Here is a 57,671-nt window from a genome sequence, read left to right as displayed (position 1 = left end):
CGTGCTCGTCATCTCCTCCGAGCTACCCGAGCTGCTGGGCATCTGTGACCGCATCTACGCGATGTCCGCCGGGCGGATCACCGGCCAGGTGAGCCGTGCCGAAGCGACGCCCGAGCGACTCATGCAGTTCATGACCAAGGTGAAGGAGCAGTAGTCAGATGACCAGCGTCGGCCCCACGACCGGCCCGAGCACCGCCGTGCCGGCGGCGATCGCGAGCGATCTCGCGGCGCCCGCCGCACCGGACCGGTTCTCCGGCCGGCTCTTCTCGGCGAACCTGCGCCAGAACGGCATCTACCTTGCGTTCGCGTTCATCATCGCGCTGTTCTCCATCCTCACCCACGGGGACCTGCTCGCGCCGCAGAACATCTCCAACCTGGTGGTGCAGAACTCCTACATCCTGATTCTCGCGATCGGGATGATCCTGATCATCATCGCCGGCCACATCGACCTGTCGGCCGGTTCGGTCGTCGCCGTCACCGGTGCGATATCGGCCGTGCTCATGGTGAACAACCACATGCCCTGGCCGCTGGCCATCGTCATCACGCTGATCGCCGGGGCGGCCATCGGCGCCTGGCAGGGATACTGGGTTGCGTACTTCGGGATCCCCGCGTTCATCGTGACGCTCGCCGGCATGCTGGTCTTCCGGGCGCTGACCCTCACCGTGCTGGGCAACCAGGGGATCGGCCCGTTCCCGGACGAGGTCCGCACGATCGCCAACGGCTTCATGCCGACGTACCTGGGCAACATCGGTCTCGGCCCGCTGGACGGGGCCGACCTGTTCACCCTCCTGATCGGACTTGCCTTCATCGCCGGCATCGTGGTGACGCACTGGCGCAGCCGGACCGGCCGGGCGCGGTACGGCCAGTCGGTCGAGCCGCTGCCGTTGTTCATCGCGAAGATGGCGGTGGCCGCGGCGGTCGTCATGTTCGTCATCGTGCAGCTGGCCCGGTTCAAGAACCTGCCCTGGGTGCTCGTCCTCCTCGCCGTGCTGGTGCTGGCGTACTCACTGCTCACCAACCGCGCGGTGTTCGGCCGTCACATCTACGCCATCGGTGGGAACCTCAACGCCGCCACCCTGTCCGGTATCAAGGTCAAGTCGGTCACGTTCTGGTTGTTCGTCAACATGGGCGTACTCGGTGCGGTGGCCGGCATCGTCTTCGCCGGGCGGCTCAATCAGGCCGGGCCCACCGCGGGCAACAGTTTCGAGCTGGACGCGATCGCGGCGGCGTTCATCGGTGGCGCGGCCGTCCAAGGTGGTGTCGGCAAGGTGGTCGGCGCGATCACCGGCGGCCTCATCATGGGCGTCATCAACAACGGCATGTCCCTCATCGGCGCCCCGAGCGAGCAGGTGATGCTCTTCAAGGGCCTGGTGCTGCTGGCCGCGGTGGCCTTCGACGTCTTCACCAAGCGCCGTGCGGGGACCGCGCGATGAGCCGGGCGACGGGTTGACGTGGACCGGGTGAAGATCGCCAATTCGCGTGGCGGGACCCACGGACGGGGCAGGAACAGGGAGGGGGCCCGATGACAGTCCAGCAGCCGCCGGTCATGGCGGACGTCGCCCGGCTGGCCGGGGTCTCCCACCAGACCGTCTCCCGTGTCCTCCACGACCATCCCAACGTCCGGGCCGAGACCCGCAGCCGGGTGCTCGCGGCGATCGCGGAGCTGGGCTACCGGCCGAACTCCGCCGCCCGCACGCTGGTCACTCGTAAATCGCAGACGCTCGGCGTGATCAGCTTCGACACCACCCTCTACGGCCCGGCGTCGATGCTCTATGGCATCGAGCAGGCAGCCCGGGCGGCGGACTACTTCGTCAGTATCGCCAGTCTCCAGTCGATAGACCGGTACACCCTGCTGGAGGCGGTCGGCCGGCTGCGGGACCAGGCCGTCGAGGGCATCGTGGTGATCGCCCCGCAGATCGCGGTGGCCGGCGCCCTGGAGCAGGCCGCGGCCGGCATACCCCTGGTGGGGGCGGCCAGCGGGATCACCGAGGGCGTGCCGACCGTCGGGATCGATCAGCGCGCGGGCGCCGTGCTGGCCACCCGCCATCTGCTGGACCTCGGCCACCGCACCGTCCACCATGTGGCGGGGCCGACGGACTGGTTCGACGGGATCGGCCGGATGCAGGGATGGCGCCAGGAGTTGGAGCGGGCCGGGGCGCCGGTGCCCGAGCCGGTTTCGGGCGACTGGAGCTGTCGCTCCGGCTACCTGGCCGGCCGGCGGCTCGCGGCCGACCCGACCGTGACCGCGGTCTTCTGCGCCAACGACCACATGGCGCTCGGCCTGCTTCGCGCGATGCACGAGGCGGGCCGGCAGGTGCCCGGCGACGTCAGCGTCATCGGGTTCGACGACATCCCCGAGGCCTCCTACTTCATGCCGCCGTTGACCACGGTCCGTCAGGACTTCGGGGAGCTCGGCCGGCGATCCCTGCAACTGCTCGTCGACCGGCTCTCGGCAGGTGGGTCGGGCGTGTCGGGACATGTCGTCGTCGCACCGAACCTGGTCGTGCGCGGCAGCGCGTACGAGCCGCGCAGCTGAACCCGTCCCATCTGTACCTCACAGCGGAGTCAAGCCAGAGATGGATGTTAACGTTAACGACGGCGATCAGTACGTCATCGGCGTAGACTTCGGCACTCTGTCCGGCCGGGCGGTCGTCGTCCGCGTCGCCGACGGCGCCGAGCTCGGCGCCGCCGTGCACGAGTACGCCCACGGCGTCATCGACCGCGAGCTTCCGGGCACCGCCCTACGGCTGCCGCCGGACTGGGCGCTGCAGTGCCCCGAGGACTGGCGGGAGGTGCTGCGCCGGGCGGTGCCAGCAGCGCTCGCCGCCAGCGGTGTCGACCCGGGGAAGGTCATCGGCATCGCCACCGATTTCACCGCCTGCACCGTGCTGCCGACGACCGCGGACGGCACCCCGCTCTGTGAGCTGCCCGACCTCGCCGGCCGACCGCACGCGTGGCCCAAGTTGTGGAAGCATCACGCCGCCCAGGGGCAGGCCGACCGCATCAACGCGGTGGCCCACGAACGCGGCGAGCCCTGGATCGGCCGCTACGGCGGCCGGATCTCCTCGGAATGGCAGTACGCCAAGGCGCTGCAGGTCCTTGAGGAGGACCCGGAGAGCTACGCGCGCTGCGCACGGTGGATCGAGGCCGCTGACTGGATCGTCTGGCAGTTGGCCGGAGTGGAGACCCGCAACACGTGCACGGCCGGCTACAAGGGCATCTACCAGGACGGCTCCTACCCGACGCCGGACTACCTGGCCGCCCTCGATCCGCGCTTCGCCGACTTCCCGGCCACCCGGCTCGAGCCGGCCGACGGGCGCGGCCTGTCGCCCCTGGGCTCGCGGGTCGGTGGGCTGACCGAGCAGGCGGCCGCCTGGACCGGCCTGCCGGCGGGAATCGCCGTCGCCGCCGGCAACGTGGACGCGCACGTCACCGCGCCCGCCGCTCGTGCCGTCGCCGACGGCCGGTTGCTGGCCATCATGGGCACCTCCACCTGTCACGTCCTCAACAGCGCGGTCCTCGCCGACGTCCCCGGAATCTGCGGCGTGGTCGACGGCGGTATCACCACCGGTGCCTACGGCTACGAGGCGGGTCAGAGCGCCGTCGGCGACATCTTCGCCTGGTGGCTGCGCACGGGTGTGCCGGCCGAGTACCACGCGGAGGCCGCCGGGCGCGGTGAGTCCCTGCACGAACTGCTCAGCCGCAAGTGCGCCGACCAGCCCGTCGGCGGACACGGCCTGGTGGCCCTGGACTGGATGGGTGGCAACCGCTCGGTGCTGGTCGACCACGACCTGTCCGGGATCATCGTCGGGCTGACCCTCGCCACGCGCCCGGAAGAGGTCTACCGGGCGCTGCTGGAGGCGACCGCCTTCGGTACGCGGGTGATCGTCGAGGCGTTCGAGAAGGCCGGGATCGCGATCACCGAGTTCATCGTCGCCGGCGGACTGAAGCAGAACGCACTACTCATGCAGATCTACGCCGATGTGCTGCGCCGCCCGGTCTCGGTCGCCACCTCCGACCAGGGGCCGGCGCTCGGTTCGGCGATCCACGCCGCCGTGGCCGCCGGGGCGTACGCCGATGTGCGCAGCGCCGCCGATGCCATGGGCAGCGTGCAAACGGCGGCATACACCCCCGACGACACCAGAGCCGACGTGTACGACCAGCTCTTCGCCGAGTACCAGCTGTTGCACGACACGTTCGGCGGCCAGGGCCTGCTGCACCGGTTGCGGCGCATCCGCAACACGGCCCTCGCCGGACCCCGCCCGATCCGGCGTGAGCCAGGTGGGCGGCGGAACGGCGCCGACACCTCAACGGGCGAGCCGAGTGCGGAAGGAGTGCTGCGATGACCGACCTGTTCGAGCGGGTCCTGCGGGTACGCGAGGAGGTGTGCAAGCTCCACGCGGAGCTGGTCCGTTACGGGCTGGTGGTGTGGACCGCGGGCAACGTGTCGGCCCGGGTACCCGGCAGCGACCTCATGGTGATCAAACCGTCGGGAGTGGACTATGACGGCCTGACACCTGCGGACATGGTGGTTTGCGATCTGAACGGGACCTTGGTGGAAGGAGACCTGCAGCCCTCCAGCGACACCGCGGCGCACGCCTACGTCTATCGCCATCGCCCGGATGTCGGCGGGGTGGTGCACACCCACTCCACGTACGCCAGCGCCTGGGCCGCCCGCGGCGAGCCGGTGCCCTGCGTGCTGACGGCGATGGCCGACGAATTCGGCGGTGAGATCCCGGTCGGCCCGTTCGCCCTCATCGGCGGCGACGACATCGGCCGTGGGATCGTCGAGACGCTCGACGGCCACCGCTCGCCAGCGGTGCTCATGCAGAGCCACGGCGTGTTCACCGTCGGCCGCACCGCGAGGGCCGCCGTCAAGGCGGCGGTGATGACCGAGGACGTGGCACGTACGGTCCACCTCGCCCGCGCCTACGGTGACCCGCCGCGTATCGCCGACAAGGACATCGACGCCCTGTACGACCGCTACCAGAACGTGTACGGCCAGCGATCCACGACGGATGGAGCGACCGCGAGATGACGACACCCGACTACCGCGTCTGGTTCCTCACCGGCAGCCAGGGGTTGTACGGAGAAGACACCCTGCGGCAGGTGGCCGAGCAGTCGCGGCAGATCGCCACCGCGCTCGGCGAGCGGCTGGCCGTCGAGGTGGTCTGGCAGCCGGTGCTGACCGACGCCCAGGCGATCCGCCGCGTGATGCTCGAAGCGAACTCCGACGACGCGTGCATCGGCGTGATCGCCTGGATGCACACCTTTTCCCCGGCGAAGATGTGGATCGCCGGGCTCGACGCGCTCCGCAAGCCACTGGTGCACCTGCACACCCAGGCCAATCTGGAGCTGCCCTGGGCGTCGATCGACATGGACTTCATGAACCTGAACCAGGCCGCGCACGGCGACCGGGAGTTCGGCTACATCCAGGCCCGCCTCGGCGTGCCGCGCAAGACCGTCTTCGGGCATGCCACCGACCCCTCGGTCGCCACTCGGATCGACGCGTGGACCCGGGCGGCGACCGGCGCCGCCCAACTGCGAACGCTGAAGCTGGCCCGCTTCGGCGACAACATGCGGGACGTCGCGGTCACCGAAGGCGACAAGGTCGAGGCGCAGCTGCGGTTCGGCGTCTCGGTGAACACCTACGGGGTCAACGACCTGGTCGCCGCCGTGGACGCCGTCGAGGACGCCCGCGTGTCGGAGCTGGTCAAGGAGTACGACGGCAGCTACCGCGTCGCGGCCGAGCTGCGTCCCGGCGGGGAGCGGCACGACTCGCTCCGCTACGCCGCCCGCATCGAGCTCGGCCTGCGCGACTTCCTCACCGCCGGGGGCTTCGGCGCCTTCACCACCAACTTCGAGGACCTGGGCGGCCTGCGGCAGCTGCCGGGCTTGGCGGTGCAGCGGCTGATGGCGGACGGCTACGGCTTCGGCGGTGAGGGCGACTGGAAGACGTCGGTCCTGCTGCGGACCCTCAAGACGGCGGCGGCTGGCCGGCCCGGCGGCACGTCCTTCATGGAGGACTACACCTACCACCTCGCCCCCGGCAACGAGCTGGCGCTCGGCGCACACATGCTGGAGATCTGCCCGTCCATCGCCGCCGGCACGCCCTCCTGCGAGATCCATCCGCTGTCGATCGGTGGCCGCGAGGACCCCGTCCGGCTCGTCTTCGACGCCCAGCCCGGCCCCGCACTCGTCGTCGGCCTGGCCGACATGGGCGACCGGTTCCGGCTGGTCGCCAACGAGATCGACGTCGTGCCGCCGCCGCAGCCGCTGCCGAAGCTGCCGGTCGCCCGGGCGGTCTGGCGCCCCCGTCCCGACCTGCGCACCTCCGCCGAGGCATGGCTGACCGCCGGCGCGCCGCACCATACCGTCTACTCCGCCGCCGTCGACGTCGAGATCCTCGCGGACCTGGCCGAGATGACCGGCGTCGAACTGCTCGTCATCGACGCCGGGACCGATCTGCGCGCGTTCGCCAAGGAGATCCGCTGGAACCAGGTGTACTACCGGCTGGCCGGAGGCCTCCGGTGACGAGCTCGCCGACGGCGAAGACGACGATCTGGACGGCTAGACTCCGGACCCGGCCGCCTTCAGCGCGGTGGCCAGGGATCTCGGCGTGTCCGGCGAGCAGGTCGCCTCGTGGACGACAGCCGGCTCAACGTGGCCGCTGCGAGGAACTCGGACGGCACGCCGTCCAGTACCGCAACGTGGCAGGTCTGCGGCACGATCTCGGCGAAGCCGCAGAGCGCCTCCGTCGGTGAGGCCGGCCCGCCGCATACCGACGGTAGGCCCTGGTGTGCGGGGCCTACCGTCGGAGCGGCTGCCAACCTTGACGGCTCAGGTGCAGGTGATCACCGGGGTTGCCCAGTCGGCGTGGTCGTAGTTCTGGCCGTCGACTGGGTCCGTGCGGAGCTCGATGAGGTCCACCCCGTCGACCGCGACGTCCAGCGGTACGCCGGCGCCCGCTCCGGTGGCCTCGGCGCCGGCGAGCTTGACACCGTCACCCCAGACCTCGAAGCCGACCCGCCCCCGGTCACCGACCTCGTCGTCGATCCCGACGGTCACGGTGAACCGGCTGCAGCGCGAGCCGAGAAAGTACCCGATTCTGCCCGGCGCGTGGGTGCCGAGGCCCTTCGGGTAGACGGTACCCGCGATCGTCAACGGCTTGCCGTCCCCCGGGGCGGTCTCGCCGTTGCTCATGTCCTTCTCGACCGGTCCCCAGCCGTTTTCCGCGTACAGCCAGGTCAGGTCGGACAGGTGTGACGCGCCGGCCGGGGGTGCGGTCGCCACCGTGAACTGTCCCGCCGCAGTGCCGCTGTACAGCTGATTGCGCCAGGTCCAACTGGCGCTCGCGGTCACGTTCACCGGACCGAGGTCGGGCCGGTCCGCAGTGAGCAGCCAGGTCGCCGTACCGGTCTGGCCGGGGTCGATCGAGCCGATCTGGACCGACCCGGTCGCCGCCGCGGTCCAGCCGGCGGGGGCGGTCAGCGTCAGCCGGGCCCTCGTCACCGCGGTCGTTCCGTCGTTGTGGACCTTCACTGTGACTGCGTTCGCCTCGGCGCCCCCAATGTAGGGCTTCGCCGGCGTCACGTCGACCACGACCATCGGCGGCAGTCCGGTAGTGCCGCCGGCACTGACCCTCAGCATTACCGCGTCGTGGCCGGGGACCTGGGCGCGCACGGTGCCGCGCGAGGCGGACGCGGCGTTGGTCCACAGGTCCCGCACCGCGTACCCGGAGTTGGCCTGCGGCAACCCGAGCTCGGCCGCGGTGGTGCCGATCACGGCCGGCGCCGACGCCCGGTTGAGCAGGACGACGGCGACCGAACCGTCCGACATCTTCTTGGTCCAGACCTCAGTGTCACCGTCATCCCGCAGCTTCGCGCCCTGCCGCCCGCTCCAGTCCTGGTCGACCGCGAGCACGTCCGGATCGGTCAGCTGGTCGCGCGCCCACGCCGGCATCGAGCGGATGTCGTTGCCCGCGATCAGCGGCGCGTTCAGCAGCGCCCACAGGCTCATGTGGGCGCGGCTCTCACCCCGCGTCAGGCCAGGGTTGCCGACCTCGAGCATGTCCGGGTCGTTCCATGCGCCCGGACCGGAGTACGCCTCCAGCCCGACCTGTTGGTCGAGGATCGACATCACGCTCGACCAGGAATCGTTGATGTCGCCGGTGGTACGCCACAGGTCGCCGCCGACCGAGTCACCCCACAGCCACGGGTCGTTGCTGCCCCATTCGCAGATGCTGTAGACGATCGGGCGGCCGGTCTTCTTCAGCGCGTCACCCATCGCCTTGTACCGCTCTTGCGCGGGGACGCCCTGGTTGTTGCAGTTGTCGTACTTGAGGTAGTCGACGCCCCAGTCCGCGAACGTCTGCGCGTCCAGCTCCTCGTGGCCGAGGCTGCCCGGCATGGTCCGCGCGCAGGTCTCGGTGCCGGCGCTGGTGTAGATGCCGAGCTTGAGCCCCTTGGCGTGTACGTAGTCCGCCAGCGCCTTGATGCCGCTGGGGAACCGTTCGTGGTGGGCGACGTACCTGCCGGTCGCGGGGTCGCGCTCCTTCTCGGCCCAGCAGTCGTCGAGGTTGACGTACTCGTAGCCGGCCGCCGCCATCCCGGACGAGACCATCGCGTCGGCGGTGTCGCGGATCAGCTTCTCGTTGATGTCGCAGGCGAACGTGTTCCAGCTGTTCCAACCGAGCGGTGGCGTCGCCGCCAGTATCGGCTCGGCCGCCGAGGCTGCGGACGCTTCTTGTGATGACGTCGCGGCGGACGTCGGGAGGGCGACGGTGAGGGCGAGGGCGAGGGCACTGGTGACTGTTCGCATGGCGGCTCCGTTGGGGCGACTGTTGCGAGTCAGATCTATGTAGGAACATAAATATCTTTGAGCGATCACGTCAAGATGTGTGCGATTGTGTGGGAATTTCGCTCCGAGCCCGTCAATCACTCAAGGAGGAATCCCGGACGCGGCCTGGAACCGCACCGTCGCAGCGCCGCACACGGATGGAACAGTTGCTCGCCGACGCGCCGGCGCTGCTGACCCTGACTCCGCAGACGACCGACATGCGGCGGGTGTCCGACTGGCTGCTGCACTGGACCGTCGCTGCGGGCATTGAGGGCGTGGTGACCAAACGGTCGAGCGGCCGGTACGAGCCGGGCCGGCGAGGCTGGTCGAAGTTCCGCACCCGGATCGTCACCGAGGCCATCGTCGGCGGGGTCACCGGCGGCATCAGCAACCCCGACACCGCCCTGTTGGGCCGGTTCGACTGGCGCGGCCAGATGAGCGTTAACACGCAACGAAGTGGCGTTAACGTAAGCGTCCACAATCCGGGGTGTCAATACCTCACTCTGCCAAGACATCGGGAGTTGACACGAACGACATCGGGGGTTGACATGGGCTGATGTTAACGCTCACACTCTTCCGCCAAGGGCAGTGGCTGCCGGGCGGCGAGCCCCAGGGCCGGCCGCACGGGAGGGGTCGCTCGAGGCGTCAGAGAACGTGGAGGAAAGTCCAATGTCGAAGAAGTTTCTCGCGGCCGTCACCGGCCTGCTGCTGGCCGCTGGCCTGGCGGCGTGCGGCGGCCAGTCGCCCGCCTCCGGTGGTGGTGGCGCCGGCAAGGACGGCATCACGATGGGCTTCGCCCAGGTCGGTGCCGAGTCGGGCTGGCGGACGGCCAACACCAAGTCCATCCAGGAGGCCGCCACGCAAGCCGGGATCGACCTCAAGTTCTCCGACGCGCAGCAGAAGCAGGAGAACCAGATCAAGGCGATCCGCAGCTACATCCAGCAGAAGGTGGACGTCATCGCCTTCAGCCCGGTGGTCGAGACCGGTTGGGACGCCGTGCTGCTGGAGGCGAAGCGCGCCAACATCCCGGTGATCCTCACCGACCGCGCCGTCGACTCCGAGGACACCTCTCTCTACAAGACCTTCCTCGGCTCGGACTTCGTCGAGGAGGGCAAGAAGGCCGGTGAGTGGCTGGTCCAGAGCTCCGCCGGTAAGAGCGAGGTCAACGTCGTCGAGCTGCAGGGCACAACGGGCGCCGCCCCGGCCATCGACCGCAAGCAGGGCTTCGCCGACGCGATCAAGTCGGCTCCGCAGATCAAGGTCATCGCCTCGCAGACCGGCGACTTCACCCGCTCCGGCGGCAAGCAGGTCATGGAGGCCTTCCTGAAGTCCAACCCGAAGATCGACGTGGTGTACGCGCACAACGACGACATGGGCCTGGGCGCGATCGAGGCCATCGAGGCGGCTGGCAAGAAGCCGGGCGTCGACATCAAGATCATCACTGTCGACGCGGTGCACGACGGCATGCAGGCGCTGGCCGACGGGAAGATCAACTTCATCGTCGAGTGCAACCCGCTCCTCGGCCCCCAGCTGATGGACCTTGCCAAGAAGGTCGTCAAGGGCGAGCAGGTGCCGCAGCGCGTGGTGACCGAGGAGACCACGTTCACCCAGGAGCAGGCCAAGACCGAGCTGCCCAACCGCAAGTACTGATCAGCAGATCTGCCCGAGGGGTGCCCCCGCCACCGGCGGGATGGCGGGGGCCCCACCCCAGCGTCCGGCCTCGCAGCCGGGCACGGCTCGTCGCAAGTGATGGAGGACCACCATGTCGGTGGACGCGAAGCAGGCACCGCGTGGGGCCGAACCGGCCGCACTCGTCCAGATGCGCGGGATCTCGGTGGAGTTCCCCGGTGTGAAGGCCCTGCAGGAGGTGGATTTCCGGCTCTTCCCGGGCGAGGTGCACGCCCTCATGGGCGAGAACGGCGCGGGCAAGTCGACGCTCATCAAGGCCCTGACCGGCGTCTACGCCGCCAGCGCCGGCCGCACCACCCTGGACGGACGCGAGGTGTCCTTCTCCGGCCCGGCTGCGGCGCAGGTCGCCGGGATCAGCACGGTCTACCAGGAAGTGAACCTCTGTCCCAACCTGACCGTCGCCGAGAACATCCTGCTCGGCCGCGAGCCGCGACGCTTCGGCGCGGTCGACGGCCGGGCCTGCCGGGCCCGCGCCGCCGAGCTGCTCTCCGGCATGGGACTGCGCATCGACCCCGGGTCGGTCCTCGCCGAGCACCCGATCGCCGTCCAGCAGCTCGTGGCGATCGCCCGGGCCGTCGCGGTGGACGCCAAGGTCCTCATCCTCGACGAGCCCACCTCCAGCCTCGACCAGGACGAGGTGGCCGAGCTCTTCCGCATCATGCGTGTGCTGCGGGACCGGGGGGTCGCCATCCTCTTCGTGTCCCACTTCCTGGAGCAGGTATACGAGATCTCCGACCGCATGACGGTGCTGCGAAACGGCCGGCTGGTGGGGGAGTACCGCACCGCCGACCTCCGCCGCCTGGAGCTGGTCTCCCTCATGATCGGGCGTGAGCTCGGCGCCTTGGAGGAGGTGGAGCGGCTTGCCGGGCAAGCCGGCGAGGAGGCATCCAGCGTTCCCGTGCTGCGAGCCACCGGCCTTGGCCGCAAGGGCGCCGTCGCGCCGTTCGACCTGCAGATCAACCGCGGCGAGGTGGTCGGACTGGCTGGGCTCCTCGGGTCCGGGCGTACCGAAGTGGCGCGCCTGCTCTTCGGCGCGGACCGCCCGGACAGCGGCCAGGTGAGCGTCGACGGCAAGCCCGTCCACCTGCGCGGCCCGCGCGCCGCCATCGCTGCCGGGATCGCCTTCTGCTCCGAGGACCGCAAGGGGGAGGGCGTGGTGGCCGACCTCAGCATCCGGGACAACCTGATCCTCGCCATGCAGGCCGGCAACGGCTGGGCCCGGCCCATCCCGCGCCGCACCAAGGACCGCCTCGTCGAGCAGTGGATCAAAGCGCTGGACATCCGGCCGGCCAATCCCGACACGCTCGTGGGCAAGCTGTCCGGCGGCAACCAGCAGAAGGTGCTGCTCGCCCGGTGGCTGGTGACCAAGCCGAAGCTGCTCATCCTCGACGAGCCGACCCGCGGCATCGACATCGGGGCCAAGACCCAGATCCAGAAGCTCGTCGCCGAACTCGCCCAGGAAGGCATGGCCGTGGTCTACATCTCCGCCGAACTCGAGGAGGTGGTACGCCTGAGCCACCGCGTCGTGGTGATGAAGGACCGGGCCAAGATCGCCGAACTCGACCAGCACGCCACCGTCGACGACATCATGCGGCTCATCGCCCACGTCGACGAACGCTCCGAGGCGGTGGCCGCATGACCTCCGACCGCCTGCTGGACCGGTTTCGTGGCAGCGGTCTGCTGTGGCCCCTGGTCGCGCTCGTGGTGCTGCTGGCGGCCAACGCCGTCGTCCGCCCGTCGTTCCTGGCCCTGCGGTTCCAGGACGGCCACCTGTACGGCAGCCTCATCGACATCCTGAAGAACGGCGCGCCGACGATGCTCATCGCGCTCGGCATGTGCCTGGTCATCGCCACCCGGGGCATCGACCTGTCAGTCGGTGCGGTCGTCGCCATCTCCGGCGCGGCCACCTGCTCCTGGATCGCGGACGCCGCGGCACCGGGCGGCGCCGGGGCGGCCATCATCGGCATGGGCTTGGCCCTCGTGCTCTGCGCCGTCCTCGGACTGTGGAACGGCTTCCTCGTCGCCGCCCTGCGCATCCAACCGATCATCGCGACGCTCGTGCTCATGACCGCCGGGCGCGGCATCGCGATGCTCATCACCGACGGCCAGATCATCACCGTACGCAACCCGACGTTCCGCACCATCGGGGCCGGCTTCCTGGTCCTGCCCGTATCGATCCTCATCGCCGTCGCCGTGTTCGTGCTCGTCGCCCTCGTGACCCGCCGGACCGCGCTGGGCCTGCTCATCGAGGCCGTCGGGATCAACCCGGAGGCCAGCCGCCTGGCCGGCCTGCGCGCCCGCACCATCCGATGGACCGTCTACGTGTTCGCCGCGATCTGCGCCGGCGTCGCCGGCCTGATGATCAGCTCCAACGTCAGCGCCGCCGACGCCAACAACGCCGGGCTCTGGATCGAGATGGACGCCATCCTGGCCGTCGTCATCGGCGGCACCTCGCTGGCCGGCGGCCGGTACAGCCTCACCGGCACGCTGCTGGGCGCACTGATCATCCAGACGCTCACCACGACGGTGTACAGCATGGGCATCGCACCCGAGATCACCCTCGTCTTCAAGGCCGTCGTCGTCATCGCCGTATGCCTCCTCCAGGCGCCCAAGGTGCGAGCCGTCCTGCTCGGCCGCGCCAGGCGACGGCACGGACCGGCGGACCCGGGTGCCGACCCGGCGGCCCGGGAGCGTACGCAGACCCCGACCGAACCCCTGGTGGAGAAGGTGGCCCAGCCATGACGACAACCTCGGCAACGCCGGCCAAGCAGAAGAACCTGCTCGGGGTGCTTGCGGCCGGCCGGTCGGTCCCCGGCCGGGTGGTCCCGGTGCTCGCCACGTTCGTGCTGTTCGTGCTCCTGTTCGGCGTCGGCGCCGTCCGCTACGAGGGGTTCACCTCCGGGCAGGTGGTGGCCAACCTGTTCATCGACAACGCTTTCCTCATCGTGCTCGCCGTCGGCATGACCTTCGTGATCGTGACCGGCGGGATAGACCTGTCGGTCGGCGCGGTGGTCGCGCTGTCGACGATGGTGGCCGCGGCCGGCCTGCGAGCCGGGATCCCGGCGCCGTTGGTGGTGCTGCTGGTGCTCGCCATGGGGTCGACGTTCGGCCTGCTGATGGGCCTGGTCATCCACTACTTCGAGATCCAGCCGTTCATCGTGACCCTCGCCGGTATGTTCCTCGCCCGCGGGCTCTGCTTCGTCGTCGGCGTTCAGTCCATCTCCATCAAGGACCCGACCTTCCGCGACTTCGCCACCGCGTCCCTGCCGCTGTCGGCGGACGTGTCGATCACCTGGAGCGTCGTGATCGCGCTGGTGATCGTGGCGATCGCCGTCTGGGTCCTGCACCGCACCCGGTTCGGACGCACCGCCTACGCGGTCGGCGGCAACGAGAGCTCCGCGACCCTCATGGGGTTGCCCGTCGACCGGGTCAAGGTCGGCGTCTACGTGATCAGCGGGCTCTGCTCCGCCATCGCCGGACTGCTGTTCGCCCTCTACATGCTCTCCGGGTACGGCCTGCACGCCGTCGGCATGGAACTGGACGCGATCGCGGCCGTCGTGATCGGTGGCACGCTGCTCTCCGGCGGCGTCGGCTACGTTCTCGGCTCGCTGCTCGGGGTGCTGGTCCTGGGGGTCATCCAGACATTGATCTCATTCCAGGGCACGCTGAGCTCATGGTGGACGAAGATCGCGATCGGAACGCTGCTGCTCCTGTTCATCGTCATGCAGCGGGCCTTCCTGCGGAGACAGCCGTGACGTCGGCTGCCGCCAAGGCCCCGGTGATGGCCGACGTGGCGCGACTCGCCGGCGTGTCGCACCAGACGGTGTCCCGCGTGATCAACGGATCGTCGAACATCAAACCCGAGACCCGGGAGCGAGTGCTCCAGGCCATCGAACGACTCGGCTACCGCCCCAACACCGCGGCCCGCGCGCTGGTGCGCGGACGCTCCGGGATGATCGGCATCATCGGCACCGCCCGGACCCTGTTCGGCCCGACGAGCATCCACCGCAGTGTCGAGGACGCCGCCCGCGCCGCGGGTTACTTCGCCACCTCCGTGAGCCTGTCGGAGGTGACGTGGCAGGCCCTCGACGACGCCACCGACCACCTCATGCGGGTCGGCGTGGAAGGCATCGTCATGATCGCCGGCCACGACGAGGCCCTCGACGTGGTGCGCAAGCAGCGGTCCGGCGTGCCCTTCGTCGTCGTGGAGGGTGACCTGTCCAAGGGCTCCCTCACCGTCGGCGTCGACCAGGTGCTGGGCGCCCGGCTGGCCACCGAGCACCTCCTTGACCTGGGACACCGCGAGATCGTGCACGTGAGCGGCCCGCTCAACTGGGCGGAGGCCCGCGCCCGGGTCGAGGGCTGGCGCCTGGCGATGAGCGACGCGGGGCTGCGCCCGGCGGAGCCGGTGCCCGGCGACTGGGGATCCGGCAGCGGGTACGTCGCCGGGATGCGGATCTGCGAGATGACCGACGCCACCGCGGTGTTCGTGGCCAACGACCAGATGGCGATCGGCGTGCTCCGTGCGCTGCACGAGCGCGGCCGCCGGGTGTCGCAGGACATCTCCGTCGTCGGGTTCGACGACGTCCCCGAGGCTGCCTACCTCATCCCCCCGCTCACCACCATCCAACAGGACTTCGAAGCCATCGGCCGACGGGCGATCGAGGTCATCACCCAGGCCATCAACGGCGAGGACCTGCAGCCCTCGCCGTTGGTCACCCCCAAGCTCGTGGTGCGCGAGAGCACCGCTCCACCGACAAGGACCAGCGCATGAGTGACGACAAGTACGTGGTGGGCGTCGACTTCGGCACCCTGTCGGGCCGGGCCCTGGTGGTCCGGGTCTCCGACGGCGCCGAGCTGGGGTCGGCCGTGCACGAGTACCGCCACGCGGTAGTCACCGACGCCCTGCCCTCCGGCCCGGCGCTGCCGCCCGAGTGGGCGCTGCAGGTGCCCCAGGACTACCGCGAGGTCCTGCAGGTCGCCGTGCCGGACGCGGTGCGCGCGGCGGGGATCGATCCGGCCGACGTCATCGGCATCGCCACCGACTTCACGGCCTGCACGGTGCTGCCCACGACCGCCGACGGCACCCCGCTGTGCGAGCTGCCGGCGTACGCGAACCGCCCGCACGCCTACGTCAAGCTGTGGCGGCACCACGCCGCCCAGGGACAGGCCGACCGGATCAACGAACTGGCGCGCCGGCGCGGGGAGACGTGGCTGCCGCGCTACGGCGGCCTCATCTCCTCCGAGTGGGAGTTCGCGAAGGCGCTGCAGGTCCTCGAGGAGGACCCCGAGGTGTACGCCGCGACGCAGCGCTGGGTGGAGGCCGCGGACTGGATCGTGTGGCAGCTGTGCGGCAGCTACGTGCGCAACGCCTGCACTGCCGGCTACAAGGGCATCCTCCAGGACGGGAAGTACCCGGCTCCGGAGTTCCTCGCCGCGCTCAACCCCGCGTTCGAGCGGTTCGTCGTCGACAAGCTTGAGCATCCCATCGGCCAGCTCGGCGAGGCCGCCGGCCGGCTCACCGCACGGGCGGCCGCCTGGACGGGTCTGCCCGCCGGAATCGCGGTGGCCGTCGGCAACGTCGACGCCCACGTCACCGCGCCCGCCGCGCAGGCCACCGAGCCAGGCCAGATGGTGGCGATCATGGGCACCTCCACCTGCCACGTCATGTCGAGCACGGTCCTGCGCGACGTACCCGGGATGTGCGGCGTCGTGGACGGCGGGATCGTCCCGGGGCTGTGGGGCTACGAGGCCGGCCAGTCCGGAGTGGGTGACATCTTCGGCTGGTTCACCCGCACCGGCGTGCCCGCGGCGTACGAGGCCGAGGCGAGGGAGCGCGGCATCTCGGTGCATCAGCTGCTCACCGAGCGGGCTGCCCGCCAGGTGGTGGGCGAGCACGGGCTCATCGCGCTCGACTGGCACAGCGGCAACCGCTCGGTCCTCGTCGACCATGAGCTGTCGGGCGTCGTCGTCGGGCAGACCCTGGCCACGCGTCCGGAGGACACCTACCGGGCGCTGCTGGAAGCCACCGCGTTCGGTACCCGCGTCATCCTCGAGACGTTCCGCTTCAGCGGGGTGCCGGTCGAGGAGCTCATCGTCGCGGGTGGCCTGACGAAGAACCCGCTGCTCATGCAGATCTACGCCGATGTGACCCGGATGCCGCTGTCGGTCCTCGCCTCCGAGCAGGGTCCCGCGCTCGGCTCGGCGATCCACGCCGCGGTGGCCGCTGGCGCCTACCCCGGCATCACGGCCGCCGCCAAGGCCATGGGCCGGGTGACCCGTGCCGCCTACGTTCCCGACCCGGAGCGGGCCGCCGCCTACGACGCGCTGTTCGCCGACTACCTCGTGCTCTACGACTACTTCGGCCGGGGTGCGAACCCGGTGATGAAGCGCCTCAAGCAGACCCGACGGACCGCCCTGGCCGCCGCCGGCCGAGAGGAGGCCTGACCGTGACCGTCCTGACCGACGTCGACGCGGCGATCCGGCGCCTGCGCGAGGAGGTGTGCCGGCTGCACGCCGAGCTGCTCCGCTACCAACTCGTGGTGTGGACGGCCGGCAACGTGTCCGCGCGGGTGCCCGGGCGCGACCTGCTGGTCATCAAACCCAGCGGCGTGGCGTACGACGAGCTCACCCCGGAGAACATGGTCGTCTGCGACCTGAACGGCAGGGTGGTCGACGGCGACCACGCGCCCTCGTCCGACACCGACGCCCAGGCGTACGTCTACCGCCACATGCCGCACGTCGGCGGCGTGGTGCACACCCACTCGACCTATGCCACCGCCTGGGCGTCCCGCGGCGAGCCGATCCCGTGTGTGCTGACGATGATGGCCGACGAGTTCGGCGGTGACATCCCGGTCGGTCCGTTCGCGCTCATCGGCGACGACTCCATCGGGCGCGGAATCGTCGACACCCTCTCCGGAAACCGATCCCCGGCGGTGCTCATGCGCAACCACGGCGTGTTCAGCATCGGACGCACCGCCCGCGCCGCCGTCAAGGCCGCCGTCATGTGCGAGGACGTCGCCCGGACCGTGCACATCGCCCGCCAGCTCGGCCATCCACTGCCGATCGCCGAGCGGGACATCAACTCCCTTTTCGACCGCTATCAGAACGTCTACGGGCAGCGCTGACCCCGCCCCGGCCACACGAGGAGATCCACCATGCCCGCTGACCCCCAGAACACCCCCGAGCTGTGGTTCCTGACGGGCAGCCAGCACCTGTACGGCGAGGAGACCCTGCGCCAGGTGGCCGAGCAGTCGCAGGCCATCGCCAAGCAGCTCGACGGCAGCGGCCTCCTACCCGCCAAGGTGATCTGGAAGCCCGTCCTCGTCGACCCGGCCGCCATCCACGCCCAGATTCTGGAGGCCAACGCCGCCCAGCGGTGCATCGGCATCATCACCTGGATGCACACGTTCTCCCCGGCGAAGATGTGGATCGCCGGCATGGACGCCCTGCGCAAGCCGATGTTGCACCTGCACACCCAGGCCGGCGCGGAACTGCCCTGGTCCACCATCGACATGGACTTCATGAACCTCAACCAGGCCGCCCACGGCGACCGAGAGTTCGGCCACCTCACCGCCCGGCTCGGCGTGGCCCGCAAGGTCGTCGCCGGGCACGTGAGCAATCCGGCGGTCGTGGACCGGGTCGCCACCTGGGCCCGCGCCGCCCTCGGCGCGCGCGAGCTGCGGACGCTGCGCCTGGCCCGCTTCGGCGACAACATGCGCGACGTCGCCGTCACCGAGGGCGACAAGGTCGAGGCGCAGCTGCGCTTCGGCGTCTCGGTCAACACGTACGGCGTGAACGACCTGGTGAAGGTGGTCGACGACGTCCCCGACGCGGTGGTCGACGACCTGATGGAGCAGTACCTCGACGCCTATGACGTCGCGGCCGAGCTGCGCCCGGGCGGGGACCGCCACGAATCCCTGCGGTACGGCGCCCGGATCGAGGCGGGCCTGCGGACGTTCCTCACCGACGGCGGCTTCGGCGCGTTCACCACCAACTTCGAAGACCTCGGCGGCCTGCGCCAGCTCCCCGGCCTCGCCGTGCAGCGGCTCATGGCCGACGGTTACGGCTTCGGCGGCGAAGGCGACTGGAAGACGTCCGTCATCCTGCGCACCACCAAGGCCATGGCGGCCGGTCGCCCGGGCGGCACCAGCTTCATGGAGGACTACACCTACCACCTGGTGCCCGGGCAGGAGAAGATCCTCGGTGCCCACATGCTCGAGGTCTGCCCCAGCATCGCCGGGCGCAGGCCGACCCTCGAGATCCATCCGCTCGGCATCGGCAGCCGGGAGGATCCGGTGCGGCTGCGCTTCACCGCCGCTTCCGGCCCCGCCGTCGTGGTGGGAATCAGCGATCTCGGCGACCGCTTCCGGCTGACCCTCAACGAGGTCGACCTCGTCGAGCCCGACGAGGCCCTGCCGAAGCTCCCGGTCGCCTGCGCCGTGTGGCGGCCGCGTCCCAGCCTCTCCACCTCGGCCGAGTGCTGGCTGCTCGCCGGCGGCCCCCATCACACGGTGCTCTCCCAGGCGGTGGGCACGCCGGAGTTCCGTGACCTGGCCGAGATGCTGCGTACCGAACTGGTCGTCATCGACGCGCACGCCACGCCCGAGGCGCTGCAGCGCGAACTGCGCTGGACCGCCGCGTACCACCGCCTCGCCGCCCGGCTGTAACCACCGCCCCGACTCCGGTGGCGCTGGTGTCCGGAACCCCGCCAGCGCCACCGGCTCCCCCCTGCCGCGAGTGGCGGGACCGGTTCGGCACGGCCGGGGGCGGCTCACCGCCGCAGGAGCACAATGGCCACCGTCCCCAACCGGATCGCCGGCGGCCGCTTCACGCTCGATGGAAAGACCTGTTCCCTCCGGACGAACGAGGGGGACACCTGCCTGCACGGCGGCGCCGAGGGCTGCCACCTTCGCCTCTGGGCGGTTGTCGACCAGCCCTCCGTCTCGCTCACGTTGGAGCTCGTCTCGTCCACCACCGGGCGGCTGGGCCTGCTGAAGCCGACCGGGGGCTGTCCGCACCATCGACACCTTATGTCGTCAATGTTCAATAATCTCACCGACCTATGTCGGTCGACGGCTCGGCGCCGACGGACGAAGTGGAAACTCTCGCCACCGGCGGCACCGGTCTGACGTACGACACCAGCGCCGGTGTCTACCAGTACAACTGGAAGACACCGACCGAGCCGGGCGACTACCGGCTCACGGTGCAGACCCGCGACGGCTCCACGCTCACCGCGGACTTCCGACTCCGCTAGGCACCACGAGCGGAACAGGGCGGCGGCTCTCAGCGGAGACCGGGGAGAGCCGCCGCTTCTCGCGCCCTCATTCGCCCCTTCACCGGCGCGGATGATCGTGGCAAGGTTACCGCGTGCAGGTCGGCGGGGAGGGTGCGACGGGCGGGCCGCGGCCCGGTTGGTATCCGGATCCCTCGGGGCGACAGCCGGTGCGCTGGTTCGATGGCGGCCGGTGGACAGCACACGTGATCGACGGCCGGCAGCAGCCACAACTGGACCCGCTGCCCGATGACGCCGGCCGGCCGCCCATTCCGCCGGGCCCGCCGCCGAGCGTGTGCGATGCGGCTCCCGCGCCGGGACAGCCGTCCGCGACGTTTCCGGTCGGGTCGCTGTTCGTTCGGTGTCTGGTCCTCGGCATCGTGGCGGTGCTCCTGGTGCTCGGCTTCCTGGGGCTGCCGTACGCCGGGGTGGACAGCCCGCCGCGGGACTTCAACTACGCGCCGGTGCGCTATCTGGAGTTGGGCGCCTGGCTCGACGTGTACGACACGAAGATGAGCGTATGGGGACGGGCCTACTCGCAGGGGCTCGGTCCGCTGATCGCGCTGGTGGTGTGGGCCGCGGTCGCCGGCGCGGTGCTGCTGGTGGCGCTGATGCCTCGCTACCGGACCCGCGAGCCCTGGTGGACGGTGCTGGTCTTCACGCTGGCGGTCGCGGCGGTGTTCGGGGCGATGTTCGCCTCGCCCAGCAACGACACCATTCTGCTGAAGTCGGCGGCTGGTTACCTGACGGTGCTGGCGGCGCACGCGCTGCTGGTGTTTACCTGCCCGCTCAAGAATCGGAGGCGGCCGCGCTGATCGCACCGGCGATGTCAACGGTACGGCATCATTTTGGGCGTGTCTGACGTCGCGACCATCGCCCCTACCGTCCGCGTCCGGTGCGGCTGCTCGGCATCGAGCGGATGGACGGGTGGCGGATCAAGACGTACGGGATAGCAGCAGCTGCCGACCAGCCGCGTACACGGCCCGTCGATGCAGCCCACAAGGTTGCGGTGGCAACCCTGCATCGAGGAGCTGTATCCGGACGTCGTCGCGCGCCAGGTGGCGGAGAACATGCCACTCCGCCACCTGCCGTGCGGGAGGGTTCGGGCAGGTCGCCCGTGCCCGATCGCTAACTCACGCCGCTGGCGCAGGTGAGCGACGGTGTCGACGGCGAGCCGCTCGCCAGGAAGCCGAAGGTGGTCGATCCGGCGGCGGGCAGGGAGCCGTTGTACGACACGTTGCGAACGGTCGCCGTGGAGCCGCTGGTGCTCAGGGTGCCGTTCCAGACCTGGCTGATGCTCTGCCCGCTATCCAGGGGCCACTGCACGGCCCAGCCGTTGAGCGCCGCGGTGCCGGCCATAACGGTCACCTCGCCCTGGAAGCCACCGGACCACACGTTGGTGGTGCGGTAGCTCGCGGCGCAGGCACCGCCGCCCGACGGCGGACTGCTGGGCGGCGGGCTGCTCGGTGGCGGGCTGCCGGCGCCGGGAGCGAACCGCCAGTAGTTGACGTTGAACAGGTAGCCGCTGCCGCCGGTGAACCTCAGGTAGAGATCGTGGGTGCCGGTGGCCCCGCTGACCGGACAGGTCGTGTCGGTCCAGGTCTGCCAGCCACCGGTGCCGGTCACCCGGCAGGTGCCGACCAGAGGGCCGGTGACGCTGTCCAGGCGCAACTCGATGGCGCCCCCGCTGCCGGCCGACGCCACTCGGGCGGTGTACGAGGCGGCGCCGGTACCGAAGGCCACCCCCTTGACCTTGAGGTAGTCCCCGTTCTCGATCCAGCCGACGTCCATCCCACCCTCGGTGCTCGCCTCGGTCTCCACCCCCGACTCCCAGGCGATCGTCTCGGCCTCCTGCCGGACGTACGGATCCAGCGCCCCGACCTGGGGGCCACCAGTGGTCGTCATGGTGATCGTCGGGATCGTCCCGTCCGCTCCGTAGGCGAACTTCTCCACCGCCACCGACCGGGTGAAACCACCGCCGCCCGGCAACGCTCCGTTGTGGTAGAAGAAGTACGAGCCGCCCTTGAAGTCGATCACCCCGGGATGGTTGGTGAAGCTGCTTCCCTGGGTCGGCATGATCGTCCCGCGATACGTCCATGGCCCCAACGGACCTGGCGCCGTCGAGTAGGCGATGAACTCTGAACAGCACTTTGCCGCGAAGACCAGGTAGTACAGGCCGTTGCGCTTGTAGACCCACGGCCCCTCCTCGAACAACGTCGGCCGGTTCGCGTCCCCGGTGCGGGTGCCGAACCCGGCCGTGGTCAACGGGATCTGTGTCGGGCTACCCGAGTACGAGACCATGTCCTGGTTCAGCTTCACGTACCACAGGTGCGGGTTGCCCCAGTACAGATACGCCTGGCCGTCATCGTCGATGAACACCGTCGGGTCGATCTCCCCGTTGCTCACCAACGGATGCCCGATGGCGTCCCGGAACGGCCCGGTCGGGCTGTCGGCGACCGCCACCCCGATCCCGCGCTGGCCGGTCGCACGTACCGTCATCGGCACGTACCAGTAGAACTTGCCGTTACGGTAGACCGCCTGCCCTGCCCATGCGTCTGCGCTGGCCCAGCTGAAGCTCGCAAGGTTGAGCGGTGAGCCGTGGTCGGTCCAGTTCACCATGTCGTCCGAGGACCAGACCCGCCACTCCTTCATGGTGAAGTAGGTCGAGTTGTCCTCGTCGTGCCCGGTGTACAGGTACACCCGACCGTTGTAGACCAGCGGCGCCGGATCAGCCGTATAGATCGTCTGCACGATCGGGTTGTCCGCCCGGGCGATCGCCGGGAACAACCCCAGCACCGCCAGCAGGCTCACGACCAGGGCCGTCCTGCGCCTGGCCCTGCGGTTGTCCCACACTGACAGCCTGGACATCGCTAGCTGCCCCCCATCACGGCGGCCCGCGGCGCCGCGACACGCGGTCCGCGGCGACCGATCATCGGCAAAGTCACTGACATGGTTGGGAACCTTTCGGTCGAGGGGGGCGGGGGATCAGCCCCGGTTCCACTTCTGGTCGTTGCCGCCCGTGCAGCTGGCGAGGACGATCGGGGTGCTGTTGGCGCTCCCGCCGCCGTTGGGGGCGAGGCAGATGCCGGACTGGACACCGGTGATGGTGCCGTCGGCGTTGACGTTCCACTGCTGGTTGGCGCCGCCGTTGCAGTCCCAGATGATCACCTTGGTGCCGGGGCTGGTGCCCTGGCCGTCGGCGTCCAGGCACTTGCTGCCGTACACGTGGAACTGCTTGCCGGAGGTGTAGGTCCACTGCTGGTTGGCGCCGCCGTTGCAGTCCCAGAGCGTCACCTGGGTGCCGCTGGTCTGTGACTGGTTGGGCACGTCCAGGCACCGGCCGGAGTTGGTGTTGCGGACCGGGCTCGTGGTGCCGCCCGGGTCACCGCCGGGGCCGGCCACCACGGACAGGTTGTCGAACTGGGCGGTCTCACCTTGGCTGGTGCCGAACCCGACCTGGCCGGCGACGAATGAGGAGTCGCTGGCCGTGCCGACCGTCGTGCCGTCGACGGTGGCGGTGATGGTGCTGCCGGAGAAGCCGAGGGCGAGGCTGTGCCAGCGGTTGGTGCCCAGCGCCGAAACCGTGCCGCTGCGCAGGGTGGCCAGTTGTCCGGCGGTGTTGTTGCGCAGGATCGACCAGGAACCGGTGTCGGTGACCCGTAGGAAGTAGGCGTTGTAACGGCCGATGGGATCCAGGTTGGTGGTGCCGACCCGGCCCTCCAACTGGGCGTAGCCCGGCTTCTCGAGCATGGTGTCGGCGGAGACGGTGTAGTTGCCCCAGCTCAGGTTCCCGCCGTAGGTCGCGGGGTCGGCGAGGGTCTTCCAGGTGATGGGTGCCTGCGGCGACATCTGGCGCAGGCACATGCCGGACCGGCCGCCCCCGCAGGCGATGGTCTCGAAGGCACCCTGCATGTCCTGCAGGTACTTCGGCATCCGGCCGCTGGCGTAGCTCTCGAAGTCATCGCGGTACGGAAGGTTCAGCGAACCCTGTCCGGGGCTGGTGGCGGCGCCTTTGCCCTGCCCGGCGGTGGTGGTGATGCTGTAGAGGTAGCCGGGCTGGACGGTCAGCGAGAAGGCGCCGCCCGACGGGGTGATGTCGCTGGTGTGTACGAAGATGTCGTTGGTGCTGTTCGAGTTGAGATTGGTCGCCCACACGTGTACCTGGCCGGTGGACAGGCCGCCGGTGACGCTGACGTTGAGCTGCTGGGCGCTGGTGGCGTCCATCGTCTCGATGATGGTGCTGTAGTCGGTGTTGTTGGTCGACTTCAACGACACGTAGCTGCCGTTGTTGCGGTTGCCGCCGAGGTAGCCGCTGGAGGAGTCCAGATACTTCCAGCCCGGCGCGGTGAACTGGGTCGTGTGGGCCAGCGCCCAGCTGTTCTTGCCGACGGAGTACCAGCCCGACCACGGCTGATTGGCCAGGACCAACCCGACGGTGGCCCACGGGAGGTTCGGGGTGATGGCCGCGATCAGGTCCCAGTTGAGGTAGGCGACCATCCTGCCGTCGAGGTAACCGCGGTTGATGCCCCGGGCCAGTGGCTTGGCGCCCTCGTTGTAGTCCTGTGACCCGCCCTCGCTGTCCCACAGCGTCTTTCCGGTGCTGGTGGCGGTCGACGACACCGAGCATGAGGTCTGCGCGCTGAGGTAGCCGCACGGGTAGTGGCCGCTGAGCACATCGATGCTGTTCCGCAGCGTGGAGTTGCTTGCGACCGCGTTGGCCGGACCCCAACTGCCCGGATAGTCGTCACCGAAAATGATCTTCACGCCGCCGTAGCCGTTGCTGTTCAGCGCACTGCGCAGGCTGATGGTCCAGCTCGCGTCCGTCTGCTTCTCGTTCTGCGCGGCGGTGATGTAATCCATGGTCAGGTTGTGCTGCCTGGCGCAGCCCAGCCAGTCGAGGTAGTAGTTGATCATGTCCTGGGACATGAAGGTGCCGTTGCCGATCCACCCCGGGGCACCCCAGGGCAGCGCCGCCAACTTGATGTTGGGGTTGCGGAGCTTGGCCTGCTCCATGATCCACCACTCGTAGCCGCGGTTGCAGTTGAGGTCGCCACGGAAGTGCTCGTGGCTCGGCTCCGAGCCGCTGGTCGAGTTGGTGTCGCCGCCCATCTCCACCTTGAGGATCTGCAGGGCGGCGCCGTAGCCGGGCTTGAACAGGTAGTCGAGGATCTGGCCACGCTGCGGCTCCGGGTAGTCGATGAGCAGTCGGCTGTTACCGCCACCGCCGCTGACCGCGCCGACACCGTCGAACGCCTGCCCACCGGAGGATCCGTTGATGGTGATCGACGTCGCGGCCTGGGCCGGACCGGCGGTCACCGCGACCAGACCGGTGGCGGCCAGAACCGCAGCGCCCAGCGCCGCCGTCAGCCGTGAACGGCAGGCGAGTCTTCCTGGTCGAAACATGAGTCAGGTCCCTTCGACGGTGGGATGCGGCGATGGTCAGCGGTAGCCGGCGGCAACGACGTTCGCCTGGACCGCGTCCTCGGTGGCGTCAGACGGATAGCCCGCCACCATGGCGCCCTCATAGAAGGTGGTTGGTGGCGATGACGGGAGGCGCGTCCGGTGCCCCGGTGCCCCTTGGGCGGGAGCACCGGGACACGCGGTCAGCAGGCCGGGCCGCTTCCGGTCGCCGGACGGACATCCGCCGCGGGGAGCCCGCCCGTCACCCGACCCGGACGAGTTGCCATTGCTGGTTGGCGCCGTTCCAGTCGGTGTACTGGACGATGTTGGCGCCGTCGGTGGTGGCGGCGTTCTGTACTTCGACGGCTTTGCCGCTGTTGCGGTTGAGGAGTCGGAGGTATCCGCCGGAGTCGGCGAGTTGGAATTGTTGGTTGGTGGCGTTGGCGTCGGTCCATTGGATGATGGGGGCGCCGTCGGTGGTGGCGCGGTTGGAGACGTCGAGGACCTTGCCGGAGTTTCGGGACTTGAGGCGGTAGTAGCCGCTGCCGGAGTCGACGAACTGCCATTGCTGGTTGTAGCCGTTGTTGCGGGTCCATTGGGTGATGCGGGCGCCGTCGGTGGTGGATGCGCCGTAGACGTCGAGGGCCTTGCCGCTGTTGCGGTTGAGCAGCACGTACCAGGCACTCGTGTCGACCGGCCCCGGGGGTGGGGTGGTGCCGCCGGCGTTGAGGGCGTTCAGGACGGCGGTGTACGCCGCCTTCTTGTTGCCGTTGCTGTCGAACAGCAGGGGATTGTCGCCGCTGCGCCAGGAGTCGCTGTCACGGACGCCCCAGGTGGTGATGCCGGTGCAACGGGTCACGGCCAGGCAGGCCCTGGTGACGGCGGCGTACATGTTGGCCTGGTTGGAACCCTGGGTGATGTCGAGTTCGGTGATCTGGACGTCGACGCCGAGGTCCGCGAAGCGCTGGAGGTTGGCCTGGTAGTCGCCGGGCAGGGTGGTGCCGAGGTGGGATTGGAAGCCGACGCAGTCGATGGGCACGCCCCGGGACTTGAAGTCGCGGACCATGTTGTAGACGGCCGTGGACTTCGCGTTGACGCCGTCGGTGTTGTAGTCGTTGTAGCAGAGCCTGGCGCCGGGGTCGGCGGCCCGGGCGGTACGGAAGGCGACCTCGATCCAGTCGTTGCCGGTGCGCTGGAGGTTGGAGTCGCGGCGGGCGCCGCTGGTGCCGTCGGCGAACGCCTCGTTCACCACGTCCCAGGCGTAGATCTGGCCCCTGTAGTGGGTGGCGACCTGGGTGACGTGGTTCATCATGGCGGACCGCAGCGCGCTGCCGGAGAGGCTCTGCGCCCAGCCGGGCTCCTGCGAGTGCCACAGCAGGGTGTGGCCGCGGACCTTCATGCCGTGCGCCTGGGCGTGGCTGACGATCTGGTCGCCGCCGGTGTAGCGGAACTGATTCTGGGACGGTTCGGTGGCGTCCCATTTCATCTCGTTCTCAGGTGTGATCGCGTTGAACTCGCGGTCGAGGATGCCGGTGTACTGGCTGTCCGACAGCTTGAACGCCGGGACGGCGGCGCCGAAGTAGCGTCCCTTCTCCGCGGCCGAGGCGCCCAGCGTGGTGCCCGCGTCGGCGGAGCCGGTGATCACCAGTGGGGCACCCACAGCAATCAGCGTGGCGGCCAGCAGGGTCAGGATCGCTCGTAGCCGCTGCGAGAGTCGTCCTTGCGGCGGGCGATGACGTTGCCTCATCTTCACACCTTCCGGGTTTCTGTCGATGGTGGGCGGTGCGCGGTCAGGGGGTGGTCATGTCGAACTTGCGGACGGTGACGGAGCCACCGAGGGCGCGGGTGGCGTAGTTGAAGATCGCGTAGCGGTATCCCATGAAGAACTGCCAGGCGTTGTTGAGGGTGAAGGCCGGGCCCAGGGGAGTGAAGGTGACGCCGTCGGTGCTGTAGGAGAACTGGGCCTGCCGGCCGGTGCCGGGGCGGATGTCGGCGGCGGCGCGCAGCCAGATCCGGCCGCCGGAGATTGCGACGGAGGCCGCCTCGGTGCCTGTGCCGGTGGTGTTCCAGCTGCCGTCCATGGTCAGGCCGTTGACGAGCGTGACCCGGGTGGCGCCGCCGTCGCGTTTGACGCCGATCCACGCCGAGGAGTCGCGCAGCATCGCCAGGCCGGACCGGTCGCCGTCGCTCATGGCCGAGTAGTCCAGTTCGATCGTCGCCGTGGACGTCGATCCCTGGATCCGGTGGGTGAGCGTGTTGCGGGCCGCGTACAGGTCGTTGGTGACGGTTGCCGTCTGCAGGCGTAGGCCGCTGCCGGTCGACCAATTGGTGTTGTCCGGGTTGTGGTTCCACTCCCACTGCGGGCCGAGGGTGCTGGCGGTGAAGGTGTCCGCGCCGGTCATCGGCCGCACCGTCTGCGACGAGGCGGGGATGTTCGGCACCGGGTAGCTGGTGCCCCAGGCGCCGTTGGCGGTCTGCACGGTCGGCCACCCGTCGGCGGTCCAGGTGATGGGCGCCAGGACCGGGACCCGACCCCCGGGGTACGCGTCCTGGAACGCCATGTAGTACCAGTCGCCGTTCTGGGTCTGGACGAGGCCACCCTGGTGTGGCACACCACCGCCGGCGATCGGGCCCGGCATGTTGAGCAGCACCTGGTGCATCTCGTACGGGCCGAACGGGCTGCTGGACCGCAGCACGTACTGGCCGTTGGCGGGGCGGGTGAGCCAGATGTAGTAGTAGCCGTTGCGCTTGTAGAAGCGCGACCCTTCGAGCGTGCCGACGCTGGACGGGGTGGTGAACACCTGCTGGGTGCGGACCTGGCTCAGCCCGTCGGCCGACAGTTGCGCCACGCTGATGTTGGTGTTGCCGTACGCCACGTACATGGTGTCGTCGTCGTCGACGAGCAGGCCGGCGTCGTAGTAGCAGTTGTTGATCTGCGAGCGCTTCTGCCAGGTGCCGTCGACGGCCGTCGAGGTGTACACGTACGTGCGGTTGAACTCGACGCAGCCGATCCAGTAGTACGTGCTGTTGCTCCTGCGGTAGTTGAAGGCCGAGGCCCAGATGCCCTTGACGTAAGCCCGTCCGCCGGTGAGGTTGTAGGCGCTGGATCCGAAGTCGAGACTCGGTACCGAGTGTCCGGCGTATTCCCAGTGCACCAGGTCGTAGGAGCGCAGGATCGGGGCGCCGGGGGAGTAGTGCATGGTCGAGGCCGAGTAGTAGTAGGCGTCGCCGACCCGGATGATGTCACCGTCGGCGAAGTCCTGCCACACGACCGGATTCGTGTACGACGTCGCCGGCGGCGTCGATGTGGTGGGGGTCGGGCCGGGGGTGTCGACCCGGACGAGTTGCCATTGCTGGTTGGCGCCGTTCCAGTCGGTGTACTGGACGATGTTGGCGCCGTCGGTGGTGGCGGCGTTCTGTACTTCGACGGCTTTGCCGCTGTTGCGGTTGAGGAGTCGGAGGTATCCGCCGGAGTCGGCGAGTTGGAATTGTTGGTTGGTGGCGTTGGCGTCGGTCCATTGGATGATGGGGGCGCCGTCGGTGGTGGCGCGGTTGGAGACGTCGAGGACCTTGCCGGAGTTTCGGGACTTGAGGCGGTAGTAGCCGCTGCCGGAGTCGACGAACTGCCATTGCTGGTTGTAGCCGTTGTTGCGGGTCCATTGGGTGATGCGGGCGCCGTCGGTGGTGGAGGCGCCGTAGACGTCGAGGGCCTTGCCGCTGTTGCGGTTGAGCAGCACGTACCAGGCACTCGTGTCGACCGACGCCGCGGCCGCCTCGGTGACGGTCACCGCGACGGCGGCCGCGCTCGCCAGCAGCGTGACGGCAACGGCGATGGCCAAACCCGGCCGCCGGCCACGTCGGTGGCCAGCGGCCGCCGGGGGTGCGTCGTCGATGGGCATGGGGTCTTCCCTCCGGTCGGGACTCAACTCCCTGCTGTTAGCGCTAACAACAGACGGTCGACGTCGGACAGTGAACGGCGGTGGTCCGGGGATCCCGAGGTGTGCACGCCGCGCGCCGAATGCACATACATCGAGGCCGCCAAGGTTGCCAGAATGTTTCGTCGCATTCAAGAGCTAGGCGTTGGTCGATGCCTTCGCGTCGCGTGCGATAGCTGCGGCGTGATCAGCTGGTGAGCCGTTTCGGCAGGTCAATGCCGGCTCGACGGCGCGGCATGCTGAGTCGATCCCCGTTTCAATGGAAATCGACGGCAGTGGACCCGTCCGTATACCGACTCGCCACCGTCACGCCTCATAACACTTTCTCGGCGGCCTATTGAGGTCGGGCGGAACGGCCGGCTCAGTTCCCGGGCCCGCGAATTCGGGCGACCTTTCCCATGCACCGGGCGGGCGAGGTCTCCGCCGCGACCCGGCCCCCTTCTTGACGCGACGGTCGGTCTTGGGCGAAAGTCAACGATCACCGCCAACAGGCTGCTCCTGGTGTCCCCGCGGTGCGACGGCCGGCCATGATCAGCCGCCGGAATCGAGTTGTGTGACTGCGACGTGAAAATACGAGCTACCGGCACGAACGAGGCGGACCTCGTGGTCGAGGCCCAGGCGGGCGACCGGCGGGCCATGGGCGAGTTGGTCGCACGCGGCCTGCCGCTGGTCTACAACCTCGTGCACCGCGCGCTGGGCCGGCACCCGGACGCCGACGACGTCGTCCAGGACACCATGGTGCGTGCCGTCCGCCGGCTTCCGGAGCTGCACGCCCCGGAGAGCTTCCGGCCGTGGCTGGCGGCGATCGCCATGCGCCAGCTCAGCACTCATCTGCACCGCGCGCAGGTGGCTGCCCGGCGGGCCGCCCCGCTGGACGAGGCGGCCGAGATGCCGGACGTCGAGGCCGCCTTCGAGGACCTGACGGCGCTGCGCGCGGAGATGTCCGGGCAGCGCCGCCAGATCGTCCGGGCACGCCACTGGCTCGACCCGGACGACCGCGCGTTGCTCTCCCTGTGGTGGCTCGAGGTGGCGGGAGAGCTGACCCGGAGCGAACTCGCGGCGGCCCTGACGGTCAGCGTCGCGCACGCGGCCGTGCGGGTGCAGCGGATGCGTCACCAACTCGACGTTTGCCGCGAACTGGTCGCCGCCCTGGAGGCCAGGCCGAGCTGCGCCGAGCTGGAAACCACGGCGGCGGCGTGGGACGGCATCCCGAGCCCGTTGTGGCGCAAGCGCCTCGCCCGACACACCCGGTCCTGCAAGCGCTGCGCACGCGCCAGCGACGGCATGATCGCCGCGGAACGGCTGCTCCTCGGGTTCGCGCTGCTACCCGTTCCGGTCGGGCTCGCCGCCGTGCTGGCCGGTACGGGCCCACTCGGCGCGACGGCCACCTCGACCGTCGCCCTGTCCGGTGCCACCGGCTTGGCATCCGGCGGCGGTGTCGGCGCGCTCTTCAAGGCCGGACCGTTCGGCCACCTGCTCCAGGCGGTCGTGTCACACCCCGTCGCCGCGACCGTCGTTGCCGGCGCCCTCACAGTCGGCACCGCGGTCACCGTGACGGCCCTGCCCACGCACGGGCCGCCCTCGGCGTCCGCACCGGTTGCGGTGCCGGCCGGGCCACGTACCATCCCGTCCTCGGCGCCGGCGGTCGCCGCACCGGAGCCGAAACCACCGACCACTCCGGCCGCGAGACCTTCGGTCGGCCGTACCGCGTCCCTGACCGCCGGACGGCTCGTGTCGCTGGAGTCGGCCAACCGGACCGGCCGGTACGTCACGACCGTCGACGGCCTCGGCGTCCTGATGCCGGTCGGGCCGGACAGCACTGACGCGGCGCGCCGCCAGGCGACCTTCACCGTGCTCGCGGGTCTGGCCGACCCCAGATGCTTCTCCTTCCGTGCCGGGGACGGCCGTTATCTGCGGCACTCGTACTGGCGGCTGCGGCTCAGCCCCGCCGAGGGGACGGAGTTGTTCCGCGGTGACGCCACCTTCTGTGCGCGCGACCGGGCGGCGACCTCCGCCACGGCGCTGGAGGCGTCGAACTATCCCGGCTGGTTCCTGCGGCATCGCGACGGGCAGCTGTGGGTGGACCAGGCGGACGGCACTGCCGCCTTCCGAGCCGACACCTCGTTCCGGATCCGCCCCGCCCTGGCGGGCTGACCCGCCGCCGGTCGGCGGCTGCGCCCGGTGCCACCGGTGGCTGTCGTCGTCGCCGCCGGTCCACGGCTGGACCTCTGCGCCTGTGGTTGTGGCCCCCCCAGCGGCACGTCGCGGCGATATGCGTCAACCTGGCCGTTGCGACCACGCGCAGGCATCGGTGACAACAGTTTTTGACGCCACGATTTCGATAATCGGGCAGCCGTGAATCTCAATGCACCGAAATAGACGCGCTTCATTGCGCCGGGCGACCCCAGCGCCCGCTCAACCCGGGATGCCCCGGCTCAGCGGACCCACACCTCCGGCCGCGAGCCTCCCGCGTACCTGCATTGCTCGCAGGTCATCTCGACGTGCCGGCGCCACCGCCGCCGGCACATCACCGCGGCACCCGCCCCGTCCCGCTGGCGGGTGGCCCACATGAAGGAGTGATTCATGAAGGTCAACGATGCGGCTCGTCCCGCCGCTCGACCCGGACATCGCTGGCGGTCCCGATCGGCTGCCGCGGCGGCAGCGCTCGTCGCGGCCGGCACGCTGGTCACAGTGGACGCGGCACCCGCCGCCGCGGCGACGGTGGACACCAACGCCTCGTACGTCCTGGTCAACCGCAACAGCGGCAAGGCGCTGGACGTGTACGGCGCGTCAACCGCCGACGGCGCGCGGATCACCCAGTGGACCCGCAACGACGGCGCCAACCAGCAGTGGCAGTTCGTGGACTCCGGTGGCGGCTACTACCGGCTGAGGTCCCGCAACTCCGGCAAGGTCCTCGACGTCTCCGGCGCCTCCACCGCCGACGCCGCACCCATCGTGCAGTGGAGCGACCACAACGGCACCAACCAGCAGTTCCGGCTCGCCGACTCGCCCGACGGCTACGTACGACTGATCAACCGCAACAGCGGTAAAGCCGTCGAGGTGCAGAACGCGGCGACCAACGACGGCGCGAACGTCGTGCAGTACACCGACTGGAACGGCGCCAACCAACAGTGGCAACTGGTCATGGTGTCCGGCGGTGGCGGCACCGGTGGGGGATGTGGCAGGTCCCCCGGGCTGTCGAACGGCACGCACACGATCCAGAGCGGTGGCAAGAGCCGCAGCTACATCCTGCGACTGCCCGGGAGCTACGACAGCAACCGTCAATACCGGCTGATCTTCGCGTTCCACTGGCGGGGTGGCACCGCCAACGAGGTCGACTCGGGCGGTACCAGCGGTGCCGCCTGGTCCTACTACGGCCAGCTGGAGCAGTCGAACAACAGCGCGATCCTCGTCGCACCGCAGGGCCTCGGCAACGGCTGGGCCAACTCCGGCGGCGAGGACGTCACCTTCGTCGATGACATGATCAGGCAGATCGAGGGTGCCCTCTGCGTCAACACCCAGCAGCTCTTCGCCCTCGGATTCAGCTGGGGCGGGGGCATGAGTTACGCGCTGGCGTGCGCCCGGGCGAACGTCTTCCGGGCCGTCGCGGTCTTCAGCGGCGCGCAGATCAGCGGGTGCAGCGGCGGCACCCAGCCCATCGCGTACTTCGGGCTGCACGGCATCGGCGACACCGTGCTCAACATCTCGCAGGGACGGGCGCTGCGCGACACGTTCGTCCGGAACAACGGCTGCACGCCGCAGAGCCCGCCCGAGCCGGCGGCTGGCAGCCGAACCCACATCACCACGGCCTACTCCGGCTGCCGAGCCGGCTACCCCGTGCAGTGGGCCGCCTTCGACAACGGGCACATGCCCGGCCCGGTGGACGGGACCTACGCGGAGAGCGGAGTCACGACGTGGACCAAGGGCGAAGTGTGGAGGTTCTTCGCCCAGTTCTAGTGCCCTTGGAGCCTGCGCAACTGAGCACGGCGGGTGCGGCCGGGTATCGGCCCGGCCGCACGCCCGGCGTATCCCGTTCCGCGAAACAGCGGCAAGCACCTAGGGAGGTCCCGGTGAAACCACACTGCGCCCAGTGACTGCGGCGCGGCCCACGATCGTCCCCGGAGCGGGGATCAGGCCGGCCCAGTCATGCGTGAACGCGCTGTCTGCGCCAGCATCGCGGTTTCATCGGCATGTCCGCCGGGTCCGTACCGGTGGCGGGATGATGCCAGCGGATCGGTGGGGGGCCGCAGCAGGGGCTGCGACGCGCCGGCTGGTAGACCACGAACGTTACGACTTGACGAACAAGATGTTATCGCTCACAGTCGATGGGCAAGGACGGCGAAACCGTTGGTTCACCCGGGCAGGGCCTGGTTTCGTCGGGACCTTGGATCAGGGCGCCGGCCAGGGCATGCGACCCCAGAATGTTAGCGCTAACGCCGTTGTCGCACGCGTCCGGCCATGCGTCGCGGTGCGCCCGTTCTCGGGTGGACCGTTCGGCTCTTATTCATTGAAGGAGGACCATGTCTGCCTTTGGTAGGTCTCCATCGATCGCGCCGCCCTCGCGGCGGCGTGGGTGGTTGCCACGGGTTGTCGCCGCTGCGGCGACGGCGGTGTTGGTCGGTGGTGCCGCCGCGGTGGTGGTGTCGACGCCCGCCGCCGCGGCGACGGTCGACACGACCGCGTGGTACGTGTTGATCAACCGCAACAGTGGCAAGGCCTTGGACGTGTACAACCTGGCCACGAATGACGGCGCGCGGATCGTGCAGTGGACGCGCAACAACGGCAACCAGCAGCAGTGGCAGTTCGTGGACTCGGGCGGTGGCTACTACCGGTTGCGGTCACGGCTCTCGGGCAAGGTGCTGGACGTCTACAACTGGTCGACCGCCAACGGCGCCAACATCGTGCAGTGGACCGACGGCAATCAGGCCAACCAGCAGTTCCGGCTGGCCGACTCCGACAGCGGATACGTCCGGTTGATCAACCGGAACAGCAACAAGGTGGTGGAGGTGCAGGGCGCCTCGACCGCCGACGGCGGAAGCATCGTGCAGTACGACGACTGGAACGGCCCCAACCAGCAGTGGCAGCTCGTCCGGGTCGACGGCGGGACCAACCCCACCACGCCGCCGCCGGGCGGCACGTGCACCCTGCCGTCGACGTACCGCTGGTCGTCGACGGGCGCGCTCGCGAACCCGAGGTCGGGGTGGGTGTCGCTCAAGGACTTCACCAACGTCGTGCACAACGGCCGGCACGTCGTCTACGCCACGACGCACGACACCGGAACGTCGTGGGGTTCCATGAACTTCAGCCCATTCACGAACTGGTCCGACATGGCCTCGGCCAGCCAGAACGCGATGCCCTTCTCCGCCGTCGCGCCGACACTGTTCTACTTCGCTCCGAAGAACATCTGGGTGCTCGCCTACCAGTGGGGCGGGACCGCGTTCTCCTACCGGACGTCGAGCGATCCCACCAACGTGAACGGGTGGTCGTCGCAGCAGGTGCTCTTCTCCGGGAGCATCTCCGGTTCCGGTACGGGGCCCATCGACCAGACGCTCATCGGCGACGGCACGAACATGTACCTGTTCTTCGCCGGGGACAACGGCAAGATCTACCGCGCCAGCATGCCCATCGGAAACTTCCCGGGCAGCTTCGGCACGTCATCGACGGTGATCATGAGCGACACGACCAACAACCTCTTCGAAGGGGTGCAGGTCTACAAGGTCCAGGGCCAGAACCAGTACCTCATGCTGGTCGAGGCGATCGGCTCGCAGGGCCGCTACTTCCGCTCGTTCACCGCCAGCAGCCTGGGCGGCTCCTGGACGCCGCAGGCCGCCAGCGAGAGCAATCCCTTCGCTGGCAAGGCCAACAGTGGCGCCACCTGGACCAACGACATCAGCCACGGCGATCTGGTGCGTAGCAACCCCGATCAGACCATGACCGTTGATCCCTGCAATCTGCAGTTGCTCTACCAGGGACGTGCCACCAACTCCGGCGGGGACTACGGTCTCCTGCCGTACCGGCCGGGTGTGCTGACTCTGCAGCGCTAGGGCGTGATGCCGGGTCGGTTCGGATCTTCCTGACGTCCGCGGCAACGGCGTTGCCGGACCGCACCGGCGATACCCCGGCTCACGAGCAGGGCCGCGGTGGATCTGGAGCGGGCGGGCTCGGCGCACGGCCGAGCCCGCCCAGCCGCACGTTCGCCGGCATACCTCCCGCCGGCCCATCCCGGATCGGCCCTCGCCGCGTTCGAAGGCCCGTCGCCCGCGAGCCCGAACGGCGCCGACCCCGCACCGCCGGCCACCAGGGCCGCCGGCCGGACGCCCCGGGAGCATCGGCGGGTGTCGAGGCGGGGCGGCGGCCGAGGGTCACCCGCGCCGCGCCGATCACCGGGTGAGGCCGTGCCTCGGCGGGCGGGACGGGACCTGGGCGTACACTGGCGCTGGCCTTGTGCCGGGCTGCCCTGGGCGCTCGGCCAGGCCGGGGCAGGGCTGCGGATGGTGTCCAGCCGCTCCGGCGTCGATCGCCGGAGCGCGGTCGGGGCTTGGCGGGGAGGGTGAGGGCCGTGCGGGGTCCCGCGATGACGGATGTGGCCCGCCTTGCCGGGGTCTCCCATCAGACCGTGTCGCGGGTGCTCAACGGGCACCCCAACGTCCGCGAGCAGACGCGGCTGCGGGTGCAGGCGGCGATCGCCGAGCTGGGCTACCGACCCAACCGGGCCGCCCGTGCGCTGGTGACCGGCCGGTCGCAGGTCATCGGGGTGGTCGCGCAGAACACCACCCTGTACGGCCCGGCCTCGCTGCTGGCGGCGCTGGAGCAGACCGCCGCCGAGGAGGGCTTCGCGGTCACCGTGGGCAGCGTGCGGGACCTGGACCGGGTCTCCATCTCCGCGGCGGTGGAGCGGCATCTGGCACACCGGGTGGCCGGGATCGTCGTCATTGCTCCCGTCGAGTCCGCCGGTGAGGCGCTGGAGCACCTGCCGAAGGATGTTCCCCTGGTGACGGTCGACGGCGACCCGCGCCGGCCGGTCCCGCTGGTGACGGTGGACCAGGTGGCGGGCGCGCGGGAGGCCACGCGGCATCTGTTGGAGGCCGGTCACCGGACGGTGTGGCACGTGTCCGGGCCGGCCGACTGGTTCGACAGCGCCGGGCGGATCGAGGGCTGGCGGGAGGCGCTGCGGTCGGCGGGCGCCGAGGTGCCGCCGCTGGTCCCCGGGGACTGGTCTGCGGCGTCGGGCTACCGGTGCGGGCAGATGTTGGCGCGGATGCCCGAGGTGACCGCCATCTTCACGGCCAACGACCACCTGGCGCTGGGTGTGCTGCGGGCGTTGCACGAGTACGGCCGCCGGGTGCCGGACGAAATCAGTGTGGTGGGCTTCGACGATGTGCCGGAGGCGGCGTACTTCATCCCGCCGTTGACCACCGTCCGGCCGGACTTCGCCGCGGTGGCCCGGGCCAGCCTGGACCTGCTGCTGGCACAGATCGAGTCCGGCGCGGCGGGTGAGTTGCGGCAGACCATCGCGCCGATCCTGATCCCCCGGCAGAGCGTCGGCGCCCCGCCCCGGTGACAGCCGCGGCCCGCTGCCGCGCCCGGTTCGCGAGGCGGAGCCGTCCCGATTTCCGGGACGACGCCACGGCCGCGGAGGCCACGGCGCCGGTGACCGCGATGAGCAGTGCCAGGGGCGCCAGGGTGGCCGCCAGACGACGCCGACGGCCGACGTTCGGTTCCATCGTGCCCTCCCGGATAGTTGACATTCGTGTGAGCGCTAACATCGATTCTTAGCCTCCCGGTCTACATTCGCGTCTGTCAACGTCCAGTGCGGAGCGGGCGAGTGCCCGCGGAAGTGAGCTGCTCGCCACCGGCCTCTACGGTCCAGTTGATCGGCGTTACTGGTTCGTCGAGCCCGGCGAGGTGCGCCACGCCGGCCGCAGCTGGGTGACTCCGCTATTGACATCGGCGTTCATTGACCTGTTACATAGGCGAAGTCGGATGTGTTAGCGATAACAGGGCGGGGTCGAGTGGCTCGCCCGCATGTCGAAGGCGGTTCGTGGGCACCGGGTCGCCGGCCGTACCACGCCATGCGGTGCCACCGGTACGCGACGAACCTTGGTTCGCCGCCGGCATTCGATGTGCACCCTCCAGCGGCTCGGGAACCTGCGCCCATCGGCGTCCGGGCTACCGCTCGTCCCACCCTTCCCGGGCCGGAGCCGAGTTCCCCGCGTCGCAACCTCATCGGCTGTCCCCGTAGGCCGAAGGGCAACTGTTCGCACCCTCCGAGAGAGGTTTCCAGGTATGTCCCCGTCCCCGTCGCACCTCAGCCGCCGCAGCCTGCTCGCGGCCGTCGGGCTCACCGGCGCCGCCACGGCCGCCGGGCTGTCGAACGTACGCTTGGCCCTGGCCACGGTGGGCCCGAGCAGTTACACCGCCAGCTGGTCCTCGGTCGACCAGCACCCGCCGGCCGCCGAGTGGTTCCAGGACGCCAAGTTCGGCATCTATTACCACTGGGGGGTGTACAGCGTCCCCGCGTACGCCAGTGAGTGGTACCCGCGCAACATGTACAACGCGGGCTCGAACGAGAACAACTATCACCGCAGCGTGTATGGCGACCCGTCGGTGTGGCCGTACCACAACTTCATCAACGGGGCGCCGGACCGGGCGGGCAACTGGGTGCAGTTCGCGCCGAAGCTCCGCTCGGCCGGCGGGACCTTCGACCCGAACGAGTGGGCACAGCTGTTCGCCGACGCCGGGGCGAGGTTCGCTGGGCCGGTGGCCGAGCACCACGACGGATTCTCGATGTGGAACAGCAGCGTCAACGAGTGGAACTCGGTGGCCCGGGGACCGCGGCTGGACCTGCTGCGGCTGCAGGCCGACGCGATCCGGGCCAAGGGCCTGAAGCTGTGGGTGTCGTTGCACCACGCGTACAACTTCACCGGCTACTTCCAGTGGGCGCCGAGCCAGTCGGACACCAGCCTGAGGAAGCTCTACGGCCAGCTCGGTGCCACCGCCGAATACCAGCTCTGGTACGACAAGCTGCGCGAGATCATCGACGGCTACCAGCCCGACATCATCTTCCAGGACTTCAACCTGTCCCGGATCCCGGAGTCGTACCGGCTGAACTTCCTGTCCTACTACTACAACCGGGCGGTCGCCTGGAGCAAGGACGTGGTGGCCACCTACAAGGACGGCTTCAACAACCGCGGCGAGGTGTACGACTTCGAGCGCGGCGGCCCGGCTGGCATCCAGACCCCGTACTCGCTGACCGACGACAGCGTCTCCAGCTCCAGCTGGTGCTACACCCAGGGCATCGGCTACTACTCCACCAGGTCCCTGATGCATGCGCTCCCTCGGCACGCTGACCTCGGCGCGGCTCCTCGGCTCCGCCGCTGGCACGTACCTCGACCTGCCCAACCGCACCCAGGACGGCTCCGGCCTGTACCTGACCATGCCCTCGTCCAGTGCCCCGTTCAGCGCCCTCGCGTACGTCGTCAAGCGCACCTTCGCGGGTCAGATCCCCCCGTTCGACAGCGGCCTCACGCCCACCGGGTACGTGAAGATTGCGAATTTGACGACGGGTCTGGTGCTGGACAGTGGCGGGAGTGTCGGGTCGGGGTCGGTGGTCAAGCAGTGGAGTGATGTCAGCAGCCCGAATCTGCAGTGGCAGTTGGTGGATGTGGGCGGTGGTTACCACCGGATCGTGAATCGAGCCAACGGGATGGTGGTCGACAGCTGGGGTAACGCGGCCAACGGGGCGAACGCGCTGCAGGCCCCGTGGAATGGCGGCAACAACCAGCAGTGGCGGCTCAACGCCGTGGGCAACGGTCGTTCTCAGATCATCAACCAGGGCACCGGTACCGCGTTGGACGGGATGGGCAACGCGACGGTCGGGTCGACGGTCTGCATGTGGGCGCCCAACGGGAACACCAACAACCACTGGACCATCACCGCACTCTGACCAAACCCGATCGCGCGGCCCGACCACGCCGGGTCGCGCCGAGACTGCCCGGAATCAACCACCCTGTCCCGCCGGCGGACAGCGCCGCCCACCGGCCGGACCATGACCTGCGACGGGGACAAGCCGTCGCGGGAAGGAGAACCGATGAGACATCTCGCCTCGGGTCGCTGGGCCGCCGGCGTCGCAGCCGGGCTGCTGGTGGCCGGCGCCCTGATCGGGCTGCGTCCCCCCGACGCCCAGGCATTGGAGAACGGGGTGGCCCGCACCCCGCCGATGGGCTGGAACAGTTGGAACTCGTTCGGCTGCAACATCAACGAGTCGCTGATCCGGCAGTCCGCCGACGCGATCGTCGCCAGCGGAATGCGGGACGCCGGCTACCAGTACGTCGTGGTCGACGACTGCTGGTTCAACCCGAACCGCGATGCCGCCGGCAACCTCCAGGGCGACCCCGGCCGGTTCCCCAGCGGTATGAAGGCGCTCGGCGACTACCTGCACAGCAAGGGCCTGAAGTTCGGCCTCTACCAGGTGCCGGTGGACCGGACCTGCGCGCAGTACTTCGGTTCCTACCCGGGCGCCACCGGCAGCCAGGGGCACGAGGCGCAGGACGCGCGGCAGTTCGCCGCCTGGGGCGTGGACTTCCTCAAGTACGACTGGTGTTCGCCGAACGGCACCATCGACCAGCAGGTGGCGACCTTCGCCAAGATGCGCGACGCCCTCGCGGCCACCGGCCGGCCCATCGTCTACAGCATCAACCCGAACAGCATCCACGCCAAGACCGGGCCGCAGCGCGACTGGGGCGACGTGGCCAACATGTGGCGGACCACCGAGGACATCACCAACGCCTGGGACACCGGCCAGACGAACGGCTACCCGATGGGCATCCAGAACATCATCAACGTCACCGTGCCGCTGGCCGGGTACGCGCGCCCCGGCGCGTTCAACGACCCCGACATGATGGAGGTCGGCCGGGGCGGCATGACCGACACCGAGATGCGCAGCCACTTCGCGATGTGGGCCGTGCTCGCGGCGCCGCTGGTCGCCGGTAACGACGTCCGCTCTATGTCGTCGGCCACCCAGAACATCCTGACCAACCGGAACCTGATAGCGATCAACCAGGACAGCCTCGGCCGGCAGGGCAGCCAGATTTCCTTCGACGGCACCCGCCGAGTGCTGGCCAAGCCGCTGGCCAACGGAGACGTGGCGGTCGCGCTGTTCAACCAGGGCAGCGCCACCACGACGATCTCGACCACCGCCGCCGCCATCGGCAAGACGGGCACCAGCTTCACGTTGCTCGACGCCTGGAGCAACGCCACCAGCACCACCACCGGCACCATCTCCGCCAGCGTCCCCGCGCATGGCACGGTGGTCTACCGGGTCAGCGGCGGCGGCACCACCACGCCACCACCGACCACCAGCGGCACGCTGGTCAGCGCCGCCTCCGGTCGGTGCCTGGACGTTCCCCAGAGCAACACCGCCAACGGCACCCAGCCGGTGATCTGGGACTGCAACGGCGGCACCAACCAGCGCTGGACCGTCAGCGGAGACACGCTTCAGGCCCTCGGCAAGTGCCTGGACGCGCCGCTGAACGCCACCCCGGGCGCCAAGGCCCAGATCTGGGACTGCAACGGTGGCGCCAACCAGCGCTGGACCCGGAGCTCCGACGGCACCATCCGGGCACAGCAGTCCGGCCTCTGCCTCGACGTCAACGGCGCCGCCACCGGAAACGGGACCACCGTGATCCTCTGGACCTGCACCGGCGCCGCGAACCAGCGATGGACCCTTCGGTAGGACCTTTCCCCGCCGTCCCGACCCGGTCCTTTGGACCGGGTCGGGACGGCATGCCGACCGACCGCCATCCGGTCCGGCCATAGACGCTTCCCGGGAACGAGCGAATGCGGGGCACGGGCCGCGTCGCGCTGCTCAGCATCCCAAGCCGACCTACGGCTGACGCTGGATAGGGCAGTAAGGCTCGGGGTCACGTCCCGTGGGCTGGTATAGATCGCCTGCGTCCCGGCGGCGACCGCCACGAGTCCCTGCGCCCGCGCGATCGCCGATGGCAGGGCGACGATACGGGAGTTGCCACCGCGCCCGCGCGGCTTCGACTTGGCCGAACTCGGCAACTTGCCGGCTCGCGTCGACATTGTGCCGGTCTACCTGGACGCCGATGGCGTACCACTCGCCGCGTGCCGGGCCGCAGGTGCCAGGGGAATCGTGCTTCAGGCCCTCGGCATCGGCAACCCGACGCCAGGTGTGCTGGAAGAGGTGCGGGCCTCTGTGGCGGTGGGAATGGTGGTGCTGGTGACCTCCCGCTGCCCTGGCGGGACGTCGCCCCGGTCTACGGCGCGGGAGGAGGGGCTGACCTCGCCGCCGCCGGCGCACTCTTCGCGGGGTCACTGCCGGCTCCGAAGGCGCGCCTGCTTCTTGCTGCGACTGTCAGCAGCGAGCAAGAGCCACGACGCGCGATAGACCGCATGGCCCCCTTCATCACCGGTTCGACCAGCGGATCCGGGAGCGGTAAGGGCTGACGGGGCGACCAAGACGCCGCAGGGCTCGACGGGTGAGGCAGATGAGGCGGCGTTGTGGCGTCGGCATTGTTCTGCACCACGCGGCTCAACCATGGCAACCGCCAGCGAGGCAGTGTAAGCAGGAGTTCAAAACCCGCAAATCCCACCCATTGATGGCGAAGAACCTCTTGACAGGTTTCTCCAGGGCGGGCAATGCTGGCCGCTCGCGAATCCTGGTCAAAGGAGATCGGCGTGACCGCATCCCATTCCCTTCAAGCGTCTGCCGCAGGCCGGTTCCCGCGGCGGTTGACGCGGAGACGGCTGATCGCTGTCACGGCAGCCATCGCGCTGCTCCCCGTCGGCTCCGCCGTGCCGGCGGCGGCGGACCCGCAGACCACTCCGAACGGACCGTGGTCTGGAGAGAAGTCTTCTAGCCTGGCCGCGATCCACAGTTATGACCAACTATGGTCCACGCTGCGACAGATCGAGAACCACGCACAGGGCTCGTTCGACCTCTCCGCCGCACCGCTGACGAGCAACACTGGCCGGGAGATCCCGGTCGTGACGGTCGGTGACGGACCTACGTCGGTGATGTACATCGCCAACCAGCACGGCGACGAGTATGTCGTTTCCGAGGCGATGATCAACTTGATCCGCAGCATCAGCGGTAACTCGCAAACAGCGGTGGCGTTGCGTAAGGCGCTCACCATCACCGTCGTACCCCGCGTCAATGTCGACGGGTTCGACGCCGACGTGACAGACCTGGCGGGACGCACCACACCGTGGCGGCAGAATTACGACCCGAGCTGCACTCAGGCACCGTGCGACCCGTTCTACGAGGTCGGGCGAGGCTACGACATCAACCGCTACCACTCCTACAGCAGCAACGCGTACGACCACCCGTACAAGGCGGGCGACGACAACCTGAACCCGGTCCCGGAGGCTATCGCGATGCGCCTGCTGTGGGAACAGCGGCGACCCGAGTTGGTCCTCGACTTCCACCACCAGGGCTCGTACGTCGATGAGGAGGGCGGGCTCATCACCGGCTCGACCATGTGGCCCAATGCCGAGGCCGAGGCGGAGCGGCTGGGCATTGCCGATGAGTTCGCAGACACCGTCACTCGGTCGAAGCGGGCGGTGTCGGTGCTGCTGACTGCTCTGGACGAGTACGGCTACGCCAACATTACGCGCTACCCGAGCACGTCCACCCCCGGCATCGCCCGGAACGCCTACGGGCTACTGGGCTCTGCCTCGGTGCTGTTCGAGATGCGTGGCGACATCGACGCCAAGTCCAACGGCTACATTGCCAAAACTGCCGAGGTGGCGGGGATGGCGATCCTGGAGGCGGTTGCCGACGGGTCGTGGGAGACCGCGAACCTCGAGCCGGTTGAGAATATCCGGGAGCGCGGTCCCTCTGTCGACGACCCCCACGAGTGACACCTTTGCGCCTCTTCGAGGGGCCCCGTGTGTGTGGGGATTGACGTCCCGGCGCGGGGCCCGCTCGTAACGAAATGCCTCAGCGAGATCTGACTGGGTCCATTCCCAGCAGCTGCGTGACCTGGGCGCGTAACTGCTCGACCGCACATTCCAACGCACTAAGAACACGTACAGTGAGGTCGGCGCCTCAACGCCCGAATGCCATTGGTGAACGCGTGCCGAGATCACCGGGCCGCAACGATCGCCGGCGTTCCGTGGTACGACGCCTTTGGGTGCCAGCCCGCCGGTTCGGGTCGGTGCGCCGCGCCAACGTGTCGGCAGCCGTCGATCGGCCCTCCCAGCCATTGGTCAGGACGAACAGGCGCCGCCCGATGACCAGCATCCTCTGGCCCGCCCACATGCCGCGCACGTAGGCGGCCGCAGTCGCCGACACCCGGATCGGAGCACTGTGGATGCCGGCGTAGTCCTCGGCGACGAGGGGGTGGTCGCCGCTGAAGTGCCAGTTTGTGCAGCGGTCCCACGTCGTCACGCTGGTCGGCGATGTAGCCGTCCAGTGGGGCCACCGCGTGCAGGTGCATCGCGCCCATGCCCGCCTACTCCACTCCTTGCGCCGCCAGCCCAGGCGGGGCCTCCAGCACCGTGGGCACGTACTCGAGCAGCTGCAGCCGGTCGTCGAAGGTGCGGTGGTCCACCAGCTGGAGGGCGACATCGGGGTATCCGTCGAAGATCCGGTCACGGCCGGTGGCGCCGTTGATGACGGGGAAGACGACGACCCGGTAGCGGTCTACCAGCCCGGCCCGCAGCAGCGACCGGCTCAGCGAGAGGCTGCCGAGGGTGTGCAACGGGATGCCCTCCTCCTGCTTCATCGCCCGCACCTCCGCAACCGCATCACCGCTGATCAACTCCGTGTTCGCCCACTCCAGCGGCGCCGTCAGCGTGGAGGAGAACACGATCTTCGGCATTGCTTTCAACGTCGCCGTGCCGACCTCGTCGGGCGAGTGCGCAAGGATGCCCGAGAGCAGCCGGTAGGTCGTCGCACCCATCAGGGCCGTGTGCTTCTCTTCCGCCTCGAGCCACGCCAGGTACTCGGGCCCGGCCATGCCCCACAGCCCGGGCCAGCCCTCGGCGGCTCCGAAGCCATCCAGGGAGATGATGAAATCCACCATCAGCTTTCGCATCGAACCGTCCTCTCGGCGTAGGTACACGTCGTGTTACGGGTTCCGTCTAGGCGGAGGCCGGGCCGCCGGTCATTCGACCGCCGGCACGGTGATCTCGCCGCTGACCACTGGTCTACGAGGTGTGCGTCGGTGAACCACCCGCGTCCGCTCCGGCGGCTCCTCCCCAGCCCGCACTCCGCGAGCACGCCCAGGTGACAGGAGCCGGGGGCGGGGGAGTGGCCGTCCAGCCGCCGGCCGCCAGCCCAGCAGTCCCGCCCCGGCGAGTACCTCGCGGGCCCGGGCGATCCCGACCGCACCGATCGCGACCGCCGCCGCCAAACCCGCCACGAGCGTCGCCACCAACCCAACGGACCGCCGCCGCACCCGCAACACCCCCTTCCATCGCAGGTCTACTGCAGGCAGTTGTGCGATTTTCAACCTGACCCCCGGAACTGCGGTAACGCGATCTCGGTCGCGTCACCTGTCCCTGCTGCGCGCTGGCCGCCGGGCAAGGGGGACGAGGACGAGCCTCACGGCGAGCCCGCGCCGTGGACAAGAGGCTAGGCCCGACCTGGCACAAATCCTGGGAAACCCGTCCTGTTGGCCGCGGCCGAACCGCCTACGGTGGGTGCATGCGATCCCGTCACGTCGTCGTCGTGGCCTACGACGGATCCGAGCTGGTGGACATCGCCTGCGTGACGACTGGCCTGTTCACCGCCACCCGCCTTGGTGCCGACCCTGGCTACGAGGTCACGCTCGCGACGCTGGGCGGACGGGAGGTCCGCTGCGACTCCGGTCTGCGTCTCAAGGCCCAGGCCCGGCTGGCTAGCCGGTTCGAGACCGTCGACACCCTCGTGGTTTCCGGTGGACTCGGCCACCAACATGCCACCGCCGATGCACGGCTGGTCGGGCACGTGCGACGCCTGGCCGCTCAGTCACGCCGTGTCGCCTCCGTCTGCACCGGCGCCAGCGTCCTGGCAGCCGCCGGCCTGCTCGACGGCCGCCGTGCGACGACCCACTGGCTGTACGCCCGCCACCTGGCCGCATGCTTCCCGCAGGTCCACGTCGACCCCGCCCCGGTCTTCGTCCGGGACGGCCACGTCGCGACCTCAGGCGGCGTCACCGCCGCGCTCGACCTCACCCTCGCGTTCATCGAGGAGGACCACGGCCACGAACTGGCCCGGCGAGTCGCTCTCGGCATGGTGACGTACCTGCAGCGGCCCGGGAACCAGGCCCAGATGAGCATGTTCACCAGCGCCCCGCGGCCCGACGACCTGCTGGTCAGGCGAACCATCGACCACATCACCAGCAACCCGGGGGCCGACCTGCGTGCGGCCACGCTGGCGGCCTGGGCCGGCGTCAGCGTCCGACAGCTCAACCGGCTCTTCCGCGACCAGCTCGGCGAGCCACCCGGGCGGGCCGTCCGCCGGATCCGACTGGAAGTCGCCGCCCGGCTCCTGGCCGCGACCGAACTCCCGCTCGCGCAGGTTGCCAAGCGGTGCGCCTTCACCTCGGCAGAGACGATGCGCCAAGCCTTCGTTGAGCGGTACGGCGTGAACCCCTCGCACTTCCGCACCACGCAGCGACGCGCCGCCACCTTCGATCCCTACCCGGAACCCGGGCCATCCACGGCCTTAGAGCTCCTAACTGAATGATGTTGGGCGTGTCTTCGGGACGTGATGATTGTTCGCTCCGGGTGTGAGGAGGGGTGAACAGCGCGCCGTGGATCGTTTCGAACAGACCATCGCCCTGCTGCACTGGTTCCGCCGGCTACGCATCCGCTGGGAGAACCGCGACGACATCCACGAAGCCTTCCTCACCCTCGCCTGCGCCATCATCTGCTGGCGACGACTCCAAACGCTCAAAGAGTTAGGAGTTCCAAGTCAGGCGGTGTCCAGACGACCGCGCTGGTGCAGGACGAACAGCAGCGCCATGGCCGGCACGACGAGCAGGAGCGCCGCGGCGGCGACGAGGGTGAGCGACACCAGGGTGGCGTCGGGAGCCGCAGCCTCGTCGATGCGTAGGTGGGTGCCCAGCAGGTACGGGTACTGCGCGACGCCCCAGCCGACCACCACCGTGCCGGCCGCGCTGACAGCGAGCGCCTGCAGCAACCGGGGCGCCGCCCGGTGCAGCAGGGCGATGCTGGCCAGCCCGCATGCCGCGGAGACCAGCACCAGCGGCAGGCCGCGGCCGGTCAGCCCGGAGAACAGGCGCCCGGCGTCGGCGTGCAGGATGGCGATCCCCGCCAGCGCCACAGCGCCGGTCGCCACGGCACTGGCCTGGGCCCGACGGCGGAACCAGCGCTCCAGGCCGGCGTCGGCGTAGGCACGGGCCTCGGCGGTGAGGAACACCGCGGCGACAAACGCGCACACCCCGACCGCGAGCACCCCGCCGAGCAGCGACGTCGGGTTGACCCAGCTGGTCACGGGATTGCCGTGTCCGTCGGCGGGCACTCGCCCGGAGGCGATCCCGCCGGCGACCGTGCCGAAGAAGAACGGCGTGAGCACCGACGAGGTGGCGAACGCCGCCCCGGTCGCCCGCTGCTGGTCGGTCTTCACCACCACCTTCCGGAACGCGAATCCGCTGCCGCGGACCACAATGCCCAACGCGGCGAGGCCCAGCGGGATGTAGAGCGTGGTCATGATCGCGGCGAACGCGGACGAGAAGCCGGTCCAGAGCATCACCAGGCAGAAGATGAGCCACACGTGGTTGGCTTCCCACACCGGTGCCAACGTGTGGTCGATCAGGTGCCGCGGGGCCTGCCCACGTCGCGCACCACCGGCGGTGAGATCCCAGAAGCCGGCACCGTAGTCCGCGCCGCCGAGCACGGCATAGGCGGTGACGCCGATGAACAACACGACGGCGGCGAGCGTACTCACGCCTGACCTGCCGCCGGCGTGGACTCCGAGGCCTGGGGCGGGCCGTAGGGCACGTCCGTCTCGGTAGCACCGCCCTGGTCGCGCCAGCGGCGGCGCAGCAGCCGCAGGACGTACACGGTGGTAGCGCCGACCGCGGCATACAGCGCGACGATGGCGGCGAAGAACAGCCATAGGTTGCCGGACGTGGCGACCGCGTCCCGGGTGAGGAGGTGACCGACGACCGTCCACGGCTGCCGGCCGACCTCGGTGACCACCCAGCCCGCCTCCAGCGCCACCACCGCGAGCACGCCACTGATCGCGGTCGCCCGCAGGAACCATCTGCTGCGCGGCAGGTCACGGCGGCGCCACCAGGCCAGGGCGTACCAGGCGGAGAGGACAAGCAGCGCGGAGCCGATACTGACCATGACGTCGAAGCTCAGGTGGACGATCGCGACCAGGTGGTCCGGCGGCCGCACCTCGGCGGGGATGGCGTCCAGGCCCCGGATGCGGGTGGACGGCGAGTAGCCGGACAACAGCGAGGCCCCCGAGGGAATCTTGATGCCGCCGTGCACCTCCCCGTTCGCGTAGTAGCCGCCCAGCACCTCCGGCACGTGGGTGCCCGTGGTCGGGACGGCCTCGATCGCGGCGAACTTCGCCGGCTCGTTCCGGAAGACCTCGCGCGCGGCGAGGTCGCCGACGAAGATCTGCAGTGGGGTGGCCAGCGCCGCGACGGTCAGCGGTATCGCCAGGCCGAGTCGGTGGTAGCGGTCGCGGCGGCCACGCAGCATCCCGGCGGCGTACACGCCGGCGACGACGAACCCGGCGACCATGTACGCGGCGAGCAGCATGTGGATGGCCTCGTACCAGAACGCGCCGTTGAAGATCACCTCCAGCGGGCGGACCTCCACGATCTTGCCGTCCCGCATGGTGAACCCGCCCGGCCGGTTCATCCAGGCGTTCGCCGCGACCACCGACAGCGTGCCGCCGATCCCGGACAGCACCACCGGCACCCCGGTCCAGAAGTGCGGCCACGGGCGCATCCGCCGCCACCCGTAGACGTAGATGGCGACGAAGATCGCCTCCAGGAAGAAGAACAAGCCCTCGATCGCGAACGGGATGCCGAACGCCGCGCCGTAGGTGCCCATCAGTCGTGGCCAGAGCAGCCCAAGCTCGAACGACAGCACCGTCCCGGACACCGCGCCGACGGCGAACAGCACCGCCGCCACCTGTGACCAGCGGCGGGCCAGCAGCAGCGCGGTCTCGTCGTGCCGGCGAATCCCGCGAGCGTTCGCGATCAGCATCAGGAAGGTGAAGGCCACCCCGAACGGCACCAGGATGATGTGGAAGCCGAGGGTGAAGGCCATCTGCTCGCGCGCCGGCAGCAGTTGCGCCGGATCGGCCGGCGCCAGACTGGCGCCGACCGTCGCCAGTGACAGTCCAGGCATGGCCCGTGCTACCCGTTGACGGCGGCCGGAAACGTACCGATGGGGTGAGGATCAGTCAGCCTGTCGGGAACGGGCGCCTAGGTGCGAGGACCTGTTGCCCTTGCTTGTCCGGTGGCTTTGCGCGACGGCGTTCCTCACGCGGATTGTCCGACCTGCCAGACGTATCGGTCACGAGTCGTATCATCACGATCGTGATCACGGCTTCGGAGTTGGCGGTCACGCTCGTGGCCGTGGGGCAGCCGCCGGTTGCGCACCAGCCAACCGAACACCCGTTCGACCGGCTACCTACGAGGTAGACCTCAACCGTGACCTGCACGTCATCGCCACCACTCGGATCCTTGGCGACACCGACGGAAGCGCCTACTACCATCGAACCGCACTCCAAGGAGGGGTCGCCGGTAGGCGTCGTCGCGGGCGTGGTCTCGGGATTTGAGCCGGTTCAGGCGACTGACGGGTGCCGCCCGTGGCGGCCAGACAAGTTGCACGCGGACAAGGTGTACGACGCTCACGAACTGCGCCGCGAGGTCCGCCGGCGGAGGATCAAGGCACGCATCGCCGGTCAGGGCATCGAGTCCTCCACGCGCCTGGGCCGCCACCGCTGGATCGTCGAGGCCTGCATGTCGCGGCTGATGCGCTACCGGCGCCTCGTTCGCCGCTACGACCGCAAGGGCGACCACTAGGAAGCCTTCGGCACCATCGCCAGCACCCTGCTACTGCCGCCTCACCAGATGAGACGCGCCCTTAAGGGTCGCTGCTGCCTCGCGGCCGAGGCGGGCCCGGGCTCGGGCCATACGAATGGCGGCGGTCAAGGTCGTGATGTCGTAGGCGCCGTAGTGGCGGCGGCCGTTGATGAAGAACGTCGGGGTGCCGGACACTCCGCTGTTGTCGGCCGAGTCGATGTCGCTTTGGATGCGGCCAGCGTGGGCGTGGCTTCTCAGATCGTCGTGGAAGCGTTTCTGATCCAGACCGAGGTCGCCGGCGTATTTGATGAGATCAGTGATGTTCAGCTTGTCCTGGTGGTCGAGCAGCAGGTCGTGCATCTGCCAGAACTTGCCCTGAGCGGCCGCTGCTTCGGCGGCCTCGGCTGCTAGCCGAGCTTGCGGGTGCACGTCTGACAAAGGCAGGTGACGCCACACGAAACGCAGGTCGGCGTGACCCAGCAACTGCCGGACGGCTGGCTCGGCCTTCCCGCAGTACGGGCACTGGAAGTCGCCGTACTGCACCAGCGTTACCGACGCGCCTGCTGGGCCGCGGACGTGGTCCTGCTTCTCGTCGACCGCTGGGATGAGGTCGATCAGTTCCGTCATGTCGCCGAAGAGTGCCCGGGTGCGCTTGTCCTTGGGCAACATGTTGGTGACGCGGAACGCGTTCCAGGTCAGCGCTGAGGATACGATCGCGGCGCTGAGCACCCCGACTTTGGCCTCGGCCAGTTGGTCGCCGGTGAAGGCCAGGCTGGCGATCAGCAGCGACACCGTGAAGCTGACACCGGCGATCGTGCCACTGCCTAGCACGCCCGCCCAGCCGACGGCCGGACGGATGCGGCTGTGTGAGATCCAGGTGAGCCCGGCCGAGGTGCCGATCACGGCGAGCGGCTTGCCGACGACATACCCGAGCAGCACGCCCCAGGTGACAGGCGACGCGAACGCCTGCGCCAGGAACGGACCGTCGATGCTGATGCCAGCGTTGGCCAGGCCGAACAGCGGCACGATGACGTAGCTGGACCAAGGGTGGTAGATGCGCCTAAGGCGGTCGTTGGGCGATAGCGTATTCGCGAGGCCGATCGAAGCCGTACGCGCGAGCTTGGGCGTCGGCTGCTCACGGAACGACCGGAACAGCCCGCTGACCTGCTCGAGCTCAGCTCGGCCGGGAGAGTAGGCGAACGCGGTCAGCCCGATGGCAAGCCCGGCCACCACCGGGTCGACTCCGCTGACCAACAGCGCACCCCACATCACGATGGCGACCGGCACGTACGCCGAGCCACGTCGGACGCCAGCTGCGCGGATGGCCAGCATGACCGCGAACGCCGCTACGGCCACCACGATGGGCATCATCTTGAGGTCGTCGCTGTAGACCAGGGCGATGACGATGAGTGCGATCAAGTCGTCGACCACGAACACGGTGAGCAGGAAGATCCGGACCCGGTCGGGCACGCCCCGGCCGAGCAGTGCCAGCAGGCCCAACGCGAGGGCAGTGTCGGTCGACATAGCCACGCCCCAGCCATGCGCGCCCGGCCCGCCGTGGTTGATCACCAGGAAGATCAGCACCGGGATCAGCATTCCGATCACGCCGGCCACGCTGGGCAGCACGAACCGTCGCCGGTCGCGTAGGTCGCCGAGGTCGAACTCGCGCCGCGTCTCAAGGCCGACGACCAGGAAGAACAGAGTCATCAAGCCGCTGTTGATCCAGGTGTGCAGGTCGCGGGAGAGCTCGAGGTGCCCGAAGCGCAGCGACAGTTGGGTACGCCAGACGGCTTCGTAGGAGCCGAGGTCGATGTTGGCCCAGAGCAGTGCGGCGACGATGGCGGCCACGAGCACACCGGCGCTGCCGGACTCAGTTCTCAGAAAGGCTCGCAGCGGTGCGACTAGATTCCGCTTCCAGATCGTTCGGCCGCTCATCTTGGTTTCGGTCACACGTCACCTTCCGACGCGCTGGCCGGGCCAGCATGGATAGCTAGATCACGTACCGTGATGCGGGCACGCGACCGCTCGGTTCAGTACTGATCGCGCTGCCCCAGCTGTGGCCGGCTGCGGCAAGAGCGACGAAGCTCGCCGATGCCCTGCAGGGTGCGGGCGCCCATCAGGTGAGCTCATGGTCGGGACGGCCGCGCACACGATCGAGCGATGGTGAGCACCGGCGATACCCACGAGGAAGATTCGTCTGCGGCCGTAGCGGTCGCCGAGTGCGCCGGCCAGCAGGATCAGCGCGGCCAGGCCGCGACCTGGATCAGCTCGCTGTCGCAGCTCAGCGGGCCAACGCCGAGCTCGGCATGTCCATCGCCTTCCTCGACGAGGCACTGCAACGTTCGCTCGAACCCGGCGCGCCGTCCACCGTGGCCCGGCCGATCACGCTGTGAGCGGCTCGCGCACGGCCCGTCATTACCGCGACCTCGTCCTGGTACGGGTGGACCAGGCGTTGCAGCGCCACGGGCTGCCGATCCCCGACGACAGGACCTCCGACAAGTTCTCCCTGCTCGGCAGACGCTCCGCCGTCACCGATACGACCGCACCGCCTCTGTTCTGAGCTGCCGGCACGAGTCACCGGCCATCCGCCAGGACCAGGACCTGCGCCGCATCCAAGGCGCCACATCGCGTTCAGGCTGTCGCGGTCGACGGAAACACTGTCGCCGTCTGGGGCGGAACGACAACCGCTTGCTGCTCGGCCGTACGTCGAGCAGCAAGCGGCCTGATTTCAGCGCGGCCCGACGAACTCGGTCCTCACGCTCCATGCGAACTGAATCAGCAGGGTAACCGGGGACTTCTCGGCAATGTCATGCATCACCTTCAAGTCGTCGGGGTCAGGTTCTTCGCTCAGCGTGATCGTGCGCTGCAGGTAACGCTCTGCGCCTTCCTGCTCGGGTTCGTGGTAGTCGATCTCGACGGTGATGTCACCGGCGGTGTCGTACTTATAGTCGACGTACTGCCGCAGCGTCTGAGCAGTGCACGACGCGAGCGCCATCAACAGGTACTCCGTCGGCGTCGGGCCTTCGCCGAGTTCGCCGTTGTGCGGTTCATCAGCGACAAACGTGAAGCTGCGGGTGGTCATGTCCGTGCGCCGGCGCTCAGTGGCCGGAAGGACAGCTCGGGCGGATGCGACGACACGATCCCGATCGGTTTCCATCAGCCGCGCCTTCCTGTAGATCCTGGTAGTGACGGTCCAGACACGCGGATCCAGCAGCAGCCGAGCCGCAGTCTGAGAGGGGGCTGTGGCCGGGCGAATCACCTCGTGACCGCGTACCTCCGCAGGCTAGCCTCCGCGGACTGGATAGTCCAGTTGACCGATCGTTGCCAGAACCGCTTGGCCCTCGTGAACCATCACCTCGGGGCGCTATGAGCTGCGTTCAGAGGCGTTAGGGCCAAGGTGCCCGTAGCTGAACTCGCTCAACGCCAAACCCACAAGTGGACTTACTAGTCCGTTGAGGCTAGGCTTGCCGTCGTTCACGCATCAGGGCGGCGATCGTCGCCGGCTCCCGCGGCTCGGGCGGACTCAAGTCCGGACAACATGAGGAACATCGGTGCTCAGTGCAGTCGCAGTACGAGGCGATCCAACCGGGGTTCAGGCGTCGCCACTGGGATCGACGCTGCTGGCGGTGGTTACGGAGGCACTCAGCGAGGGGTTCAGGGTTCGGTTCGACAGCGGGATCGTGGCGGGGTGAGACAGCACGGCGAGCTCCCGGTCGGGGCATAGGACCGTGGTTCGGCTGCAGGCCTTAGCCTCGCCCTCATCGATCTCCGGGCTGCTTGCACCCGCCGTGACCAGCCTGGTCATGATGAAAAGGGCTCAATTAACGGGTCGGCTCGCCAGACGGCTCCGAGAGGAACGATTTGATGTGATCCAGCGCCATGTCCAGAGCAACTTCCATGGGTGCGACGTTGTGCGCGGCGTTCGCCAGCAAGTAGCCGCCTTGCAAAGCTGCCATCAACCCCGTGGCCAACTTCTCCGGGTCGGCGTCCTGGCGCAGTGCGCCGCTGTCCCGCATCCGGTGCAGACCATCACTGATCAGCTTTTCCCATGCTGCGAACGTCTCCAACAGCATCGATCGAGCCTGCTCATCTTGATCGGACAGCTCGACAGCCATCGACCCGAGGCCGCACCCGTATCTGCCGTTGTTCAGCGAGTTGGCCTGGACCAGCGCGTTACGCCACCGGACCAGCCCTGAGAACGATCTCAGTCGTTCGAGCCCTCCACGCTCGCGCTGAAGCACAAGCGCGCCTCGATATTTGACCAACGCGCGCACGAGCTCCTGCTTGTCGGCGAAGTGGTGGTAGAGCTGAGACTTGCTCGTCTGGCTTGCTTCGCGGACGTCGTCAAGGGTCGTCGCGTTCACTCCCCGCACGAACATCAGCCGGTTCGCCGCCTCGAGAATCCGCTCCCGCGTCGCGATGCCCCGTTGGCTGATCCTCCGCTGCTTCGACGGCGCAGCCACCTGCTCGTCGCCCATCGGTCAAGTGTATCCAGCGCGCCAGCTAATCCATGGAGGATGGGGCCCTGGAGTCCACCCGGCGTCATGGCGCATTCGCGTGGTGGAAGGACGAACGCATGCGCCGCCAGCTTGATTGAACGGCTGTTTTGTCCGCGAGATCATCTATAGGGCGAATCTTTCCGGGACTATTTGGTCCTCGGTGTGGCAAGCCGCCGCTCAGGAGTTGCTCGGCGATGCGTCGTGAGCGGCGCGCCGGAGGTCAGCGTGCGTCAACGCTCGTTGACATGCGTCTGCACGTCACCCGCATCACCCGCAGCTGCTGAACGGGCCGCAGGCCCTGGCTGGGCGCGCCGGCCGCTGCCGCTCGGCAGCCGTCACGACTGACGCCCGGCGGATGCGCAAGGTTGCCGTTGGCGAGGTCGACTGCAGTAGCCACCGGACCCGCCGCATCAAGGGCGAGTCAGTCCCCATCGGCTCCGCTCGGGCCACCGTGGGAGCGCGTCGCGTGCCGGCGCACCTCCCGCAACGCCGCGGGCGCCAGCATCTCGGGCAGCCGATCGAATGCCACGTCTCGCTCGGCACCGGTGCCCGAGAGGGCCTGCACCCATCCGGCTGACTCCTCGTCCAGGCCCGGGCCGGGCGCGCGGACCCGGGGTCCGCGCGCCGGAGGTGTCAGGCCGTCGCCCGCTTCGGGAGCTTCCACCCGGGGCGGGGGAAGTGGCAGGTGTAACCGTTGGGGTAGGTCTGCAGGTAGTTCTGGTGCTCGGGCTCGGCCTCCCAGAAGTCGCCTGCCGGGGTGACCTCGGTGACGACCTTACCGGGCCACAGGCCCGAGGCGTCGACGTCGGCGATCGTGTCCTCGGCGACCCGCTTCTGCTCGTCGCTGGTGTAGAAGATCGCCGAGCGGTAGCTGCTGCCGATGTCGTTGCCCTGGCGGTTCTTCGTCGAGGGGTCGTGGATCTGGAAGAAGAACTCGAGCAGCGCGCGGAAGTCGGTCTTCTCGGTGTCGTAGACGACCTCGATGGACTCCGCGTGGGTGCCGTGATTACGGTAGGTGGCGTTCGGGACGTCGCCGCCGGTGTAGCCGACGCGCGTGGACACGACGCCGGGCTGGCGGCGGAACAACTCCTCCATGCCCCAGAAGCAGCCTCCGGCGAGGATCGCCTTTGCGGTGGTCACGTCGTCTCCCTACTTGTCGCCGGTGTCACTGTTGGTGTCATTCGTGAACAGGGTGCGGTATTCGCCGTACCCAGCGTTTTCCAGGTCGTCGAGGTGGATGAACCGCAACGACGCGGAGTTGATGCAGTAGCGCAGTCCACCCTTGTCCGGGGGACCGTCGTCGAAGACGTGGCCGAGGTGGCTGTCCCCGTGCAGGGAGCGCGCCTCAATCCGGATCATCCCGTGGCTGAAGTCTTCGCGCTCGACGACGTTCGTCTTGGCGATCGGGTTCGTGAAGCTCGGCCAGCCGGAGTTGCTGTCGTACTTGTCGATCGACGCGAACAGCGGCTCGCCAGACACGACGTCGACGTAGATGCCAGGCTCGTGGTTGTCCCAGTACGCGTTGGCGAACGGTCGCTCGGTGCCGTCCTGCTGGGTCACGCGGTACTGCTCCGGGTTGAGCCGCGAAATGGCGTCCGGGCTCTTGTGGTATTGGGCCTGCTGTGGCACAGCTCTCCCTTCCGGCCTTTCGGCCGAAGCTGTGTGTCGGGGTGAAAGGCACCCGGACACGCAGATACAGACACCCTATGGGCCCGTTGTATTCCCGCAGCCCCTACTCCAGTTGGACGGCAGAGTCCGGGAAGGCGGCGCGGAGGTCAGCGGACGGAGGTGCCCTGTAGCGATGGTTTACCTGGGATATGGCGTCGCCGGGGGGGGCACTCTGTGATCACCTAGACTGGACTTGACAGACCAATTTAGCCGCCACTAGCGTCGAGGCCCCCGACTGGGTGCCTCCGCTAGCGACGAACTGGGCGACTTGCCCGCCGGCACCGAGTTCCACGGACGTCCCGTCAGCCCGGCCACACCCTGGCGTCCCCACCGCTACCGATCAGTGTGGTGAGGGGCTGGGGCGTGGCGTTGTTGATGGTGGGGAAGCGGAAGTTTGCTCCTCGTGACCGTGCGGGCGAGGACCGGATACAGGGAGGTATCGGATGAAGGCGATTGTGGTGACGGACGAGGCCGCGGGAACGGCCGGGATGACGTTGGTGGAGCGGCCTGAGCCGGAACCAGCGATCAACGACGTTGTCGTTCAGGTACATGCGTCGGGGTTCGTCCCGACTGAGATGTCGTGGCCCTCGACCTGGACCGATCGCCTCGGCCGTGACCGGACGCCGTCGATTCCCGGGCACGAGTTGGCCGGAGTGGTCCGTGCTCTCGGGTATGGCACGACGGGGCTGTCGGTGGGACAGCGGGTGTTCGGCCTTACGGACTGGACTCGTGACGGCACCCTGGCGGAGTTTGTGGCCGTCGAGGCGCGCAATCTTGCGCCGCTGCCCGGCGACGTCGACTTCACGGTGGGCGCGAGCCTGCCGATCTCTGGGCTGACTGCGTGGCAGGGTCTGTTCGAGCACGGCCGTCTGAAGGCGGGGCAGAGCGTCCTGGTGCATGGTGCGGCTGGCGCAGTCGGTTCGACGGCGACGCAGCTGGCTCGTGAGTTCGGCGCCTACGTCATCGGCACGGGGCGCACTGCCGACCGTCAGAAGGCGCTCGACTTCGGCGCGCAGGAGTTTGTCGACCTCGGGAACGACGTCCTCGAAGACGTCGGTGGAGTCGATGTGGTTTTCGATGTCATCGGCGGCGACATCCAGAAACGGTCCGCGGGTCTGGTTCGGGCCGGAGGAACGCTGGTGTCCGTTGTCGGGCCGCCCGAGGCGCGGCCTGCGGACGGCCTGGCGATCGACTTCGTCGTGGAGTCCGATCGCGGCCAACTGGGTGAGATCGTCCAGCGGGTGCGGGACGGGCGACTGCGGACGAACATCGGCAATGTCGCGAGCCTGGACGATGCCGTTGCCGCTCTCAACCCGACCGAGCGGATCACCGGGAAGACGGTCATCCGCGTTCGCCCCTGAGGACTCGGGAGAGCGAGACGTCCCACCCTCCTTGTGGATCAGTGTCAACGGCGTGGCCAGGTCGGGCGACTCATACCGAAGATGTCATCGTCCTGATCCGCTACCTGGGTGGGCACCCGGCGTAGCCAGCTCCCCGGCAGCCCGGAAGCCATCACGAACGCAGTGTCGTTCCTGCTGCCGCCCAAGTCGAGCTGAATGACCGGTGCCATCCCCGACGTCCTGGCCGGCCGCAACCGATCCTCGGAACGCAACACCGGAATCACCCGGCGGGCTGTGGACGTGTCCGTACGCGTCCGCAGCCCGCAACTACCCCGGAAACCACCCGTAACTTCGGCGAAACCGTGGCTTGGCCGACCCGCACGTCGTTGCGCTCGATGCTGAGATCAGCGACCCCAGCATGCCGGCTAGTTCAGCAAGGCCGGTCTGCTCGTCGCTGGCGCCCACCTAGCCATCGCGCGACGTACCCCGGCCGTTGGGGACGCCTGAACCTTCTCAGCGGTCGGCGCGCGGGGTTGACGCGATGACGCGTGTTCAATGGCCATGCCCGGCTGTATACGACCGAGGGAATGCCGGGTCTAGAACGTCGGCATATTCCGGGTGAGTTTGACGAATGCTGCCGTGAACGGACACGTGACGGTGGCGGTCTTTCTTTGCATGCGCGGCTCGTCGAGGACGCCGCCGATAAGCCTGGCGGCTACTCCCTTCCCACGGAACTCGGGGAGCACGGATGTCGCCAACAGGATGACGCGGCTTCCGACCTCGCTGTAGACGAGCCCTCGGCTGCCCGGCCCCCGATCGTGGCCTCGTAGATGCCGAGCGCGCTGTTGTCGGTGATGACGAGGTCTTCCGCGTCGGGCGCGATGGCTCCCGACAGGTTCGAGTCACCTAAGGGGGTGTCTCAGATGGACGATGCGGTAGCTGCGGCATGATCTTCGTTTCGTGACAGCGATGCTCGATGACATGGTGCGCACGTGGGCGCC

General features: G+C 69.0%; 46 protein-coding genes and 3 pseudogenes (1 of these 49 running past the window's edge). 32 read left to right on the top strand and 17 right to left on the bottom strand.

The window, feature by feature from the left end:
- From mmsA to araA (ACGFI9_RS35565), 6 genes are all read left to right on the top strand, one after another.
- Nucleotides 1–154: the 3' portion of a multiple monosaccharide ABC transporter ATP-binding protein gene (gene mmsA / locus ACGFI9_RS35590; protein WP_393185214.1), read on the top strand. It extends 1,379 nt beyond the left edge of the window; only the last 154 of its 1,533 coding nucleotides appear in the window; its start codon lies beyond the left edge, outside the window; its stop codon occupies nucleotides 152–154.
- Nucleotides 155–158: 4 nt separating this feature from the next.
- Nucleotides 159–1,433, top strand: a complete 1,275-nt coding sequence (gene mmsB / locus ACGFI9_RS35585) for a multiple monosaccharide ABC transporter permease (RefSeq protein WP_393185212.1) — start codon at nucleotides 159–161, stop codon at nucleotides 1,431–1,433.
- An 89-nt stretch (nucleotides 1,434–1,522) separates the two neighbouring features.
- Nucleotides 1,523–2,536 (top strand): LacI family DNA-binding transcriptional regulator, encoded by a 1,014-nt coding sequence (locus ACGFI9_RS35580; protein ID WP_393185210.1) that lies wholly within the window; start codon nucleotides 1,523–1,525, stop codon nucleotides 2,534–2,536.
- A gap of 40 nt (nucleotides 2,537–2,576) precedes the next feature.
- Entirely contained in the window at nucleotides 2,577–4,346 is a 1,770-nt protein-coding gene (araB, locus tag ACGFI9_RS35575) for a ribulokinase (protein ID WP_393185208.1), read from the top strand.
- Nucleotides 4,343–5,038: an L-ribulose-5-phosphate 4-epimerase gene (locus tag ACGFI9_RS35570; RefSeq protein WP_393185206.1), complete on the top strand. Its 696-nt coding sequence runs from the start codon at nucleotides 4,343–4,345 to the stop codon at nucleotides 5,036–5,038. Before araB (ACGFI9_RS35575) ends, ACGFI9_RS35570 begins: the two co-directional genes overlap by 4 nt.
- Nucleotides 5,035–6,534: an L-arabinose isomerase gene (araA, locus tag ACGFI9_RS35565; RefSeq protein ID WP_393185204.1), complete on the top strand. Its 1,500-nt coding sequence runs from the start codon at nucleotides 5,035–5,037 to the stop codon at nucleotides 6,532–6,534. Before ACGFI9_RS35570 ends, araA (ACGFI9_RS35565) begins: the two co-directional genes overlap by 4 nt.
- Nucleotides 6,535–6,840: 306 nt before the next feature.
- Here araA (ACGFI9_RS35565) and ACGFI9_RS35560 read toward each other — a convergent pair whose 3' ends face one another.
- Nucleotides 6,841–8,820 (bottom strand): NPCBM/NEW2 domain-containing protein, encoded by a 1,980-nt coding sequence (locus ACGFI9_RS35560; RefSeq protein WP_393185202.1) that lies wholly within the window; start codon nucleotides 8,818–8,820, stop codon nucleotides 6,841–6,843.
- Between the two features lie 176 nt (nucleotides 8,821–8,996).
- Between ACGFI9_RS35560 and ACGFI9_RS35555 the strand changes: the two genes are divergently transcribed.
- From ACGFI9_RS35555 to ACGFI9_RS35500, 12 genes are all read left to right on the top strand, one after another.
- Nucleotides 8,997–9,395, top strand: coding sequence for a hypothetical protein (locus ACGFI9_RS35555; RefSeq protein ID WP_393185200.1), 399 nt, complete (start codon nucleotides 8,997–8,999; stop codon nucleotides 9,393–9,395).
- Nucleotides 9,396–9,507: 112 nt separating this feature from the next.
- On the top strand, nucleotides 9,508–10,488 hold the full coding sequence (locus tag ACGFI9_RS35550; RefSeq protein ID WP_393185198.1) for an ABC transporter substrate-binding protein: 981 nt from the start codon (nucleotides 9,508–9,510) through the stop codon (nucleotides 10,486–10,488).
- A gap of 112 nt (nucleotides 10,489–10,600) precedes the next feature.
- On the top strand, nucleotides 10,601–12,166 hold the full coding sequence (locus tag ACGFI9_RS35545) for a sugar ABC transporter ATP-binding protein (protein WP_393185196.1): 1,566 nt from the start codon (nucleotides 10,601–10,603) through the stop codon (nucleotides 12,164–12,166).
- The gene (locus ACGFI9_RS35540) at nucleotides 12,163–13,269 is read left to right on the top strand and encodes an ABC transporter permease (protein WP_393185194.1); all 1,107 of its coding nucleotides are present in this window, start codon (nucleotides 12,163–12,165) and stop codon (nucleotides 13,267–13,269) included. Before ACGFI9_RS35545 ends, ACGFI9_RS35540 begins: the two co-directional genes overlap by 4 nt.
- Nucleotides 13,266–14,282 (top strand): galactofuranose ABC transporter, permease protein YjfF, encoded by a 1,017-nt coding sequence (gene yjfF / locus ACGFI9_RS35535; RefSeq protein ID WP_393185192.1) that lies wholly within the window; start codon nucleotides 13,266–13,268, stop codon nucleotides 14,280–14,282. The genes ACGFI9_RS35540 and yjfF overlap by 4 nt, the downstream gene beginning before the upstream one ends.
- Nucleotides 14,279–15,301, top strand: coding sequence for a LacI family DNA-binding transcriptional regulator (locus ACGFI9_RS35530; RefSeq protein WP_393185190.1), 1,023 nt, complete (start codon nucleotides 14,279–14,281; stop codon nucleotides 15,299–15,301). Before yjfF ends, ACGFI9_RS35530 begins: the two co-directional genes overlap by 4 nt.
- Entirely contained in the window at nucleotides 15,298–16,974 is a 1,677-nt protein-coding gene (gene araB / locus ACGFI9_RS35525; protein ID WP_393185188.1) for a ribulokinase, read from the top strand. The genes ACGFI9_RS35530 and araB (ACGFI9_RS35525) overlap by 4 nt, the downstream gene beginning before the upstream one ends.
- 2 nt (nucleotides 16,975–16,976) lie before the next feature.
- Nucleotides 16,977–17,654: an L-ribulose-5-phosphate 4-epimerase gene (locus tag ACGFI9_RS35520; RefSeq protein WP_393185186.1), complete on the top strand. Its 678-nt coding sequence runs from the start codon at nucleotides 16,977–16,979 to the stop codon at nucleotides 17,652–17,654.
- 30 nt (nucleotides 17,655–17,684) lie between these two features.
- Nucleotides 17,685–19,196: an L-arabinose isomerase gene (araA, locus tag ACGFI9_RS35515; protein ID WP_393185185.1), complete on the top strand. Its 1,512-nt coding sequence runs from the start codon at nucleotides 17,685–17,687 to the stop codon at nucleotides 19,194–19,196.
- Nucleotides 19,197–19,319: 123 nt separating this feature from the next.
- Nucleotides 19,320–19,658 carry a hypothetical protein gene (locus ACGFI9_RS35510; protein ID WP_393185183.1) on the top strand — a complete coding sequence of 113 codons (339 nt, stop codon included), beginning with the start codon at nucleotides 19,320–19,322 and terminating at the stop codon, nucleotides 19,656–19,658.
- Nucleotides 19,592–19,783, top strand: a complete 192-nt coding sequence (locus ACGFI9_RS35505) for a PxKF domain-containing protein (protein ID WP_393185181.1) — start codon at nucleotides 19,592–19,594, stop codon at nucleotides 19,781–19,783. The genes ACGFI9_RS35510 and ACGFI9_RS35505 overlap by 67 nt, the downstream gene beginning before the upstream one ends.
- Before the next feature lie 113 nt (nucleotides 19,784–19,896).
- A complete protein-coding gene (locus tag ACGFI9_RS35500; protein WP_393185179.1) occupies nucleotides 19,897–20,616 on the top strand; it encodes a DUF2510 domain-containing protein in 720 nt (239 codons plus the stop codon).
- 313 nt (nucleotides 20,617–20,929) lie between these two features.
- Here ACGFI9_RS35500 and ACGFI9_RS35495 read toward each other — a convergent pair whose 3' ends face one another.
- From ACGFI9_RS35495 to ACGFI9_RS35475, 5 genes are all read right to left on the bottom strand, one after another.
- Nucleotides 20,930–22,669, bottom strand: coding sequence for a family 43 glycosylhydrolase (locus tag ACGFI9_RS35495; protein ID WP_393185177.1), 1,740 nt, complete (start codon nucleotides 22,667–22,669; stop codon nucleotides 20,930–20,932).
- Nucleotides 22,670–22,786: 117 nt separating this feature from the next.
- Nucleotides 22,787–25,204 (bottom strand): ricin-type beta-trefoil lectin domain protein, encoded by a 2,418-nt coding sequence (locus tag ACGFI9_RS35490; protein WP_393185176.1) that lies wholly within the window; start codon nucleotides 25,202–25,204, stop codon nucleotides 22,787–22,789.
- A 36-nt stretch (nucleotides 25,205–25,240) separates the two neighbouring features.
- Nucleotides 25,241–25,408, bottom strand: coding sequence for an arabinofuranosidase catalytic domain-containing protein (locus ACGFI9_RS35485; RefSeq protein ID WP_393185246.1), 168 nt, complete (start codon nucleotides 25,406–25,408; stop codon nucleotides 25,241–25,243).
- Between the two features lie 55 nt (nucleotides 25,409–25,463).
- Nucleotides 25,464–26,948, bottom strand: a complete 1,485-nt coding sequence (locus ACGFI9_RS35480) for an endo-1,4-beta-xylanase (protein WP_393185174.1) — start codon at nucleotides 26,946–26,948, stop codon at nucleotides 25,464–25,466.
- Nucleotides 26,949–26,991: 43 nt separating this feature from the next.
- Nucleotides 26,992–29,100 carry a family 43 glycosylhydrolase gene (locus tag ACGFI9_RS35475; RefSeq protein WP_393185172.1) on the bottom strand — a complete coding sequence of 703 codons (2,109 nt, stop codon included), beginning with the start codon at nucleotides 29,098–29,100 and terminating at the stop codon, nucleotides 26,992–26,994.
- Nucleotides 29,101–29,739: 639 nt separating this feature from the next.
- Here ACGFI9_RS35475 and ACGFI9_RS35470 point away from each other — a divergent pair.
- From ACGFI9_RS35470 to ACGFI9_RS35430, 9 genes are all read left to right on the top strand, one after another.
- The gene (locus ACGFI9_RS35470; RefSeq protein ID WP_393185170.1) at nucleotides 29,740–31,290 is read left to right on the top strand and encodes a sigma-70 family RNA polymerase sigma factor; all 1,551 of its coding nucleotides are present in this window, start codon (nucleotides 29,740–29,742) and stop codon (nucleotides 31,288–31,290) included.
- 429 nt (nucleotides 31,291–31,719) lie between these two features.
- The gene (locus tag ACGFI9_RS35465; protein WP_393185169.1) at nucleotides 31,720–33,093 is read left to right on the top strand and encodes an RICIN domain-containing protein; all 1,374 of its coding nucleotides are present in this window, start codon (nucleotides 31,720–31,722) and stop codon (nucleotides 33,091–33,093) included.
- Nucleotides 33,094–33,656: 563 nt separating this feature from the next.
- Nucleotides 33,657–35,180, top strand: coding sequence for a non-reducing end alpha-L-arabinofuranosidase family hydrolase (locus tag ACGFI9_RS35460; RefSeq protein ID WP_393185167.1), 1,524 nt, complete (start codon nucleotides 33,657–33,659; stop codon nucleotides 35,178–35,180).
- Between the two features lie 530 nt (nucleotides 35,181–35,710).
- Complete coding sequence (locus ACGFI9_RS35455) at nucleotides 35,711–36,697, top strand: LacI family DNA-binding transcriptional regulator (protein WP_393185245.1); 987 nt, start codon at nucleotides 35,711–35,713, stop codon at nucleotides 36,695–36,697.
- A 725-nt stretch (nucleotides 36,698–37,422) separates the two neighbouring features.
- On the top strand, nucleotides 37,423–38,763 hold the full coding sequence (locus ACGFI9_RS35450) for an alpha-L-fucosidase (protein ID WP_393185165.1): 1,341 nt from the start codon (nucleotides 37,423–37,425) through the stop codon (nucleotides 38,761–38,763).
- Nucleotides 38,678–39,082 carry an RICIN domain-containing protein gene (locus ACGFI9_RS35445; protein WP_393185164.1) on the top strand — a complete coding sequence of 135 codons (405 nt, stop codon included), beginning with the start codon at nucleotides 38,678–38,680 and terminating at the stop codon, nucleotides 39,080–39,082. The genes ACGFI9_RS35450 and ACGFI9_RS35445 overlap by 86 nt, the downstream gene beginning before the upstream one ends.
- A 144-nt stretch (nucleotides 39,083–39,226) precedes the next feature.
- Nucleotides 39,227–40,870 carry a glycoside hydrolase family 27 protein gene (locus ACGFI9_RS35440; protein ID WP_393185162.1) on the top strand — a complete coding sequence of 548 codons (1,644 nt, stop codon included), beginning with the start codon at nucleotides 39,227–39,229 and terminating at the stop codon, nucleotides 40,868–40,870.
- A gap of 354 nt (nucleotides 40,871–41,224) precedes the next feature.
- Nucleotides 41,225–41,548: a hypothetical protein gene (locus tag ACGFI9_RS35435; protein ID WP_393185243.1), complete on the top strand. Its 324-nt coding sequence runs from the start codon at nucleotides 41,225–41,227 to the stop codon at nucleotides 41,546–41,548.
- Nucleotides 41,549–41,838: 290 nt separating this feature from the next.
- Nucleotides 41,839–43,023, top strand: coding sequence for a M14 family zinc carboxypeptidase (locus ACGFI9_RS35430; protein ID WP_393185161.1), 1,185 nt, complete (start codon nucleotides 41,839–41,841; stop codon nucleotides 43,021–43,023).
- 187 nt (nucleotides 43,024–43,210) lie between these two features.
- Here the strand turns inward: ACGFI9_RS35430 and ACGFI9_RS35425 are convergent, their stop codons facing one another.
- Nucleotides 43,211–43,552 carry a hypothetical protein gene (locus ACGFI9_RS35425; RefSeq protein WP_393185159.1) on the bottom strand — a complete coding sequence of 114 codons (342 nt, stop codon included), beginning with the start codon at nucleotides 43,550–43,552 and terminating at the stop codon, nucleotides 43,211–43,213.
- A gap of 64 nt (nucleotides 43,553–43,616) precedes the next feature.
- Nucleotides 43,617–44,201: a dihydrofolate reductase family protein gene (locus ACGFI9_RS35420; protein WP_393185157.1), complete on the bottom strand. Its 585-nt coding sequence runs from the start codon at nucleotides 44,199–44,201 to the stop codon at nucleotides 43,617–43,619.
- Nucleotides 44,202–44,812: 611 nt separating this feature from the next.
- Between ACGFI9_RS35420 and ACGFI9_RS35415 the strand changes: the two genes are divergently transcribed.
- Nucleotides 44,813–45,835: a GlxA family transcriptional regulator gene (locus ACGFI9_RS35415; protein ID WP_393185155.1), complete on the top strand. Its 1,023-nt coding sequence runs from the start codon at nucleotides 44,813–44,815 to the stop codon at nucleotides 45,833–45,835.
- A 228-nt stretch (nucleotides 45,836–46,063) separates the two neighbouring features.
- On the opposite strand, the gene ACGFI9_RS35410 is transcribed toward ACGFI9_RS35415, so the two are convergent.
- Both ACGFI9_RS35410 and ACGFI9_RS35405 read right to left on the bottom strand, forming a co-directional pair.
- Complete coding sequence (locus ACGFI9_RS35410; RefSeq protein ID WP_393185154.1) at nucleotides 46,064–47,059, bottom strand: cytochrome d ubiquinol oxidase subunit II; 996 nt, start codon at nucleotides 47,057–47,059, stop codon at nucleotides 46,064–46,066.
- Complete coding sequence (locus ACGFI9_RS35405) at nucleotides 47,056–48,483, bottom strand: cytochrome ubiquinol oxidase subunit I (protein ID WP_393185152.1); 1,428 nt, start codon at nucleotides 48,481–48,483, stop codon at nucleotides 47,056–47,058. The genes ACGFI9_RS35410 and ACGFI9_RS35405 overlap by 4 nt, the downstream gene beginning before the upstream one ends.
- 467 nt (nucleotides 48,484–48,950) lie before the next feature.
- On the opposite strand from ACGFI9_RS35405, the pseudogene ACGFI9_RS35400 reads away from it, so the two are divergent.
- A pseudogene (locus ACGFI9_RS35400) lies at nucleotides 48,951–49,157 on the top strand (IS5/IS1182 family transposase); the annotation flags it as partial.
- A 36-nt stretch (nucleotides 49,158–49,193) separates the two neighbouring features.
- Here ACGFI9_RS35400 and nhaA read toward each other — a convergent pair.
- Nucleotides 49,194–51,113 carry a Na+/H+ antiporter NhaA gene (gene nhaA, locus ACGFI9_RS35395; protein ID WP_393185150.1) on the bottom strand — a complete coding sequence of 640 codons (1,920 nt, stop codon included), beginning with the start codon at nucleotides 51,111–51,113 and terminating at the stop codon, nucleotides 49,194–49,196.
- A 269-nt stretch (nucleotides 51,114–51,382) separates the two neighbouring features.
- On the opposite strand from nhaA, the gene ACGFI9_RS35390 reads away from it, so the two are divergent.
- Both ACGFI9_RS35390 and ACGFI9_RS35385 read left to right on the top strand, forming a co-directional pair.
- Entirely contained in the window at nucleotides 51,383–51,556 is a 174-nt protein-coding gene (locus tag ACGFI9_RS35390; RefSeq protein WP_393185148.1) for a hypothetical protein, read from the top strand.
- The gene (locus tag ACGFI9_RS35385) at nucleotides 51,553–51,723 is read left to right on the top strand and encodes a hypothetical protein (protein WP_393185146.1); all 171 of its coding nucleotides are present in this window, start codon (nucleotides 51,553–51,555) and stop codon (nucleotides 51,721–51,723) included. Before ACGFI9_RS35390 ends, ACGFI9_RS35385 begins: the two co-directional genes overlap by 4 nt.
- Before the next feature lie 168 nt (nucleotides 51,724–51,891).
- Here the strand turns inward: ACGFI9_RS35385 and ACGFI9_RS35380 are convergent, their stop codons facing one another.
- The 5 genes and pseudogenes from ACGFI9_RS35380 to msrB form a co-directional block, all read right to left on the bottom strand.
- Nucleotides 51,892–52,320 carry an OsmC family protein gene (locus ACGFI9_RS35380; protein ID WP_393185144.1) on the bottom strand — a complete coding sequence of 143 codons (429 nt, stop codon included), beginning with the start codon at nucleotides 52,318–52,320 and terminating at the stop codon, nucleotides 51,892–51,894.
- A gap of 427 nt (nucleotides 52,321–52,747) precedes the next feature.
- Nucleotides 52,748–52,863 (bottom strand): annotated as a pseudogene (locus ACGFI9_RS35375) (IS5/IS1182 family transposase); the annotation flags it as partial.
- 121 nt (nucleotides 52,864–52,984) lie between these two features.
- Nucleotides 52,985–53,641, bottom strand: a complete 657-nt coding sequence (locus ACGFI9_RS35370; protein ID WP_393185142.1) for a TetR/AcrR family transcriptional regulator — start codon at nucleotides 53,639–53,641, stop codon at nucleotides 52,985–52,987.
- A 654-nt stretch (nucleotides 53,642–54,295) separates the two neighbouring features.
- Nucleotides 54,296–54,802, bottom strand: a complete 507-nt coding sequence (gene msrA / locus ACGFI9_RS35365) for a peptide-methionine (S)-S-oxide reductase MsrA (RefSeq protein ID WP_393185140.1) — start codon at nucleotides 54,800–54,802, stop codon at nucleotides 54,296–54,298.
- A gap of 9 nt (nucleotides 54,803–54,811) precedes the next feature.
- Nucleotides 54,812–55,291, bottom strand: a complete 480-nt coding sequence (gene msrB / locus ACGFI9_RS35360; RefSeq protein ID WP_393185138.1) for a peptide-methionine (R)-S-oxide reductase MsrB — start codon at nucleotides 55,289–55,291, stop codon at nucleotides 54,812–54,814.
- 482 nt (nucleotides 55,292–55,773) lie between these two features.
- Between msrB and ACGFI9_RS35355 the strand changes: the two genes are divergently transcribed.
- Nucleotides 55,774–56,691, top strand: a complete 918-nt coding sequence (locus ACGFI9_RS35355) for an NADP-dependent oxidoreductase (protein ID WP_393185136.1) — start codon at nucleotides 55,774–55,776, stop codon at nucleotides 56,689–56,691.
- 575 nt (nucleotides 56,692–57,266) lie between these two features.
- On the opposite strand, the pseudogene ACGFI9_RS35350 reads toward ACGFI9_RS35355, so the two are convergent.
- Nucleotides 57,267–57,449 (bottom strand): annotated as a pseudogene (locus ACGFI9_RS35350) (N-acetyltransferase); the annotation flags it as partial.
- Nucleotides 57,450–57,671: the final 222 nt, after the last annotated feature.

Source organism: Micromonospora sp. NPDC048930 (assembly GCF_043197935.1).
GTDB lineage: Bacteria > Actinomycetota > Actinomycetes > Mycobacteriales > Micromonosporaceae > Micromonospora.
This window is presented reverse-complemented; position numbering and strand designations above follow the sequence as displayed.

What these genes read in the sequence shown, in the direction of transcription:
- mmsB (WP_393185212.1), top strand. Translation starts at nt 159, where the DNA reads ATGACCAGCGTCGGCCCCACGACCGGCCCGAGCACCGCCGTGCCGGCG.
- ACGFI9_RS35580 (WP_393185210.1), top strand. Translation starts at nt 1,523, where the DNA reads ATGACAGTCCAGCAGCCGCCGGTCATGGCGGACGTCGCCCGGCTGGCC.
- araB (WP_393185208.1), top strand. Translation starts at nt 2,577, where the DNA reads ATGGATGTTAACGTTAACGACGGCGATCAGTACGTCATCGGCGTAGAC.
- ACGFI9_RS35570 (WP_393185206.1), top strand. Translation starts at nt 4,343, where the DNA reads ATGACCGACCTGTTCGAGCGGGTCCTGCGGGTACGCGAGGAGGTGTGC.
- araA (WP_393185204.1), top strand. Translation starts at nt 5,035, where the DNA reads ATGACGACACCCGACTACCGCGTCTGGTTCCTCACCGGCAGCCAGGGG.
- ACGFI9_RS35560 (WP_393185202.1), bottom strand. Translation starts at nt 8,820, where the DNA reads ATGCGAACAGTCACCAGTGCCCTCGCCCTCGCCCTCACCGTCGCCCTC.
- ACGFI9_RS35555 (WP_393185200.1), top strand. Translation starts at nt 8,997, where the DNA reads ATGGAACAGTTGCTCGCCGACGCGCCGGCGCTGCTGACCCTGACTCCG.
- ACGFI9_RS35550 (WP_393185198.1), top strand. Translation starts at nt 9,508, where the DNA reads ATGTCGAAGAAGTTTCTCGCGGCCGTCACCGGCCTGCTGCTGGCCGCT.
- ACGFI9_RS35545 (WP_393185196.1), top strand. Translation starts at nt 10,601, where the DNA reads ATGTCGGTGGACGCGAAGCAGGCACCGCGTGGGGCCGAACCGGCCGCA.
- ACGFI9_RS35540 (WP_393185194.1), top strand. Translation starts at nt 12,163, where the DNA reads ATGACCTCCGACCGCCTGCTGGACCGGTTTCGTGGCAGCGGTCTGCTG.
- yjfF (WP_393185192.1), top strand. Translation starts at nt 13,266, where the DNA reads ATGACGACAACCTCGGCAACGCCGGCCAAGCAGAAGAACCTGCTCGGG.
- araB (WP_393185188.1), top strand. Translation starts at nt 15,298, where the DNA reads ATGAGTGACGACAAGTACGTGGTGGGCGTCGACTTCGGCACCCTGTCG.
- araA (WP_393185185.1), top strand. Translation starts at nt 17,685, where the DNA reads ATGCCCGCTGACCCCCAGAACACCCCCGAGCTGTGGTTCCTGACGGGC.
- ACGFI9_RS35510 (WP_393185183.1), top strand. Translation starts at nt 19,320, where the DNA reads ATGGCCACCGTCCCCAACCGGATCGCCGGCGGCCGCTTCACGCTCGAT.
- ACGFI9_RS35505 (WP_393185181.1), top strand. Translation starts at nt 19,592, where the DNA reads ATGTCGGTCGACGGCTCGGCGCCGACGGACGAAGTGGAAACTCTCGCC.
- ACGFI9_RS35495 (WP_393185177.1), bottom strand. Translation starts at nt 22,669, where the DNA reads ATGTCCAGGCTGTCAGTGTGGGACAACCGCAGGGCCAGGCGCAGGACG.
- ACGFI9_RS35490 (WP_393185176.1), bottom strand. Translation starts at nt 25,204, where the DNA reads ATGTTTCGACCAGGAAGACTCGCCTGCCGTTCACGGCTGACGGCGGCG.
- ACGFI9_RS35480 (WP_393185174.1), bottom strand. Translation starts at nt 26,948, where the DNA reads ATGAGGCAACGTCATCGCCCGCCGCAAGGACGACTCTCGCAGCGGCTA.
- ACGFI9_RS35475 (WP_393185172.1), bottom strand. Translation starts at nt 29,100, where the DNA reads ATGCCCATCGACGACGCACCCCCGGCGGCCGCTGGCCACCGACGTGGC.
- ACGFI9_RS35465 (WP_393185169.1), top strand. Translation starts at nt 31,720, where the DNA reads ATGAAGGTCAACGATGCGGCTCGTCCCGCCGCTCGACCCGGACATCGC.
- ACGFI9_RS35460 (WP_393185167.1), top strand. Translation starts at nt 33,657, where the DNA reads ATGTCTGCCTTTGGTAGGTCTCCATCGATCGCGCCGCCCTCGCGGCGG.
- ACGFI9_RS35455 (WP_393185245.1), top strand. Translation starts at nt 35,711, where the DNA reads ATGACGGATGTGGCCCGCCTTGCCGGGGTCTCCCATCAGACCGTGTCG.
- ACGFI9_RS35450 (WP_393185165.1), top strand. Translation starts at nt 37,423, where the DNA reads ATGTCCCCGTCCCCGTCGCACCTCAGCCGCCGCAGCCTGCTCGCGGCC.
- ACGFI9_RS35440 (WP_393185162.1), top strand. Translation starts at nt 39,227, where the DNA reads ATGAGACATCTCGCCTCGGGTCGCTGGGCCGCCGGCGTCGCAGCCGGG.
- ACGFI9_RS35420 (WP_393185157.1), bottom strand. Translation starts at nt 44,201, where the DNA reads ATGCGAAAGCTGATGGTGGATTTCATCATCTCCCTGGATGGCTTCGGA.
- ACGFI9_RS35415 (WP_393185155.1), top strand. Translation starts at nt 44,813, where the DNA reads ATGCGATCCCGTCACGTCGTCGTCGTGGCCTACGACGGATCCGAGCTG.
- ACGFI9_RS35405 (WP_393185152.1), bottom strand. Translation starts at nt 48,483, where the DNA reads ATGCCTGGACTGTCACTGGCGACGGTCGGCGCCAGTCTGGCGCCGGCC.
- ACGFI9_RS35380 (WP_393185144.1), bottom strand. Translation starts at nt 52,320, where the DNA reads ATGGAAACCGATCGGGATCGTGTCGTCGCATCCGCCCGAGCTGTCCTT.
- ACGFI9_RS35370 (WP_393185142.1), bottom strand. Translation starts at nt 53,641, where the DNA reads ATGGGCGACGAGCAGGTGGCTGCGCCGTCGAAGCAGCGGAGGATCAGC.
- ACGFI9_RS35355 (WP_393185136.1), top strand. Translation starts at nt 55,774, where the DNA reads ATGAAGGCGATTGTGGTGACGGACGAGGCCGCGGGAACGGCCGGGATG.